A 56,614-nucleotide genomic window follows, 5' to 3' on the forward strand; every position below is an offset into this window, starting at 1 on the left:
TGGTGCGGCGGCTGGCGGTGGTCGGCTTTGCCGTGGCCTTTGTGGCGCTGGCGTTTCTGCCCATTTTCGGCACCGATTTCGGCAAGGGCGCGGTGCGCTGGTACAGCTTGGGCTTTGCCTCGCTGCAGCCGTCGGAGTTCCTGAAGCCGGGTTTCATCGTCGTTGCGGCCTGGATGATTGCCGCCAGCCAGCAGATCAACGGCCCGCCGGGCACGCTGATGTCCTTTGCGCTGTGCATGATGGTGGTGATGATGCTGGTCCTGCAGCCCGATTTCGGCCAGGCGAGCCTGATCCTGTTCGGCTGGGGGGTGATGTACTTCGTGGCAGGCGCGCCGATGCTGCTCTTGGTCTGCATGGCCGCGGTGGTCGTGCTGGGCGGTATCTTTGCCTATAACAGCTCGGAACACTTTGCCCGCCGCATCGACGGCTTTCTGAACCCCGATGTCGATCCCACAACCCAGCTGGGCTATGCCACCAATGCGATCCGCGAGGGCGGGCTGTTCGGCGTCGGCGTTGGCGAGGGGCAGGTGAAATGGTCGTTGCCGGATGCCCATACCGATTTCATCGTCGCCGTCGCGGCTGAGGAATACGGGCTGGTTCTGGTTGCGGTGCTGATCGTGCTTTACGCCTCCATCGTGGTGCGCTCGCTGTTCCGGCTGATGCGCGAGCGCGATACCTTCATCCGTCTGGCAGGCACGGGCCTCGTGTGCATGTTCGGCGTTCAGGCGATGATCAACATGGGTGTTGCGGTGCGGCTGCTGCCTGCCAAAGGCATGACTTTGCCGTTTGTCAGCTACGGCGGATCCTCGCTGATTGCCACCGGGATCGCAGTGGGTATGCTCCTGGCCTTTACCCGGACGCGCCCGCAGGGCGGGATTGCCGATTACCTGAATGGCCGCGGCCGCTGACGAGATTTGGAAAGAGACCACCTGGGATGGCACATAAGCTGCTTTTGATGGCTGCCGGCGGAACCGGCGGCCATATGTTTCCTGCACAGGCGCTGGCCGAGGCGATGCTGGCGCGCGGCTGGCGGGTGAAGCTGTCAACCGATGCACGCGGGGCGCGCTACACCGCGGCGTTTCCAAGCGCGGTGGAGATTTCCGAGGTCTCCTCGGCCACCTTCGCCCGCGGCGGGCTGCTGGCCAAGGCGCTGGCGGGGCCGAAGATCGCGGCTGGCGTGCTGTCTATGGCAGCGCAGATGCGGCGCGAGCGCCCGGACGCTGTGATTGGTTTTGGCGGCTACCCGTCGATCCCGGCGCTGGGGGCGGCGACGCTGCTTAAGCTGCCGCGGATGGTCCATGAGCAGAACGGCGTGCTGGGCCGGGTGAACCAGATCTTTGCCACCCGCGTCGCGGGCGTGGCCTGCGGCACCTGGCCGACTGCGCTGCCCGAGGGCGTGCCGCATGAACACGTGGGCAACCCGGTGCGCAGCGCGGTGATGGAGCGGGCGGGCGCCGGCTATATCCCGCCGGGGGATTATCCGATGTCGCTGCTAATCATGGGCGGCAGCCAGGGCGCGCGGATCCTGTCCGATGTGGTGCCCGCCGCGGTGGCCGCGCTGCCGGACAACATCCGCCAGCACCTGCGCGTCTCGCATCAGGCGCGGGAAGAAGACCTGGAGCGGGTCAGCGCGTTTTACGCCAGCAATGGCATAAACGCCGACGTGCAGACATTTTTCACTGACGTGCCCGCCCGCATGTCGGAGGCGCAGCTGGTGATCTCGCGTTCGGGGGCGTCTTCGGTCGCGGATATCTCAATCATCGGGCGGCCCTCGATCCTGATCCCCTATGCCGCCGCCGCAGGCGACCACCAAACCGCAAATGCCCGCGGGCTGGTAGGTGCCAATGCTGCCGTTATGATCCCGGAAAGCGCCCTTGATATCCCGGTGCTGGCGGAGCATATGGGCGCGATTCTGAGTAACCCGCAGGCTGCCGCGCAAATGGCGTCTGCTGCACTAAGCGCCGGAGTTCCCGATGCCACCGAACGCCTGGCGGCATTGGTGGAGCAACTGGCCGAGGAAGGATAAACGTTATGAACCCTGCAACCAAACTGCCTGGTGACGTCGGCCCGATCCACTTTGTCGGTATCGGGGGCATCGGCATGTCGGGCATTGCCGAGGTGCTGCTGAACCTGGGCTATATGGTGCAGGGATCGGACCTGAAGGCCTCCAAGATCACGAGCCGGCTGGAAGAGCTGGGCGCGCGGATTTTTGTGGGCCAGCAGGCAAAGAACCTGGAGGAGGCCGCGGTTGTGGTGATCTCCTCCGCGATCAAGCCGGGCAACCCGGAGCTGGACGAGGCCCGCCTGCGCGGCCTGCCGGTGGTGCGCCGCGCCGATATGCTGGCAGAGCTGATGCGGCTGAAATCGAATGTCGCCATTGGCGGCACCCATGGCAAAACTACCACCACCACCATGATGGCAGAGCTGATGGTGGCGGGCGGGTTCGACCCCACCATCGTCAACGGCGGCATCATTCACGCCTATGGCTCCAACGCGCGGATGGGGCAGGGCGAATGGATGGTGGTCGAGGCGGATGAGAGCGACGGCTCCTTCAACCGGCTGCCCGCGACCATCGCCGTGGTGACCAACATCGACCCGGAGCACATGGAGCATTGGGGCGACTTCGACCGCCTGCGCGACGGCTTCCTGGAGTTTGTCTCCAACATTCCGTTCTATGGCATCGCGGTCTGCTGCACCGACCATGCGGAGGTGCAGGCGCTGGTGGGCCGGATCTCCGACCGCCGGGTGGTGACCTATGGCTTCAATGCGCAGGCTGATGTGCGGGCGGTGAACCTGACCTACAAGGCGGGTGTGGCGCATTTCGACGTGGTGCTGCAGGCCGAGGACAGGGTGATCGAGGGCTGCACCCTGCCGATGCCGGGGGACCACAATGTCTCTAACGCCTTGTCCGCCGTGGCAGTGGCGCGGCATCTGGGCATGAACAGCACCGAAATCCGCGAGGCGCTGGCCAATTTCGGCGGGGTGAACCGCCGCTTCACCAAAGTGGGTGAGGTGAATGGCGTTACCATCATCGACGACTACGGCCACCACCCGGTGGAGATCGCCGCGGTGCTGAAGGCGGCGCGCCAGGCCTGCGAGGGCCGGGTCATCGCGGTGCATCAGCCGCACCGCTATTCCCGCCTGTCGAACCTGTTCGACGATTTCTGCGCCTGTTTCAACGAGGCCGACGTGGTGGCGATTGCTGAGGTGTTCTCTGCCGGTGAAGACCCGATCGAGGGCGCCAGCCGCGACGATCTGGTGGCGGGCCTGATCCGCCACGGCCACCGCCACGCCCGTGCCCTGCTGAATGAGGAAGACCTGGAGCGCCTGGTGCGCGAGCAGGCGCGGCCCGGCGACATGGTGGTCTGCCTGGGCGCGGGCACCATCAGCACCTGGGCCAACGGTCTGCCTGCGCGGCTGGAACGCTGAGGAATGCGGCTGCAGCAGGGGGCTCTGCCCCCCGCCGCCTGTGGCGGCTCCCCCCGGGATATTTCCGGCCAGATGAAGCTGGCGGGGTGAGGAGCCGGAGATGACGCTGTCTTTGACGCTGGCCGCTGTCTGGGCGCTGGCCGCCAATATTCTGGGCATGATCCCCAGCCGCGACGGCCATTGGACCCGGGCCTATGTGCTGATTGCGCTGGGGATTCCGCTGCTGGGCTATGTGACCTGGGAGAACGGCCCCTGGTGGGGGCTGGCGGTGCTGCTGGCCGGAATGTCGGTGCTGCGCTGGCCGGTGATTTACCTGGGCCGCTATATCAGGCGCTCGCTGCGGCGCTGACAGGCGGCCCCTTGGCGGTGCGCTTAACGAAATTTTTCCAGTCCGTCAGTATCACTGCCTGAGAAGAACGACTGCCCTTGGAATATTTGTTTCTTTTTGAAGCCGGCATGTGTCTGCCGGCGGTGGAGGCTGTGTATGGCCGTTGTGTTTACAATCTGGCTGGCGTTCGGTGCCGCTTGGCTGATCGGGTTTTATCTTCTTGCCCGCCACCGCTGGCGCCGGCTGGCCATCGGGCTGGTGCTGCTCTGGGCGGCCATTCTGATCTGGCTGGCGGTCAACCGGTTTGAGCAGAATCATGAACACGACGTCCGCCAGGTCGTGTTGTCCCTTTATTTCAATGGCCATCTTGTTTACGGACTATGCGCGTTCATAGGCTGGAAACTGGGGCAGAAAAGACGATGGCGGCGCGTTCTGAAATTATACTTCCGGCGGCTCGCGGGCGGCTGACGCGGCAAAAGCTGCTGGCAGAGCTGACCTGGCTGCGGGTAGGCGGCCCGGCCGACCACCTGTTCCAGCCCGCGGATGTCGAGGATCTGGTGGAATTCCTGCGCCAGCTGGACCCTGCGGTGCAGGTGTTCCCGATGGGGGTGGGCTCCAACCTGATCGTGCGCGACGGGGGCCTGCGCGCGGTGGTGATCCGTCTGGGCCGCGGCTTTAACGGCATCGAAACCGATGGTGACACCGTTACCGCGGGGGCTGCTGCGCTGGATGCGCATGTGGCCAGGAAAGCGGCGGATGCGGGCATCGACCTCACCTTCCTGCGCACCATTCCCGGCTCGATCGGCGGCGCGGTGCGGATGAACGCGGGCTGCTATGGCAGCTATACCGCGGATGTGTTTGTCTCGGCGACCATCGTCACCCGCCAGGGCGAGATCCGCGAGATCACCGCCGAAGAGCTGGGCTTTCAGTACCGGCAGACTGCGTTCCCCGAAGGCGCGGTGCTGGTATCGGCGAAACTGCGCGGCCCCAAGGGCGATCCGGCGGAGCTGCATGCCCGGATGGAAGCGCAGTTGCAGAAGCGGGATGAAACGCAGCCGGTCAAGGACCGCTCGGCCGGGTCCACCTTCCGCAACCCGGCGGGGTTCTCCTCGACCGGGCAGGCGGATGATGTGCATGACCTCAAGGCCTGGAAGGTGATTGACAACGCCGGGATGCGCGGCGCCCGGCGCGGCGGTGCGCAGATGAGCGAGAAGCATTCCAATTTCATGATCAACACCGGTGGCGCAACTGCCGCAGATCTGGAAGGGCTGGGCGAGGACGTGCGGAAAAAGGTTTACGAGAATTCCGGCATCAGGCTAGAGTGGGAAATCATGCGGATTGGTGATCCGCTTCCCGAATAACTTGAAAACCTGAATGCTGACAAAGGCTTCTGTTGCCGCAGCTTAAGGTCACCATATGGTCCCGGCGGGACCCGGGCAGCGGCAATTGTTAAACGTGGTAAAGGCAGTGTTAACACCCCGGTAAGAATTTGGGCGTTAGGGTGCCGAAGAGGCGGCAATGGCATGCCGGATGAAGGGGCTGCAGCCCCGCCAGACACTGGGGTGCGGAGCCCCGCAAGAACCCGCCGGGGGAACCCCGGCACCAAGGCATAAGGCGGGCCCGTTCAGGGCTCCAAGAACCAGGGGCAGAAAAGCCCCGCATATTGAGGCGCTTCGAGGTGAGTAAGTCGAGCAGGGCACTCCCGAAAGTCGCGGTGCTGATGGGCGGACCGTCAGCCGAACGCGAGGTATCGCTGTCCAGCGGCCGTGAATGCGCGGCCGCTTTGCGCGGTGAGGGGTTCGAGGTTGTTGAGGTGGATGCAGGCCGGGACCTGCACGCGCGCCTGGCAGAGGCAAAGCCGGATGTGGTGTTCAACGCGCTGCACGGGCGCTGGGGCGAGGACGGCTGCGTCCAGGGCCTGCTGGAGTGGCTGGGCCTGCCCTATACTCATTCCGGGGTGCTGGCCTCGGCGCTGGCAATGGACAAGCAGCGCTCCAAGGAGGTCTACCGCGCCGCCGGGCTGCCGGTGGTCGACAGCGGGCTATTTGCAAAAGAGGACGTCACGGCCGGCCACGTGATGGCGCCGCCCTATGTGGTGAAGCCCAACAACGAGGGTTCCAGCGTCGGCATCTATATCGTGCATGAGGCCGCAAACGGCCCGCCGCAGCTGTCGCAGGAGATGCCGCAGCAGGTGATGGTCGAGACCTATGCGCCCGGACGCGAGCTGACCACTACGGTGATCGGGGACCGGGCGCTGACGGTGACCGATATCCTGACCGACGGCTGGTATGATTACGACGCCAAGTACAAGCCCGGCGGATCGCGCCATGTGCTGCCTGCGGACCTGCCGCGGGAAATCCATGACCTGTGCCTGGAATACGCGCTGAAGGCGCATGAGGCTTTGGGCTGCCGCGGTGTCAGCCGCACCGATTTCCGCTGGGACGAGGCGCGCGGCGCCAGCGGCCTGGTGCTTTTGGAGACCAACACCCAGCCCGGCATGACGCCGACTTCGCTGGTGCCGGAGCAGGCGGCCCATTGCGGCATGACCTTCGGCCAGCTTTGCGCCTGGATGGTGGAGGATGCCTCATGCAATCGCTGAAGGGGTGGTTCCGCAAGCCGGAAGAAGGGCGGGCGGACCCGGCGCCGTCGCGGCTGAAGTACCGGCTGCAGCGCTGGATGCTGACGCCGGGCATCCGTTTCGGCCTGCGGTTCGGGGTGCCGCTCTGTCTGATCCTGGCGGCCGGCAGCGCCTATCTGGCGGATGAGGGCCGCCGCGGCGCGCTGCAGGGGCTGATCAATGATGCCCGCGCCGCGATCCAGGAACGGCCTGAGTTCATGGTCAAGGTGATGGCGGTGGACGGGGCGGGCACCAGCGTGGCCCAGGACATCCGCGAGGTGGTGCCGCTGGATTTCCCCGTCAGCTCCTTTGATCTGGACCTGGAGCAGATCCGTGATGTGATCACCGGGCTGGACCCGGTGAAATCCGCGAGTGTCAGGATCCGCCCGGGCGGCATCCTGCAGGTGGACGTCGAGGAGCGCGAACCGGCGCTGATCTGGCGCAGCCGCGAGGGGCTGGCGCTGCTGGACGAAAACGGCATTCACGTGGCCGAGCTGGGCCGCCGCAGTCTGCACCCCGACCTGCCGCTGATCGCGGGCAGGGGCGCAGCCAAGCACGCGGCGCAGGCGCTGCGGCTGTTTGCGGCGGCGAAACCGCTGGGTCCCCGGCTGCGCGGCCTGGTGCGCGTGGGGGAGCGCCGCTGGGACGTGGTGCTGGACCGCAAGCAGCGCATCATGCTGCCGGCGGACGATCCGGTGCGCGCCTTGGAGCGGGTGCTGGCGGTGAGTGAAGTACAGGATTTGCTGGAACGCGATGTTGCGGCGGTGGATATGCGCCTGGCTGGGCGCCCGACCGTGCGGATGACCGAAAACTCAGTGGAAAACTGGTGGCGGATCCGGCAGTTGAATGGGGGCGGGCAGTAACATGACAGATCTCTATCAGTCGCAGCGGGCAATGCGGCAGATGCGGCGTCAGGCGATGCAGCGCGGCGTGGTGGCCATTCTGGATGTGGGCAGCTCCAAGATCGCCTGCCTGGTGCTGCGCTTTGACGGCACCGGCCGCCTGAGCGAGGACGGCTCCATCGGGGCGCTGGCCGGGCAGTCGGGTTTCCGGGTGATCGGCGCTGCCACCACCCGGTCGCGCGGGGTACAGTTCGGCGAAATTACCGCGATGCAGGAAACCGAGCGCGCGATCCGCACCGCGGTGCAGGCGGCGCAGAAGATGGCCGAGGTGCGGGTCGATCACGTGATTGCCTGTTTCTCTGGTGCTAATCCGCGCTCTTACGGGCTGGATGCGGCCCTGGACCTTGCGGGCCAGGTTGTGTCGGAGAATGAGGTCGCCCAGGTGCTGGCCGCCTGCGAGGTGCCGGAATACGGCGCGGGCCGCGAGGTGCTGCATGCCCAGCCAGTGAACTTTGCGCTCGACAACCGCTCTGGCCTGGCCGATCCGCGCGGCCAGATGGGGCAGACCCTGGCCGTCGACATGCACATGCTGACGGTGGACGCCATCGCCGTGCAGAACCTGGTGCGCTGCATCCAGCGCTGCGATCTGGAGCTGGCGGGGATCGCCTCCTCGGCCTATGTTTCCGGCTTTTCGGCGCTGGTTGAGGATGAGCAGGAGCTGGGCGCGGCCTGCATCGACATGGGCGGCGGCTCCACCTCAATCTCGATCTTCATGAAGAAGCACATGATCTATGCCGACGCGGTGCGGCTGGGCGGCGATCACATCACCAGCGACATTTCGATGGGGCTGGGGGTGCCGCTGTCCAATGCAGAGCGGATCAAGACCTTCTGCGGCGGCGTCCATGCCACCGGTGCCGACGACCGCGACATGATCGACATCGGCGGTGATACCGGTGATTGGGAGCACGACCGCCGCACCGTCAGCCGGGCTGAGCTGATCGGCATCATGCGGCCCAGGGTCGAGGAGATCCTGGAGGAGGTGCGGGCGCGGCTGGATGCGGCCGGGTTCGAATACCTGTCCAGCCAGCAGATCGTGCTGACCGGCGGCTCCAGCCAGATCATGGGGCTGGACGGTCTGGCGAGCCGGATCCTGGGCCAGCAGGTGCGCCTGGGCCGCCCGCTGCGGGTGCACGGCCTGCCGCAATCGGCGACCGGGCCGGGCTTTGCCTCGGCCGTGGGGCTGTGCCTGTTTGCGGCCCATCCGCAGGATGAATGGTGGGATTTCGACATGCCCGCCAGCCGCCATCCGGCGGGCACCCTGGGCCGCGCCGTGCGCTGGTTCCGCGACAACTGGTAAGCCGGAAATTCATTCAACCTGGAAGGTCAAAGAGGGCGTGACAGCGCCGGCAGGACCCGTTAGGTTGTTCTTAACGTCCGCGAAAAGCGGCGAGTCAGCAGGCCGGGCAGTGGCCAGCCACGTATCATGGAAACGTCCTCCGCAAGTTGGGATTTTGCGGATGGCTTCTGTGTGTTGTGTTTGGCTTGTGCTCTTTCCGCAATATCTGCTAGGGACGGCGAAATACCGCGGTTTTGACCTCAGAATGAGGCCGTATTTTGTGGCACATTGTGCTTTTTGGGATGACGAAACATCCCCTGCGCGGTAAGATTATGGTGAATAGGACAGGAATACGCCCTTTGCGGGAAGGGCAGGTAACACAGGCGGTATGAGCATGACGTTGAACCTTTCAATGCCCGGGAATGAAGAGTTGAAGCCGAAGATCACCGTGTTCGGTGTCGGCGGCGCCGGCGGCAATGCCGTCAACAACATGATCGCCAAGGAACTGGATGGCGTCGAATTCGTCGTGGCCAACACCGACGCGCAGGCGCTGCAGCAAAGCGCTGCCAAGAGCCGCGTCCAGCTGGGCATCAAGGTCACCGAAGGCCTGGGCGCAGGCGCCCGCCCGCAAGTCGGCTCTGCCGCGGCTGAGGAAAGCATCGAGCAGATCGTCGACCACCTGGCGGGCGCGCATATGTGCTTTATCACCGCAGGCATGGGCGGCGGCACCGGCACCGGCGCCGCGCCGATCATCGCGCAGGCCGCGCGGGAACTGGGTGTGCTGACCGTTGGTGTCGTCACAAAGCCGTTCCAGTTTGAAGGCCTGAAGCGGATGCGCCAGGCTGAAGCGGGTGTCGAAAGCCTGCAGAAGGTGGTCGACACCCTGATCATCATCCCGAACCAGAACCTGTTCCGCCTTGCCAATGAGAAGACCACCTTCACCGAGGCGTTCTCGATGGCGGATGACGTGCTGTACCAGGGCGTCAAAGGCGTGACCGACCTGATGGTCCGCCCCGGCCTGATCAACCTCGACTTTGCCGACGTCCGTGCAGTGATGGATGAGATGGGCAAGGCGATGATGGGCACCGGCGAGGGCGAGGGCGAGGATCGCGCGGTCCAGGCCGCCGAAAAGGCGATTGCCAACCCGCTGCTGGACGAAATCAGCCTGCGCGGCGCCAAGGGCGTGCTGATCAACATCACCGGCAGCCATGACCTGACCCTGTTTGAACTGGACGAGGCCGCCAACCGCATCCGCGAGGAAGTGGACCCGGATGCGAACATCATCGTCGGCTCCACCCTGGACACCGGCATGGAAGGCAAGATGCGCGTGTCCGTCGTGGCCACCGGCATCGACGCAACCGACGTGAACACCGACATGCCGGTGCCGCGCCGCCCGATGTCTGCACCGCTGCGCCAGACCGTCAGCGTCGAGGAGAGCCGCGCCGCACCGCTGGAGCTGGAAACCCCGGTCGAGCAGCCGAAACCGGCTGAGGCCGCTCCGGCCCCGGTGCCGGAGGCCGCGGAAGCCGCCGCAGCGCTGGAAGAGCCGTCGCTTTTCGAAGAGCTGAACGTGCAGCAGGCAGCCGAGCAGGAGCAGTCCGGTGACGTGTTCGAAGAGCCGGAGCGGATGGGCGATGATGGCCTGCCGCCGCCGGCCTACCGCCCGCAGGTGCCGGAATTCCGTCCGCAAGCGGATGCGGCCGGCCAGCAGCCCGACGCCTTTGTCGCGCCCAAGGCGCCCGCGCCGGGCACCCCGTCGCCGCAGGCGCTGGAGCGTTTGCAGGCGGCTGCCCAGCGGGTTCAGCAACCGCAAGCCCAGCAGCCGCGCCCGGTGGCGCCCGCTGCGCCGACACCGCAGCAGCAGCCGCAACAGCAACAGCAACAGCAGCCTGAGGGCCAGCGCCGCTTTGGCCTGAATTCGCTGATCCACCGGATGACCGGAACAGCCGAAGCCCCGGCCGCCAAACAGCAGCCGCAGGCGGTGCGCCAGCAGCCCGCAATGCAGGCCCAGGCCCCTTCGGCGCAGCCGCAGCAGGCACAGGCGCAGCAGCCCGATCCCGACCAGGAACGCATCGAAATCCCCGCGTTCCTGCGCCGCCAGGCAAACTGACGCATCACTTATCACGCTGAGGAAAGCCGCCTTTGGGCGGCTTTTCTTGTTTTATTTGAGGGTGTTGCCTGGTTCTAAGCGATGTTTTGCCTATCTGTTACAGCCATGTTTCAAACCGTTACAAAGATTGAGTTGTAGGATTTTTTCCAAAACCTTAACTCTCTTCGCAACACGGCCCGAGAGGCCGGACATGGTGAAAAGAGGCACAACGTGCAGAATACGCTCAAGGCATCGGTGGCATTTGAAGGGGTCGGCCTGCATTCCGGCAAGCCCGCCCGCATGACCCTGAACCCGGCTCAGGCGGGGCATGGGATCGTGTTCAAGCGCACCGATATCGCATTGGGCAACACCGTGGTTCCGGCGCGCTGGGACCTGGTGGAGCGCAGCCCGCTCTGCACCCGGCTGGTCAATACCTCCGGTGTCAGCGTCTCTACCGTTGAGCACATCATGGCAGCACTGGCAGGCTGCGGCGTGCACAACGCGCTGATCGAAATCGACGGTCCGGAAGTGCCGATCGTCGATGGCTCCTCGGCGCCGTTTGTGCGCGGCATCATGCATTACGGCGTGCAGCGCCTGGGCGTGCCGGCCACTGCCTATCAGGTGCTGAAGCCGGTGACGGTCGAGAAGGATGGCGCCCGCGCCACTCTGCTGCCGTCGGACCGTCTGACCATCGAATTCCACATCGACTTTGCCGAGGCCGCCATCGGCCGCCAGAGCAAGGTTCTGGACATGCGCAACGGCAGCTTTGCGCGTGAACTGTGCGACAGCCGCACCTTCTGCCGCCAGGCGGATGTCGAAGCCATGCAGGCCAATGGCCTCGCCCTGGGCGGTGTCCCGGGCGAAAACGCGGTTGTGTTTGACGGGGACCGTGTCGAGAGCGGCGCCGGCCTGCGCCACTCGGATGAGCCTGTACGCCACAAGATGCTGGATGCCCTGGGCGATCTGGCACTGGCCGGGGGGCCGATCTTGGGGCGCTACGTTGGGGAGCGCGCGGGGCACGCGCTGACCAACACTTTGCTGCGCGCCTTGTTTGCGGAGCCCGGCGCGGTTCGGGCCGTCGCCTGTGATGCGGCGATGACCGCACGGCTTCCGGGGCAGGGGCTGATCTGGTCGGAAATCCCGTCTGAACAGCGCCGCGTGGCGTAAGGCAGAAAACCAGGAACGAGCGGACAACTGGCCCGGGACCCCCTTGTCCCGGGTCTTTTCCTGCGGCCGGCAGGGCGGCGCGGAGGCTGGCCGTCCCTTGCAGTCTTGACCGCAGGCCGCTTTCTCTGCCAAGTGAGCGCGGAAGTGGCGAAAGGCATTTTGCGCGCCATTCGAATATGCTAGAGACGGCATAACCGGGGCGGACACCCGTAAGTCAATGACGGTGAGGTTAGGCACAATGAACGGCATCAGGGCAGGAGCCAGAACCCTCGGCGCGGTCGTTCTGATGGCGGCGCTTGCGGGCTGCGGCGGGGACGGCGGTGCAGTCAAGCGCGGCGAGTCGGTTGAGGCCTATGCGCCCGATCAGATTTATGAGCGCGGCGAGTTTGAGCTGGCCAACCGGCGGCCCAAGGATGCGGTATATTACTTTGCCGAGATTGAACGCCTGTACCCCTATTCCGAATGGGCGAAACAGGCGGTGATCATGCAGGCCTTTGCCTATCACTCCACCCGGGATTACGAGAACAGCCGCGCCGCCGCGCAGCGCTTCATCGACTTTTACCCGGCGGATGAAGATGCGGCTTACGCCCAGTATCTGCTGGCGCTCAGCTATTACGACCAGATCGACGAAGTGGGGCGCGACCAGGGGCTGACCTTCCAGGCGCTGCAGGCGCTGCGCACGGTGATCGAGGTCTACCCGGACAGCCAGTACGCCACCTCGGCGATCCTGAAATTCGACCTGGCCTTTGACCATCTGGCGGGCAAGGAGATGGAGATCGGCCGCTACTACCTGCGCCGCGGCCATTACACCTCTGCGATCAACCGCTTCCGGGTGGTGGTGGAGGACTTCCAGACCACCAGCCACACGCCTGAGGCTCTGCATCGGCTGGTCGAGGCGTATCTGTCGCTGGGCCTGACCAGTGAGGCGCAGACTGCGGCGGCTATTCTGGGCCACAACTTCCAGTCCTCTGAATGGTATGAGGACAGCTACAGGCTGCTGACGGCAAGCGGGCTCAAGCCCAAGGACCGCGGCAACAACTGGCTGAGCCAGATCTACCGGCAAACGGTGAAAGGGCAGTGGCTGTAACGGCCGCTGCGGCAACGGGGCGGGGCCATGCTGCGCGCGCTTGATATCCGGGATATCCTGATCATCGATCATCTGGAGCTGAACTTTCAGCCCGGGCTGAATGTGCTGACCGGCGAGACCGGGGCGGGCAAATCAATTCTTCTCGACAGCCTGGGCTTTGTGCTGGGCTGGCGCGGCCGCGCCGAACTGGTGCGCCAGGGCGCGAAGCAGGGCGAGGTTCTGGCAGAGTTCGAGCTGGGCGAGGGCCACCCTGCCCATGCGATTCTGGAGGAGGCCGGGCTGCCGGGCGGCGACAGCCTGATCCTGCGCCGGGTGAACACCGCTGACGGGCGCAAGACGGCTTGGGTCAACGACCGGCGCTGCTCGGGCGAGGTGCTGCGGGCGCTGTCGGAAACCCTGGTGGAGCTGCACGGCCAGCATGACGACCGCGGGCTGCTGAACCCGCGCGGCCATATGGCGCTGCTGGATCAATATGCGGGCACGCAGAAACTGCTGGCCGGGGTCCGGGCGGCCTGGGCCGGGGCGGCCAAGGCGCGCAAGACGGTGGCGGCCACCCGCGCCGCACTGGAGGCTGTGCGCGCCGAGGAAGAGTTCCTGCGTCACGCGGTTGCGGAACTGGACAAGCTGGACCCGCATCCGGGCGAGGATGAGGCGCTGGACACCCGCCGCCGCCAGATGCAGGCGGCTGAGCGCATCCGCGGCGACATCGCCCGCGCCCATGCGCTCCTCAGCGAGGGGGCTGAGGGAGCAATGGGAGAGGCGCAGCGCTGGCTGGAGGGGGTCGCGGGCCAGGAAGACGATACGGGCTTGGACGAGCCTTTGGCGGCGCTGAGCCGTGCGATGATTGAGCTGGGCGATGCTCAGGACGGGGTCGAGCGGGTGCTTGGCAGCCTGGACTTCAATCCGGGCGAACTGGAGGACTGCGAAGAGCGGCTGTTTGCGATCCGCGCGCTGGCGCGCAAGCACGGCGTGCAGGCGGATGAGCTGGGCGAGTATGCCGAGACCCTGCGGGCCAAGCTGGTGGCGCTGGATGCGGGCGATCAGAACCTTGCCGATCAGGAAGCCGCGCTGAAGGCGGCGGAAGACGCCTATGCGCAAGCCGCCAAACAGCTGGGCGCCGTGCGCCGCCAAGGCGCCGCATCGCTGGACAAGGCGGTGATGGCGGAACTGGCGCCGCTCAAGATGGAGCGGGCGGTGTTTGAAACCCGCATCACCACAGCAGATCCGGGGCCGGACGGAACCGACGCGGTGGCCTTCACCGTCGCCACCAATCCGGGCGCGCCTGCCGGGCCGCTGAACAAGATCGCCTCGGGCGGGGAGCTGAGCCGGTTCCTGCTGGCGCTCAAGGTCTGCCTGCGCGGCGAGGATGCCAGCAAGACGCTGATCTTCGACGAGATCGACCGCGGTGTCGGCGGCGCGACGGCGGATGCCGTGGGCCGCAGGCTCCGGAACCTTGCAAGCGGCGGCCAGGTGCTGGTGGTGACCCACTCGCCGCAGGTGGCGGCGCTTGGCGGCCATCACTGGCAGGTGCGCAAGCAGGTGATCGATGGCATGACATTGTCACAGGTGGTGCCGCTGGATGGCACCGAGCGGGTGGATGAGCTTGCCCGGATGGTGTCCGGTGATACCATCACCAACGAGGCCCGCGCCGCGGCCCGCGCGTTGCTGGCCGGATAATCCGCCGCAAAACCTGGCCGGGTGAGGGTTCTTTAACTGGCTTCATGGCAGTTGTAGGCCATTGAAAACAAAAAAGACCCGCTGGCAGGTTATGGTGCAAGAAATCCGTTCGTCCCTTTCCGCAATTTCCCTGCAATGGCTGGCCGGCCTCAAGGACATCTGGCGGGTGCTGCGCAATCGCGGCCCCAGCCAGTTCCAGTTCTGGCTGATTGCGCTGCTGATCGGCATCGCCGCGGGCTTTGCGGCGCTGTTTTTCCGCAAGGGGATCTCGGCGCTGCAGGCCTGGGTCTATGGCGCGCCGGATGTCGACTACCTCCATAGTTTTGCGCAGGGGCTGCCCTGGTACGTGCTGGTGGCGATTGCTGCGGGCGGCGGTCTGGTGGTCGGCCTGATCCTTGACCGGTTCACCCCGGACGGGCGCGTGCGCTCGGTCGCCGATGTGATCGAGGGCGCGGCGCTGCATGACGGGCGCGTCGAGCACAAGGAGGGGCTGGCCTCGGCGCTGGCGTCCTTCATCACGCTGTCGACCGGCGGCTCAACGGGCCGCGAAGGGCCGGTGGTGCATATGGCGGGTGTCATTTCCACCTGGGTCAGCAACCGGATCAATGCCGATGGTATCACCGGGCGCGACCTGCTGGGCTGTGCGGTGGCGGCGGCGGTGTCCGCCAGCTTTAACGCGCCGATTGCCGGCGCCCTGTTCGCGCTGGAAGTGGTGCTGCGCCATTTCGCGGTCAACGCCTTTGCGCCGATCGTGATTGCCTCGGTCGCGGGTACCGTGATCAACCGGCTGGAATACGGCGATGTCACCGAATTCACCCTGGTCACGCCGGGAGCGCTGCAATTTTATGTGGAGCTGCCGGCCTTCCTGATCCTGGGCCTGATCTGCGGCTTGGTGGCTGTGGTCGAAATGCGGGCGATCTTCTTTGCCGACAAGGTGGGCAACAAGGTGCAGGAGCGGCTGTGCCTGCCGCGCTGGCTGCGCCCGGCGGCGTCGGGCGCCATGCTGGGAGTGATCGCGGTCTGGTATCCGCACATCATCGGCGTCGGCTATGAGACCACGGTGCTGGCGCTGACCGGCGGGCTGCTGCTGGGGGAGGCGGTGATCTTTACCGTCGTCAAGACAGCCGCCGTGGCGATCACCATGGGCGGGCGCATGGGCGGCGGGGTGTTTTCGCCCTCGCTGATGATCGGTGCGCTGACCGGGCTGGCCTTTGGCCTGATCGCGACCTCGGTGCTGCCGGACGTGTCGGGCACGCACACGCTTTATGCCTTTGCCGGGATGGGGGCAGTGGCGGCCGCCGTGCTGGGCGCGCCGATTTCCACCACCCTTATTGTGTTCGAATTGACCGGCGACTGGCAGATCGGCCTGGCGGTGATGGTTTCGGTGTCGATGTCCACCGCGCTGGCGTCGCGGCTGGTGGACCGCTCCTTTTTCCTCACCCAGCTGGAGCGGCGCGACATCCACTGCGCGGCAGGCCCGCAGGCCTATCTGCTGGCGCTGATCCGCACAGGCGCCGTGATGCGGCCGATGGGCGACAGCCGCTGCGCCGGCCTGGAGGAGTGCCAGGCGCTGGTGGAGGAAGGGCTGTGCATCCGCGCCTCTGCCTCGCTGGAGGCGGCGATGCCGGTGTTCGACAGGGCCGACGTGCCCTTTCTGCCGGTGATGATGGAGGAAGGCGGCACGGAGGAAATTATCGGCGCGCTTTACCATGTGGATGCGCTGAAGGCCTACAACCGCGCCCTGGCCGCAACTGCGGCCGAGGAACACCGGTAAGGCGCTGGAATGATGTGCCAGCGCCTGCCGCTCCGGGGCTTTGGCCGCAGGGCTGGGCTCTGCGCCCTGTGTTCCGGCATGGGCCAGGGGGAAAATGACCCGGATCTTCCCCGCATCTGTGAGAAATCCGCTACAGGTAAATAGAAAGTTAAGAAGTGCATTGCCCTGCGGGTGAGCCTTCTACAACACTGCAACCAGGACATAGCAAGATTTACTCACTTCGGTAGGAAACTCATGCGCAACTTCGAAATCGGCCCGCAAGAGGCTGGTGCGAAAAACAAGGCGAGCGAGCGGGAAAATGAACGGGCGGCCCTGGAGGCGGTGATCAACTATGCGATCCAATGCGCCCGAGAAACGGATATCCTTGGCGCAGGCGACGCGCTGGAGGAAGCCAGGCTGAATCTGAGCCGGGCCATTCTCACCTGACCCCTGTCTTTCGCAAACCCGCTGCACCGGCATCCGCCCCTTCGGGGACGGAAGCACTGCTGCGCCGCGGCACCCGCCGGCGGAGTGCCGCAACAGGCGCCGGCTCAGGCTTTGCAGCCTCCGCACCTGCCTTCGGCACTTGACGTAGCACCGGCACTGGGCCCCCAGATACCTTTTCACGAATGCCAAAACACCGGCGCCAAGGCGCCGGTGTTTTGGTAACGGATTGCAATTTGTATCCTGAAACGGAAACCCTGCGCAGGCGGCGGCGCAGTGCCGCCGCAAACGGGCAGGCGGATCAGACCTGTTCGACCTTGACGGAGTCGCTCAGCACAAACGCCAGATGGCCCTTGATCGCTGCCGCATCCTCTTTCGGGTCCTCATAGCTCCAGGCCGCGTTTTCGGTGACCGAGGATTTGTTGGCGATTGAGAAATAGCTGGCCTCGCCCTTGTGCTCGCACCGGGTGCTCTTGCTGGTGCGGTCCAGGAACGCCATGGCAATGTCTTCACGCGGGAAATAGATGACCGGATCCATATCGCCCTCCGTCAGCTCCAGCGCATTGGAAGTTTCCCCCAATACGGCGCCGCCGGAACGGACGACCCAGGTGCCTTCGGCCTTGCGGATACGGATATTTGTCATGCGTGTTTTCCCATTTTCTTCGTTCGTGTCATCTTTTGTTCAGTCCATGTAACAGCCGGGTGTCAAACCCGGGTCACAAGGGGGCGGTTGCGGCATCAAGCCACGCCTTCGCGGCGGGGCTGAGCTGCGGTCCGATCTTTGCTGCGACCTCCTGGTGGTAGCTGTCGAGCCAGTCTTTCTCGTCTGCTGTCAGCATGGAGGCATCCACCAGCCGCCGGTCAAGCGGGGCAAAGGTGAGCGTGCGCCAGCACAGCATGTCGCGCTCCGGGTCGCTGGTGTCAAGGGCCGGGGCTTGTTCGACAACCAGAAGGTTCTCTATCCGGATGCCAAAGGCCCCCTCGCGGTAGTATCCGGGCTCATTGGACAGGATCATGCCGGGCTCCAGCGGCACATGGCTGGTGCGCGCCAGCCGCTGCGGGCCTTCATGCACGCTGAGGTAGGCGCCGACACCGTGGCCAAGCCCGTGGTTGAAGTCCTGGCCCGCCAGCCACAGCGGCATCCGGCCGATAGCCTCGATATCGCGGCCCGCCAGCCCCTTGGGCCAGCGCAGACGGGACATGGCGATCATACCCTGCAGCACGCGGGTATAGGCCGCGCGCTCGGCCTCGCCGGGGGTGCCGATGGCGATGGTGCGGGTGATGTCGGTGGTGCCGTCCAGATACTGGCCGCCGCTGTCCAGAACCAGCAGGTGGCCGTCCTCCAGCCTTGTGTCGGTCTCCTCCGTCACGCGGTAATGCATCACGGCGCCGTTTTCGCCGGTGCCCGCGATGGTTTCAAAGCTGATGTCCCGCAGGGCCGGGTCTTCGCGGCGCAAGCTTTCCAGCTTCTTCACCGCATCAATCTCGGAGATTGTGCCGGGCGCCTGCGTGTCGAGCCAGGCCAGCATTTCCACAATCGCCGCACCATCGCGCAGGTGCGCGGCGGCACTGCCTGCGATCTCGGCAGCGTTCTTGCGCGCCTTGGGCAGGGCGCAGGGGTCGCCGGCAGGTATCATGCGATCCCCCAGCGCGTCTGCCACGATCTGCGGCACGGTGCCGGTATCTGCAGCGACAGAGCCGTTAAGGGCGGCAGCGGCGCCCAGGAACTCTTCGGGCGGGTGCACGGTGACGGAGCTGTCAAAGTGGCCCTGCAGCCCTTCCAGCTTTTCCGCTGCCATGAAAAGGTCCACGCGGGCGTCGCTGTGCAGGATGGCAAAGCCATGCGCGACCGGGTTGCGCGCGACATCGCTGCCGCGGATGTTCAACAGCCACATGATGCTGTCGGGCAGGGTGATCACCGCCGCCGTCTGGCCCGCGTCCTGCAGTCCCTTGGCCAGCCGCGCGCATTTGTCCGCAGCGCTTTCGCCTGCATAGTCCAAGGGGTGCGCCGCCACCGGCTGCATCGGCGGTGCGGGCTGATCCTGCCAGATCCGGTCCACCAGGTTTTCGCTTTGCGCCAGGGTGATGCCGCTGCCCTTGAGCTCCTTCGTAAGGGAGGTGATCTGCCCGGCCGCATGCAGCCAGGGGTCAAACCCCACCTTGCCGCCATGCGGCAGCTGCTCCTTCAGCCAGTCTGCCAGCTGAACATCGGGCCAGGGCACCGGCGTGTACTCGGCAGCCACCTGGCGCTTCACCTGGGTGCGGTAGCGGCCGTCGATGAAGACACCGGCGATGTTCTGCAGCACCGCGCAAAACCCGGCCGAGCCGGTGAAACCAGTGAGCCAGGAGAGGCGCTCGTCATGCGGCGCAACGTATTCGCCCTGATGGGCGTCGGCGCGCGGCACCAGGAAACCGTCGAGTGCTTCCGCCGCCAGTTCCTTGCGCAGCGCGGCCAGTCGCGGCGGCCCCTGTTCCGGGCGGGCGGTCACGTCGAAAGTCTGGTACATCGGCATGTCTCCTGCTGAAGGGGCGGGGCGGCGGGGAGCTTGTTCCCTCAGGGGCCGCGTCAAAGAAAACGCGCGGGCCGGGGCACGCGCCCCTTCTTGTCCCAAATCACCCTGCTGCTGGCAAGGGCGGCCGCAGAGAGATTTCCTTGGACCTGACGGAACAGCGCGAGGGGTGTCATACGGGCGGGCCAAGCGCCGGATGCCAAAGGCATCCGGCGCTGCCGTGCGCATCAGCGCGCGGCCAAGCCCAAGGCTGAGGACGGCATCGCAAGATGCAGGCCGCAGACGCGGGAGATGCCCGCTGCTGCAGCGCGGGGAGGCGTCAGCTGGCGCGCTTGATGCCCATGACCCGGGCGCGGGCGCGCGGGTCGCTATCGAAAAGGGCGGCCAATTGCTCTGTCATCGCGCCGGCCAGCTGCTCCACGTCTGTAATCGTCACCGCACGCTCGTAGTAGCGGGTCACGTCGTGGCCGATACCGATCGCCAGAAGCTCCACCTGCTTTTTCTTCTCCACCATGGCGATCACGTCGCGCAGGTGTTTCTCCAGATAGCTCGCAGGGTTCACCGACAGTGTCGAATCATCGACCGGAGCACCGTCGGAGATCACCATCAGGATCTTGCGCGCCTCGTGACGATGCATCATCCGGCGGTGGGCCCATTCCAGCGCCTCGCCGTCGATGTTTTCCTTCAAGAGGCCCTCTTTCATCATCAGACCCAGGTTGGTGCGGGTGCGGCGCATCGGGGCATCCGCGCCCTTGTAGATGATGTGGCGCAGGTCGTTGAGGCGGCCGGGCTGCTGCGGGCGGCCCTCGTTCAGCCAGGCCTCGCGGGCCAGGCCACCCTTCCAGGCGCGGGTGGTGAAGCCGAGGATTTCGACCTTCACGTTGCAGCGCTCCAGGGTGCGGGCCAGAACGTCGGCGCAGATCGCCGCGATGGAGATCGGGCGGCCGCGCATCGAGCCGGAGTTGTCCAGAAGCAGTGTCACCACGGTGTCGCGGAACTCGGTGTCCTTTTCGACCTTGAACGAGAGCGGCGTGGTCGGGTTGGCCACCACGCGGGCGAGGCGCCCGGCATCCAGGATGCCTTCCTCGCGGTCAAACTCCCAGGAGCGGTTCTGCTGCGCCTGCAGGCGGCGCTGCAGTTTGTTGGCCAGCCGCGACACCGCGCCCTTCAGGGGCTCCAGCTGCTGGTCGAGGTAGGCGCGCAGGCGCTCCAGCTCGGCAGGCTCGGCCAGCTCCTCGGCGGCGATTTCCTCGTCGTGGGTATCCAGAAACACCTTGTAGTCCGGATCGGCCTCGGAGGCCGGCGGCGGCGCCGGCGGCTCCAGCGGGGCCTCGCCGTCGGGCATCTCGGTGTCCTCGGCCAGCTCCTCGTCAGCCATTTCGTCCATCGAGACCTGGGCCTGGCTTTCGTCCTGCTGCTGCTCCTGGCTCTGTTCAGGGGAGGCGTCGGCCTGCTCCTCCTCGGAGTCGTCCTGTCCGGTGCTGTCCGGATCGTCTTGCTCTTCGGCGTTGTCCTCGGCCTCGTCGTTTGCCTCGTCGTCCAGCTCATCCGGGTCATCGCCCAGCTGGTCGCCGTAGCCAAGGTCAGAGATCACCTGCCGCGCCAGCTTGGCGAATGCAGCCTGGTCGGCAATGGTCTCATCCAGGTTCTCCAGCGTGCCGCCGGCCTGGGATTCGATGAAGCCGCGCCACAGCTCCATGATGTTGGCAGCGCCTTCCGGCAGCTCGCGGCCGGTGGCCAGGTGGCGGATCAGATAGCCGGCCGAAGCGGCCAGCGGCGCCTCGGAGGAGGATTTCATCTGGTCATAGCCGCGCCGGATCGACTCATTGCGGATTTTCACGTCGATGTTCGAGGCGGTGCCGGGCATGTGGCGCGCGCCCATCGCCTCGCAGCGGGCGGTTTCCATCGCCTCATAGAGGTCGCGGGCCATTTCGCCCTGCGGCACATACTTTGCGTGGGTGGCGTCGTCGTGGAACTTGTGGCGCAGCGCCAGCGCATCCGCGGTGCCGCGGGCCAGCAGCACCTCCTCGCGGCTCATCCGGCGGGAGACCTGCGGCAGCCGCATCGAGTCGCCCGACAGCCCCGAGGGGTCGACGGTATAACTCACCGACAGTTCCGGGTCGTCGGCCATAACCTTGGTGGCTTCGGCCAGCGCCTTCTTGAACGGATCGGCGGGGTTGTCGTTGGGCTTTTTCATGGTCGCAAGGTGTCCTTGGTCGAAGCATTCCGCCAAGTGCAGCCTTTGTCCAGCCTTCTTCGATTACTTCAGAGGGCGGTGCCCGGCCGCGGGCGGGAAACGAAGTGCCCGCCCATGGGGGCGGACGGGCACTGCCCGGCCTTTCGGCCGGGCGGCACATTGCTGTTACCCCAGCGAAACGCTCGCGGCGCTCTCCGGCAGCTCTTCGTCAAAGCAGCGCTGGTAGAACTCGGCCACGGTCTGGCGCTCCAGCTCGTCGCATTTGTTCAGGAACGACAGGCGGAAGGCATAGCCCACATCGCGGAAGATCTCGGCGTTCTGGGCCCAGTTGATCACCGTGCGCGGCGACATCACGGTCGACAGGTCGCCGTTCATGAAGGCGGTGCGGGTGAGGTCGGCCACGGTCACCATCTGGCTGATGGTCTTGCGGCCCTTCTCGGTGTTGTAATGCGGTGCCTTGGACAGAACGATGGCGCTTTCGGCGTCGTGGCTCAGGTAGTTCAGGGTCGAGACCAGCGACCAGCGGTCCATCTGCGCCTGGTTGATCTGCTGGGTGCCGTGATAGAGCCCGGTGGTGTCGCCCAGGCCAACGGTGTTGGCGGTCGCGAACAGGCGGAAGAACGGGTTCGGAGTGATGATCTCGTTCTGGTCCAGCAGGGTCAGCTTGCCGTCATGCTCCAGCACCCGCTGGATCACGAACATCACGTCGGCGCGGCCGGCGTCGTATTCGTCGAACACGATGGCAACCGGGTTGCGCAACGCCCAGGGCAGGATGCCCTCGTGGAATTCGGTCACCTGCTTACCGTCGCGCAGCTTGATCGCGTCCTTGCCGATCAGGTCGATCCGGGAAATGTGGCTGTCGAGGTTGACGCGCACGGAGGGCCAGTTGAGGCGGGCGGCGACCTGTTCGATATGGGTCGATTTGCCGGTGCCGTGGTAGCCCTGGATCATCACACGGCGGTTGTGGCTGAAGCCCGCCAGAATCGCCAGCGTGGTTTCCGGGTCGAATTTGTAGGTCGGATCCAGCGCCGGGACGCGTTCGGAGCCTTCGGCGAAACCCTTGATCGTCATGTCGGTTTCGATGCCGAAGACATCGCGGACCGAAATGGTTTCGGTCGGTTTCGCATTCATATCCACAAAGCCATCGGTCATCGCCGTCGATCCTTATACCGCTTCCCTGCCATCAGGGTCCAATCCGCGGGATTGGTGCCCGATCTGGCGCGCGAGGGCAAGGGGAACTGTGGCAGGAAGCCAGCTGACGCCGCGATTGCAGCGGAACTGGACAGACGGGCGGGGGCAGACGCACTGCGCCCCCGGCCGGGCAGCAGGGGGCGCGTTTTGCCGGCGACCGCGTAGCTTGGGGGGGTAGGCTGCGGCCGGCACATCTTTGCCTAACCGGTGACTGCGGGGCGGGTCAAAGAAATAAAAAGTCTATCAATAAGTTTCGGCAAAAGACCGCTTACCCAGCGCCGTGCCAGCGGCGCCTGTCCGGGCCCGGGCCCGCCCTTTCAGCGGTTCCGCATCAGCTGTAGATATCCCTCAGGATCTCCTCGCGATGGGCATGTTGTGCGAGGGAAGGGGCGTATTGCTCTCGCCCATGGTGCGCAATCCCCCGGCGGAAGAGAGCCTTGCGGTGTTCGGTCATTTCCCATTCGTCCCGGAACGGGCTGGCGTTTGCCTCATTCGTGACCTGCTGGCCGTCAGCCATCCCGATGATGGTGTAGGGCTCATTGTAGGTGGCGGCCCATGTGCTGGAAAACACCTTGATCTCGATATCCAGCTCACCCCGTTCGTATTGCGCCCGGCGGTGTGCCAGAAGATCTGCCCGGATGGCAGCTTCGTCCTCCGCGCTCAGCGGGGGAACCGCCCGCGGCACAGAGCTGTCCCGAGCGGCCAGGGTGCGGTACTGTTCGGAATTGGTGGTCTCAGACACCCGTTTCATGGCCTTGATCTGGCGTTCGACACCGCGGGTAATGGTAAGGTCAACCAGTTCCTCGCGGGTCATTTCCACATGATCCTGGCCGAAATACGCAATGGAGATCGCTACCTCCAGGCCCTTGGTTGCTTCCCAGGTTTCGCTTTCCAGCCGGGACATCAGCTGTTTTGCGTCGAGGGTCTTCTCCGAAAACTGCCTTCCCGGGTAGTCGTGCCGGGAAAAGTTGCTGAGCTTCAGGCTCTTTAGCTCTTCGGCCAGTTCCTGCTTTTGTTTCTCGTCCAACCCCTGGCTCAGATCCTCGGTGATGGACTGAAGGAGGTTTTTGCGCAAATTCACCTGTTCGTTTTCAATGATGGATTGGATGCGGTCCAGTGCGGCCTGCGTCCGCTCCGGCAACACAAGGCTGACAGCGGCAGGCGCAGAATAGGCTGTTGGATCGGTTATGGTCTGTCCTGGCTGATACAGGCTTGCCCGGTCCTGCAGCGGCGCAGATGCCTGCCCCGCGGCTGCCGCCGGGCTGCCCAACAGGGTCTTTATGTAAGCCGGTGCCAATCCCTGGATATGCATCTTCGTGCCCCCACAACGAAGTTTTATCCAGATTAGCGATGCAACCTTAAGATGATATTGCCAAGCTGCCTGCATTTCATGGGGGCGCGTGCCCAGGATTTCCTGGCTCTGCCCGGCAGGGGGGAGGAGCCGCGCCGGGATGGCCTTCCTGACCCGGCCCAGGCGCGGGCGCGAGGGTCAGGCGGCCAGCGCCTGCGGCGGCACGTCCAGGCCGGTCAGCATGGCAACTTCACGGCGCATGCCGGCGCCCAGCTGCTCCGGTTTGGCATAAGCCAGGCAGATGCCATCGAAGACACGGCAGCGGATCGGCATCTTCTGCGCCGCTTCTGCCGACGTGAAGATCCCGCTTGACGCGGCCGCACCGGCAGTGGCCTGCATCACGGCTTCGGGGCCTTCCAGGATAATGTGAACGGTCCCGCCGCTGCGGATCATCATTCCGGTGGCGCCGCCTTTCTGCATCGGCGGGCGGTTCTGGCTGATAAACCGGGCGATCTGCTGATGGGTGGTGCCGGCGGCGAGCTTGGCGGTGATGACGAGGCGGTGCATGGGCGGTCTCCTGTGCGAGAGTGGCGGTCCCGGGAGCGGGTTCCGCTGATGTTTTCAATCTACACGGGAGTTGGTGAAGGCGCGCGCTGGCAAAAGTGTAGGACCGCCGCTGAGCCGGGAGCAAAAGCGAGCCTGCCTACCCTTTGGGATAAGCGCTGAACCCGGTGGTTAAAGCAGGCTGTATTCCTCAGCTGCAGGGGGGGCAAAAAAAGAGCGGCCCCAGGCCGCTCTTCGCAAATCGGTAGTTTGCCGGGCTTACTTGAAGCTGCGGCTGTCCTTGATCTGATCCCAGGCCCACATGACCTCCTGCAGCTGCTCCTCCTGGCTGCGGTCGCCGCCGTTCATGTCCGGGTGCAGCACCTTGATCAGCTTCTTGTAGGCTTTGCGGATATCGGCCTTGGACCAGTCGTCCTTGGCCTCGAGGATTTCGATCGCGCGGCGCTCGGTCGGGGGCAGGCGGCGGCCGGTCTTGGCGGCGCGGCCCGGGTTCTGGGTGGCATTGGCGCCCAGAACCTGATGCGGGTCCTCGATGCCCAGCCGCGCCCAGGCGCGGGCCTCGGGGTCGCCCATCGGCTTGGTCTCACGCTCCCAGACCTTGTCCTTGGAGCGCTGCGCATTCAGCTCTGCCTCGGTGGTGCCTTCGAAGAAGTTCCACTTGTTGTTATATTCGCGCACGTGCTCCTGGCAGAACCAGTAGAAATCATCCAGCACGTCGGGCGCCTTGGGCGCGCGGAACTTGCCGGCTTCCTCGCAGCCGTCCTTGTCGCAGACGCGCACGGAGGTTTCGGACGCACCGGTAGCGGCCCGCCGCCCGCGCGGGTTCTTCTTCTTGGCAGAGCGGACGGACATATCGAAGCCAAAGGGATCGGATTTGGTCATGGGGCGCACCTTCTAGACGCATCTGTTCGACTCGGAGGCAGCAGTTTAGTCTAAGGTGCGCCAGATAGAAGGGGGCGCAGGCAAAAAATATGGGGATGAGCGGAAAATGAACGTGAAGCAGGAAATGGAAGCGGCGCTGCTGGCGGCCTTTGCGCCAAGCGCGCTGGAGGTGGTGAACGAAAGCCACAAACACGCGGGCCACGCGGGCGACGACGGCTCGGGCGAGAGCCATTTTGCGGTGCGGATCCGCACAGAGGCCTTTGAAGGCATGAACCGGGTGGCGCAGCACCGTGCCGTGCACAAGGCGTTGGGCGGTATCGTGCCGCGCATCCACGCGCTGGCACTGGATACCGGCGTCTGATCCCAGTACCGGGGAGGATCAGTCCTCCCCGTCGCCCTTCTGCGCGGCCCGGTTTTTCAGTGCCGTGGTCACGCCGGACACCGGGCTGAGCTCTTCCACACCATCATCGGCCTGCATCTTGGAGGCGCCGGCGCCCGGAACCGGCGTGGCGCCGCCGGGGGCTTCGGGGTCGCCTGCAGTGGCGGTCAGCGGCGGTTCGCTGTGGCGGAACTCCACTGCGGCGGCCTCGGCCGGAGCGGATGCGGTTCCCGCCTGCTCCGCGGCAAGCGCGCGGCGGAACACCATCACATTGCGCCAGTTTGTGCTGGAGCCGGTCAGGCCGGAGCGCTCCTCGCTCGGCAGCAGTTCTGCGCGCTGGAACTCCCAGCCCTCCGCCGCCATTTCGTTCAGCAGGATCTCGATCGAATTGGCAAAGCGCGCCTCGGGTGTCTTCACCCCCTTTGCCTTGGTGCCCTTGGCCGGGGCGGGGACAACCTTGTACTCAAATGCTTGCATGAACGTCTCCTGTTTCGGCTTGCAGGTTTAGCGGATGGGGGGAAGGGGTCAAGGGGCCGGAAAGGCTGCGCATGGGCGCCGGCCCGCCGGTCTCCGGCGCGGCAAACAGCTCGGAGATCACGTGTTTTCCGGGCCGGATTTTTCGTAAAATTCCGGTCTTCCCAGCCGGTTCAGTCCTTTCCCGCCGCCATTTGCACCAGCGTCAGGCAAACGTCTGTGGCCTTGGCCATGTCCTGCACAGAGATCCACTCCAATGGTCCGTGCACGTTTTGCATGCCGGTGAAGATGTTTGGGGTCGGCACCCCCAACTCAGTCAGCCGTGAGCCGTCTGTGCCGCCGCGGATCGGGGCCGTGATTGGGGCGATTCCATGCGCCTTGCAGGCTTCCAGCGCCAGCTCCACCGGGGTCATGTCGTTTTCCAGCCAGTACCGCATGTTGCGGTATTGCGGGTGGATTTCGCAGGCAATCTCCGCCCGCGGTTCCGAGGCCTGCACAGCCTCGCAGACCTTGCGCAGCAGATCGCCCTTGGCGGCCAGCCCGTCCAGCTCGAAATCGCGCAGGATCAGCTTGATCTCCATCTCCGAAGACCCGCCGTTCATGTCGGTGATATGGATGAACCCCTTGCGCCCGTCCGTGGTTTCCGGTGTCATCGTGGCCTGCGGCAGGGTCTGAACGATCTTGGCCGCCAGATGCGCGGCGTTCACCAGCTTCTCCTTAGCCCAGCCGGGGTGGATCGAGACCCCCTTGATGCGCACCACCGCCCGGTCGGCAGAAAAGCTTTCATAGACGATCTCGCCCGCGTCGCCGCCGTCGAGCGTATAGGCGAACGCCACGCCCAGATCCTTGGGAAGCTGCGCGCCCACACCGCGGCCGATCTCCTCGTCCGGGGTGAAGGCGAGGCGGATGTGCGGGTGCTTGATGTCCGGATGTGCCAGCAAGTGCCGGGCCAGCGTCATCACGATGGCCACGCCCGCCTTGTCGTCGGCGCCCAAAAGGGTGAGGCCGGAGGCGGTGATCAGGTCGTCGCCCTGTTTGGAGGCGAGGTAGGGGGATTTTTCCGGGGACAGCACCAGGTCCGGGTTGTCGGGGAAGGTGATGTCAGTGCCATCGTAGCCTTTGATCACACGCGGCTTGACGCCGGTTGCGTTGAACTGCGGCGCGGTGTCGACATGGGCGAGGAAACCGATGGCCGGCCCCGGCGCGGTGGCCGGAACAGTGGCCAGCACCACGCCGTAGTCCGTGAGTGTGACATCCTCAGCGCCGATCTCCTGCAGTTCGCTCACCAGCAGGTTCAGCATGTCGAACTGGATCGCGGTGCTGGGCGTGGTGGCCGAGGTCTCGTCGCTTTGGCTGTCGATGGCGGCATAGCGGACCAGACGGTCCTCGAGCTCTTGGTCAAAAATGCGGGTCATGAAACCTCCGGGATTTTGGGTGGAGGAAAGCCGCTGGCGCGGGGAAGGTCAAGGCAGGGAGAAATCCCAGCGCAGAGTGTAGCAGGACAGAAAGGGCAGACCCCGCCCACGGGGGGGGCGGGCGGGGGCATAGCCCCCGCCCATGGGGGCGGTCGGGAGCTGCCCGGCGTGCCGCTGGGCGAAGGGTCTGAATGGCACCGCCCGGTGCACAAGGGGTGTACAGAGGGTGCACGCATGGCACCCTCGTTTCGGCACGAAAAAGGGCGCCGCAAGGGGCGCCCTTCGCTAATCCGTTTTCCGCCGGGATCAGCCGACCAGTTTCTTGGCGACCAGCTCGTTCACCGCCTTGGGGTTGGCCTTGCCGCCGGTGGCCTTCATCACCTGGCCGACAAACCAGCCTGCCAGTTTCGGGTTCACCTTGGCCTTCTCCACCTGCGCCGGGTTGGCGGCGATGATCTCGTCCAAGGCGGTCTCGATGGCGCCGGTATCGGTCACCTGCTTCATCCCGCGGTCTTCGACGATCTGCGCCGGGTCGCCGCCTTCGGTGTAGACGATTTCGAACAGGTCCTTGGCGATCTTGCCGGAGATCGCATCCGAGGCGATCAGGTCGATGATGCCGCCCAGCTGGGCGGGGGAAACCGGGGACTCGGTGATCGCGTGATCTTCTTTCTTCAGGCGGCCGAACAGCTCGTTGATGACCCAGTTGGCGGCCAGCTTGCCGCTGCGGCCCTTTGCAGTTTCTTCAAAGAAGGCCGCCGATTCCACATCCGCGGTCAGCACCGAGGCGTCATAGTCGCTGAGGCCGAAGTCGTTGATGAAGCGCGCCTTTTTCTCGTCCGGCAGTTCCGGCAGATTGGCGGCGATGCCGTCCACCCAGTCCTGTTCGATCTCCAGCGGCAGCAGGTCGGGGTCGGGGAAATAACGGTAGTCGTGCGCCTCTTCCTTGGAGCGCATGGAGCGGGTCTCGCCCTTATCCGGGTCATACAGGCGGGTCTCCTGCACGATCTCTCCGCCGGCCTCAAGGATGGCGATCTGGCGGCGCGCCTCGACCTCGATGGCTTGCTGGATGAAGCGCATGGAGTTCATGTTCTTGATCTCGCAGCGGGTGCCGAGGTGGCTGAAGTCCTGGGTTTCCTGGTACTTCTCGTACTGGCCCGGCAGGCAGACCGAAACGTTCACGTCGGCGCGCAGGTTGCCGTTCTGCATGTTGCCGTCGCAGGTGCCCAGGTACTGCATGATCTGGCGCAGCTTGGCGATGTAGGCCGCCGCTTCCTCAGGGCCCCGGATGTCGGGGCGGGAGACGATCTCCATCAGGCAGACACCGGTCCGGTTCAGGTCGACAAAGGACATATGCGGGTCCATGTCGTGGATGGATTTGCCGGCGTCCTGCTCCATGTGGATACGCTCGACCCGCACATTGCGGGCAGTGCCGTCGCCCAGTTCCACCAGCACTTCGCCTTCACCCACAATGGGATGATACAGCTGCGAGATCTGGTAGCCCTGCGGCAGGTCGGGATAGAAATAGTTCTTGCGGTCAAAGGCAGACCACAGGTTGATGTCCGCCTTGAGACCCAAGCCAGTGCGCACCGCCTGCTCGACGCAGTATTCGTTGATCACCGGCAGCATGCCGGGCATTGCCGCATCCACGAAAGCCACGTTGGAGTTCGGCTCGGCGCCGAACTTGGTGGAGGCGCCGGAGAACAGCTTGGCATTGGAGCTGACCTGGGCATGCACCTCCATGCCGATGACCAGTTCCCAGTCATGCTTGGCGCCCGCGATCACCTTGGGCTTGGGGAGTTCATATGTCAGGTCGAGCATGGTTTTCCGCCGTATCCGAATGTCAGTTGCAGTGACGTGGTGCGATGTTTCATCAGCACAATGTCAATTTCCGTTGCACAGCGTTCTAGGCCCGGCGGCGCGGAGGAGCAAGAGGGCAGGTGGCGCAGAGAGCTTTGAAGCGGGCGGAAGCCCCTGTGAATAGCACGGGCTGGAAGCCCGCGCAGCGCCCGTCCGCCCCCATGGGCGGGCGCTTTGCTTCCGCGCGCGGACAGGCGTTGCCCTTCGCGATGGTTCGCCTGTGCCTGATTCAGCCTCTTGGCGGGGTGCATCAGGAGGGCTAGAACTGGCAGCCCGAGCAGAACTTCAGGAGGCCGCCTTGGACACATCCGCCCGCATCAGCCAGACCATTGCCACGGAAATCGGCGCCGCCGCCAAGCAGGTGAGCGCTGCAGTGGCGCTGCTGGATGAAGGCGCCACCGTGCCCTTTGTCGCGCGCTACCGGAAGGAGGCGACGGGGGGCTTGGATGACACTCAGCTGCGCACCCTAGCAGAGCGTCTGGAGTATCTGCGCGAGCTGGAAAAGCGGCGCGCCGCCATCCTCGAGTCGATCAAGGGGCAGGATAAGCTGACCGACGACCTGGCGGCCTCAATCGCCAAGGCAGAGACCAAGGCGCAGCTGGAGGATATCTATCTGCCTTACAAGCCCAAGCGGCGCACCAAGGCGATGATCGCCAAGGAGAACGGGCTGGAGCCGCTGGCAGATGCCATCCTGGCCGACCGCAGCGCCGATCCGGAGAATCTGGCGGAAGGTTATATCACTGAGGCCGTGGCCACGGTGAAGGATGCGCTGAACGGCGCGCGGGATATCCTGACCGAGCGGCTGACCGAGAATGCAGCCCTTTTGGGCCGACTGCGGGAATTCCTGCAGAAGGAGGCGGTGCTCACAGCCAAGGTTATCGAGGGCAAGGAGCAGGAGGGCGCCAAGTTCTCCGACTACTTCGCCCATTCCGAGCGCTGGGCGGACGTGCCCTCGCACCGGGCGCTGGCGATGCTGCGAGGCTCCAATGAGGGCGTGCTGACGCTGGACGTGGGGCCGGAGCCGGAAGAGGGCGTGGCCCGGGCCGAGGCGATGGTGGCGGCGGAGCTGGGCGCGGGCGGTAACGGGCCGGGCGATGTCTGGCTGCGCAAGGTGGCGGGCTGGACCTGGCGGGTGAAGCTGTCGCTGTCGATGATGCTGGAGCTGATGGGCGATTTGCGGGGCCGCGCGCAGGAGGACGCCATTCAGGTCTTTGCCCGCAACCTCAAAGACCTGCTGTTCGCAGCTCCGGCCGGTGCGCGGCCGACTCTCGGGCTGGACCCGGGCATTCGCACCGGCGTCAAGGCGGCAGTGGTCGATGCAACCGGGAAATTGGTGGCCACCGAGACGTTGTACCCGTTCCAGCCGAAGAACGACCTGCGCGGGGCGCAGGTGTCGATTGTGAAACTGATTGCCGAACACGGCGTGGAGCTGATCGCCATCGGCAACGGCACCGCCAGCCGCGAGACCGAGCGGATGGTGGCGGAGGTGCTGAAACACCTGCCCGCCAAGATCAAGACGCCGACCAAGGTTGTGGTGTCAGAGGCCGGCGCCTCGGTCTATTCCGCGTCTGAGCTGGCGGCTCGGGAATTCCCGGATCTGGACGTAAGCTTGCGCGGGGCGGTGTCGATTGCGCGGCGCCTGCAGGACCCGTTGGCGGAGCTGGTGAAGATCGAACCCAAGAGCATCGGCGTCGGCCAGTATCAGCATGATGTGGACCAGCACAAACTCTCAAAGTCGCTGGAAGCGGTGATCGAGGATGTGGTGAACGCGGTGGGCGTCGACCTCAACATGGCCTCAGCCCCGCTGCTGAGCCATGTGTCGGGCCTTGGCCCCGGTCTGGCGGAGGCGATTGTGGCGCACCGGGACATGAACGGTGCATTTGCCTCGCGCAAGGAGCTGCTGAAGGTCGCGCGGCTTGGACCGAAGGCGTTTGAACAATGCGCGGGCTTCCTCCGTATCCGCGATGGTAAGGAGCCGCTGGATGCGTCCTCGGTTCACCCCGAAAGCTATGACGTGGCGCGCAGGATCGTGGCCGCCTGCGGGCGCGATATCCGCCAGATCATGGGGGACGGCGCGGCGCTGAAGTCCTTGCGTGCCGAAGATTTTGTGGGCGGCGATGTTGGCCTGCCGACGGTGCGGGACATTTTTCAGGAGCTGGAGAAGCCGGGCCGCGACCCGCGCCCGTCCTTTGTGACCGCCTCTTTCAAGGACGGGGTGGAGGCGATTACCGACCTGAAGCCCGGCATGGTGCTGGAGGGCACGGTGACCAACGTCGCGGCCTTTGGCGCATTTGTCGACATCGGCGTGCATCAGGACGGGCTGGTGCATGTGAGCCAGTTGGCCGACCGGTTTGTGAAAGACCCGCACGAGGTGGTGAAAACCGGCCAGGTGGTGAAGGTGACGGTGACCGAGGTGGATGTGGGGCGGAAACGCATTGGCCTGACCATGAAGAAGGACGGCGGTGCCTCGGCTAAGGAAGACCGCAATGCCCGCGGCCCGGCCAAGGGAGCGGCCCCGCGCCGGGGCGGCAAGCCGGGCGGGCAGCCGGGCGGCAGGGGTAAGATGACTTCTGGACCCAAGGGCGGTCAGGGCAGGGATCAGGGAACCGGCGCGCTGGGGGCGGCCTTGATGGACGCTTTTAAGAAGAAATGACGAGACGGGGCTTCGGCCCCAATTCGATCAGGACAGAGTGTGCACGGGCTGGCTGCGTCCGCAGAAGTATTGCGGTGAGCGTCTGCCCGGGCGCGTGCGGAACGCGCCCGCCGCTGGCGCGACGGGCGGCGGCTACCGCTGATGGCTGAGATGTAACGATGCGTGAAAGCTGCGTTCTGCGCCTCAGGCGGGGCTGAATTCCAGTCCTTGTTCGGTAAAGGCGACAGTCTGGCCGTTCTCGATCTCGTCGCGGAACTGGCCTGCGATGGCCTGCAAAGCACCGGCGTGGCCGCGGGCCGCAAAGTGGCTGACAGAGCGGATGCGGGCGCTGTTGTCGAAGCCTTCCTCTGCGTGGGCCCAGACCAGCGGGTGAAGTTCGTTCAGGTGGTCGCGGATCAGCCAGCTGGCGGCTTCGGATATCTTCAGCCGGGGAACGTCAGCCTGCAGGTTCTGCCCCAGCCCCTTGCGCAGGGCGACGGTGCAATAGGCCGCCAAGAGGTTGATCATCTCCTGCGACGGGTTGGCCTGCACGATGTCCCTGAGGCCGTCGAGGAAAAAGCGGGTATCGACCCGGGCGCAGGCCTGATCGTCGATGGCGATGGCGTCGAAATAAACCCAGGTATAGCCGCCCGCCCCCCAAGTCTGCGCAGTGCGCGCCGCGGTCCGGCGGGCCTCCAGCTCCAGTGCCGCATAAGAGCCTGAGCAGCGCGGCAGCATATGGGTGCCGAGGGTGCGCATGTGGCGGTGGTTGGCCGGGGCCAGGTCGATCAGGGCGCCAAAGGCATCCGCCACCGGCAGGGTACCGCTGGTGCTGCCGGCAAACAGGGCGCATTGCGCCGATTTGAGGAAGGGACTGTCTTTGCTGTCCTCCGCAATCGGCTCCAGCAGGGCGGCGGCGCGGTCGAAATGGGCGGCGCATCGGCGCTGGCTGGAGGCCGGGGCTGCAGGAGCATTGCCGGGGCTGCGCCAGGCCCAGCCGATGTCGATATGGGCCAGTGCCACCAGGGCGGTCAGATAGGGATCGTGGCGGTGCTCTGCCCGCAGCGCCTCAAACGCCATCAGGCCGCGGATCAGGCTGCGATTGCCGGCATCCTTTTGCTCGGCCAGGGCATGTTCGGTGGCATTCACCACGTCGGCACGGGCGCCATAGGCGATGAGATCGGCCAGCGGCAGGCCGCAGCGGGCGGCAGCGCGGCTGTCGTCTGCTTCCCGGATCGCGCTGGAGAGGTCCTCCCAGCGTTCCTGGCGGGCCAGGAACTGTCCGTGGTCCTGCGCTTGCAGGCAGTCGGGATCGCCTTCGGCGCTGCGGATCGGGATGGACAGGCTGTCTTCCAGGCTCCGGTTCAGCAGCGCGTCAGCGGGGGGCGGAGCGGGCGCAGGACCCGGGCGGCTGGCGGGCCGGGAGCTGCGGGACATCAGATCTGAAATCCGGGACAGAAGATCCCGTGCCTGTCGAGACTGTGTGAGCATTTTTGCTTCCTGAAGAGTGGCAGCTTATCGTTGGTCTCAGTTTCCTCAGGCAATGGGGCGCAAAGATGGCGGCAGTGGGGAAGTTCCCGCGCACAGGCGGTTAATCGCCTTTCACTGCCGACAATCCTAAATTGTTTTGGCGGGGCTTTGACGGGCGGCGGTCAGAAGGCCGTGAAATGGTGCCGCTCCGTGCGCAGCCCGCACTTTTGGAATTCCGCGTCAGCTTCGGCGTGCGGCGGGGTGGCCTCCTGCGGCAGGCGGATGCGCTTGCCGTTGCGCAGAACCAGCGTGGCCCGCACCGAGAGGTCCCAGCGGGTGTCGAAACGCACCCGGTCAATCTCGCTGAGATCTGCTTCACCAGTCAGCCCGCCGCTGAACCATTCGATGCGGTTTCGGGAAATCCTAAGCCCTGCCAGAGGGTTGCGGATCAGGTCCAGAAGGGCAGGCAGGGCTGGCAGGGCCAGCAGGACCGTCAGCCACAGGGCCGCGTCCAGCACCAGCCACAGCACCAGCAGGACCGCCAGCCAGCCGCCCGTCGCGAGAATAGCGGTGTTGGAACGGCCCCGGCGGGAGAAGCTGTAGGGCTCCGCCGGGGCAGGTTTTCCGGGCGTCTCAGGCATCCAGGATCCGGGTGACCATTTCATTTGTGTCGCGGCTGAGACCGTCTGTTCCTGCAATCCGCGTCAGCTGCGCACGGATCAGCGACTGGCGGCCCGCGTCATAGCGCTTCCAGGTCTGGAAGGCCGCGCACATCCGGGCGGTGGTCTGCGGGTTCAGCTTGTCCAGCGCGATCAGATTGTCCGCCAGCAGCTGATAGCCTTCGCCGCTGGCATGGTGGAAGCCCGCGTGGTTGCCCGCCAGCGCCCCCATCACCGCGCGGAAGCGGTTGGGGTTCTTCATGTCGAACATCGGGTGCCGGGTAAGCTCCGCTGCGGCGGCGGCGGCTTTCTCCGGTGCGGCGCAAGCAATTTGCAGCGCAAACCACTTGTCCATCACCAGCCGGTCGTCCTGCCATTGATCGAAGAAGGCCTGGCTTTGCGCCTCGCCCTTCTCGGCCTTCATCAGCGCGCCAAGGGCGGCGTACTGCTGGGTCATGTTATCCGCGGCCTGGTACTGGCGCGCGGCCTGATCGCCGCCGTCAAGACGGGTCAGCAGTGACAGGATGCGGCCGTTGAGGGCGCGTTTGCCTGCGCCCTCGGCATCCGGTTCATAAGGGCCTTCAACCGTGGTGGCGGCATACAGCCGGGGCAGGCTGGTTTCCAGCTGCTGCGCAAGGGTCTGGGCAAAGGTCTCAGCCGCGTCATAGATCTTTTGCGGATCGGGGGTGAAGCCGCGCTCATGCAGGGTTTGCGCAATATCCGACTGGCTGGGCGGCGTCAGAACCAGGGCGCGGAAGGCCGGGTCCTGATCGTCGTCGCGCACCAGTTTTTCCAGTGCATCCAGATAGGCCGCATCGGGGGCGCTGCCGTCCAGCACCATCGCGACACGGACCTCCTTGGCCAGCGCGTTGCCGGCCTCCCAGCGGTTGAACGGGTCGGTGTCATGGGCCAGCAGAAAGGCGCGCTCGGCGTTGGTGGTTTCGCGCTCCAGGATCACCGGGGCGGAGAATTCCCGCAGGATCGAGGGCACCGGTTTGGAGGCGAGGCCGTCGAAGGTAAAGCTCTGCTTGGCTTCGGTCAGTTCCAGCACTTCTGTGCCGCGCACCTCGTCGCCGTTGGGGGACAGCAGGCCGACCGCCACCGGGATCACCCGCGGGTCCTTCTCCGGCTGGCCGGGGGTGGGTGGCGTAGATTGCTCGAACGTCAGGGTATAGGTGCCGTCCGCGTAATCCTCGGAAACCTTCAGGCGCGGGGTGCCGGCCTGGCTGTACCACAGTTTGAACTGGCTGAGGTCGCGGCCCGTTGCGTCCTCGAATACTTTCAGCCAGTCCTCGATGGTGCAGGCCTGGCCATCGTGGCGCTCAAAGTAAAGCTTCAGCGCCTTGTAATAGTTCTCATCCCCCACCAGCCGCTTCAGCATGCCGATCACCTCGGCGCCCTTCTCATAGACCGTGGCGGTGTAGAAGTTGTTGATTTCCTGAAAGGCTTCGGGCCGCGGCGGATGGGCGAGGGGGCCGTTATCCTCCGGGAACTGGCGGGCGCGCAGGGCGATCACGTCGTCGATCCGCTTCACCGGCTCGGACCGCATGTCGGCCGTAAACTGCGCGTCGCGGAACACCGTCAGCCCTTCCTTCAGACACAGCTGGAACCAGTCGCGGCAGGTGATGCGGTTGCCGGTCCAGTTGTGGAAGTACTCATGGGCGATAATCGCCTCGATCCGTTCGAAATTGGCATCTGTGGAGGTTTCAGGCGAGGCCAGAACGCAGGACGAGTTGAATATGTTCAACCCCTTGTTCTCCATCGCGCCCATGTTGAAGTCATCGACAGCCACGATGTTGAACAGCTTCAGGTCGTATTCGAGGCCATAGACGTCCTCGTCCCATTTCATCGACTTCTTCAGCGCCTCCATGCCAAAGGCGCACTTGTTTTCGTCGCCGGGGCGGACCCAGATGTTCAGCTCTACCGCCTTGCCGGACCTGGTGGTGAACTGGCCGGGGTAATTGACCAGATCGCCAGCCACCAGCGCGAACAGATAGGCCGGTTTCGGCCAAGGGTCGTGCCATTCGGCCCACCCCTCTCCCTGGCCTGTGGGGTTGCCGTTTGAGAGCAGCACCGGCTCGTCGCCCTCAATACGCACAGTGAAGGTGGACATCACGTCTGGGCGGTCCGGGTAATAGGTGATCTTGCGGAATCCCTCGGCCTCGCATTGGGTGCAATACATGCGGTTGGACATGTATAGCCCCTCCAGCGCGGTGTTGCCGGCAGGGTTGATCTCTACCTCAGCTTCCCAGGTGAAGGGAGCGCTGGGCACATCGCATTTGAGGCCGCCGTCCACCAGCTCCGGCGTTACCTCTTGGCCGTCGATCCGGGCGGAAATCAGCTTCAGCTCCTCGCCGTGCAGGAAGAAGGTCCTGTCCGACGCATCTGCCTTGGGCGCAAACCGGATCTTGCTGAGCACGCGGGTGGTCTCCGGTGCCAGGCGGAAGGTCAGGTGAATGCTTTCCACGTCATACCCGAAGGGCGTGTAATCTTTCAGGTAGAACGTCTTGGGGGCGGTGGCGGGGCTTGCATCTTTCACGGCGGAACCTCGTTTTTAATGGAACCCGAGCGGGGGCCGGCACGTAGTTACCATAGTCGTAGGCAACACCGGGCGGAGCGGCAAGCCGTCCTGCGCCTCAATTTGTTATTGAAAGGAGTTCCGCCATGTCCGCCCCGGATACCAACGTCGAGCGTCAGAAGAATAAGCACAAGCCCTCCTTGCTGGGGATCGGCGCCGTGGTTGTGTTTGCACTGATCGCGCTGGGGCTGTTCCTGCTGATGGTGTTTGATCGCGGCGGCGAGCAGGACAAGGTGGAAGCGCCGGCCTCCGCCGAAGAGGTGCAGGCGGTCATTGACGGGACCGCTGACTGACCGGCGGTCCAGTAAAGCATGTTTGCGGGGCGTGCAGGGTAACCTGCGCGCCTTTGTGCTGTTTGGAGGGCCGGCGTCAGGCGCTGCATTTTCGGAAATCTTTTCGGCACTTTCTTGAAAATCAAGAAATTGCGTTCGGTTTCACCGGGAGGCTGTTTTGTTGCTGATCGGAAACTTCTGCCCTAACTAGGTAACAGCATACAGTGGTGTACCGCCGGAAGGAGCAAGTCATGAGCCGGGACGAAAAACAGGGAATTCAGGTTGCGCCGGAACTGGCGGATTTCGTTGAGAAACAGGCGCTGCCCGGCACCGGTGTCGAGGCGGAGGCGTTCTGGAAAGGCCTGGCGGAGCTGGTGAACGGGTTCGGGCCGGAAAACCGGGCGCTGCTGGCCAAACGGGAAGAGATCCAAGCCAAGATCGATGCATGGCACATCGCCAACCGCGACAAGCCGCATGACCACGAAGCCTATAAGGCGTTCCTGGCGGAGATCGGTTACCTGCTGCCAGAGGGCGGTGATTTCGAGATCGAGACGCAGAACGTGGACCCGGAGATCGCATCGGTGCCCGGTCCGCAGCTGGTGGTGCCGATCACCAACGCCCGCTATGCGCTGAACGCGGCAAACGCGCGCTGGGGCAGCCTGTATGACGCATTCTATGGCACCGACGCGATGGGAACCCCGGCGCCTAAGGGCGGCTATGACAAGGGCCGCGGCGCGCGGGTGGTGGCACGGGCACGGGTATTCCTGGACGAGGCTTTTCCGATCGACGGTGCCAGCCACGCCGACGTGCGCCGGTATTACGTGCAGGACGGCCAGCTGTTGATCGACGACCTGCAGCTGGCCCAGCCGGAGAAATTTGCAGGCTACCGCGGCAACCCCAAGGCGCCGGAATCGGTGCTGCTGCGCGACAACGGGCTGCATGTGGAGCTGGTCTTTGACCGCGCCCACGCGATTGGCGCCCGCGACCAAGCGGGCCTCGCCGATGTGCGGCTTGAAAGCGCTATGTCTGCGATCATGGATTGCGAGGACTCGGTTGCTTGCGTCGATGCCGAGGACAAGGTGCTGGCCTATTCAAACTGGCTGGGCCTGATGAAGGGCGACTTGGAGACCAACCTGGAAAAGGGCGGCAAGATCATTACCCGCCGCCTGAACCCGGACTTCGGCTTCACCGCGCCGGATGGCACTGCCAAGACCGTGAAGGGCCGTGCCCTGTTGTGGGTGCGCAATGTCGGCCATCTGATGACCAACCCGGCAGTTCTGGATAAGGACGGCAACGAGGCCTATGAGGGCCTGCTGGACGCACTGATCACCGTTCTGATCGCCAAGCACGACCTGAAGCGCGACGGCGGCAACTCTGCCCTGGGGTCGGTCTATGTGGTGAAACCCAAAATGCACGGGCCGGAGGAAGTGGCCTTCACCGACCGGATCTTTGATAAGGTCGAGGATATCCTGGGCCTGCCGCGCCACACCGTGAAGATCGGCATCATGGATGAGGAGCGCCGCACCTCGGTGAACCTCAAGGAATGCATCCGCGCCGCCAAGCACCGGGTGGCCTTTATCAACACCGGCTTCCTGGACCGCACTGGCGACGAAATCCACACCTCGATGGAGGCGGGGCCGTTCTCGCGCAAGGATTTCATCAAGCGCAAGGCCTGGATCGGCGCCTATGAGAACCTGAACGTGGATGTCGGCCTGGAGTGCGGCCTGTCCGGCAAGGCGCAGATCGGCAAGGGCATGTGGGCGATGCCCGACATGATGGCGGCGATGCTGGAGCAGAAGATCGAGCATCCGAAATCCGGCGCCAACTGCGCCTGGGTGCCCAGCCCGACCGCCGCCACCCTGCACGCGCTGCACTATCACAAAGTGGATGTGTTTGCGGTGCAAAAGAAGCTCAAGGCCGGCGGCCGCCGCGCCCATGTGGACGGCATCCTGGAAATCCCGCTGGCCACCTACCGCAAGTGGACGCCGCAGCAGATCGCCCGCGAAGTAGACAACAACGCGCAAGGGATCCTAGGCTATGTGGTGCGCTGGATCGACCAGGGCGTCGGCTGCTCAAAGGTGCCGGACATCAACGATGTTGGCCTGATGGAGGACCGCGCCACCTGCCGGATTTCTGCCCAGCATATCGCCAACTGGCTGCATCACGGCGTTGTTTCAGAGGAGGAAGTCATGGGCGCTCTGCGCAAGATGGCCAAGGTGGTGGATGACCAGAACCGCGGCGACAACAGCTACCGTCCGATGGCGCCGGGCTTTGACACCATCGCGTTCCAGGCAGCCTGCGATCTGGTGTTCAAGGGGCGGGTCCAGCCCTCGGGCTATACCGAGCCGGTGCTGCACGCCCGCCGTCTGGAGCTGAAGGCGCAGGAAGCTTCGGCCTGACCGCGTCAAACTGACCCCGGGAAACAGTTTCCCTGATTCAGCGGGTAGTCACAGGGGGCCTTTTGGCCTCCTTTTCCTTTCATAACGTAACGTCAGCGGGAGGAAGATCACTCATGGCAGGGATTTCATTGGATCAGGCGCGCACCATCATCCGGGCGGCGCTGGAAAGCGGGCGCGGGCTGAACTTGAAACCGCTGTCGGTGGTGGTGCTGGATGCCGGCGGCCACGTGCAGGCATTCGAGCGCGAGGACGGCGCCGCACCGGGACGGTTCGCGATTGCCCATGGCAAGGCTTACGGCGCGGTGATGCTGGGCATGGCGGGCACTGCACAAATGGCGCGGGCAGAGAGCCAGTCCTATTTTATGGCCGCGGTGAACGGGGTTTACGGCGGCCAGGTGGTGCCGGTGCCCGGCGGCGTGCTGGTCAGGGACAGCTCAGGTGACGTGATCGGGGCGGTCGGCGTGACCGGCGATACCTCGGACAATGACGCGGCCGCTGCGGTGACCGGAATCGAAGCCGCGGGCCTGCACGGCGAGATTTGACAACAGCCCCCTCCCGCCGGGGCCAGAGGGAAGCCCGCTGAATAGGACGGGAGAGGGCCCTGCTCTTAAAGCAGGAGAGGGGGGACCTGCTTTTAGGGCAGACGGCGCGCTTATGGCAGCATGACCGCGTCGATCACATGGATGACGCCGTTTGACGCTTCGACGTCTGCGGTTGTGACCGTGGCGTCATTGATCTTGACCCCGCCGTCCATCGACACGGTGATCTCTTTGCCCATCACAGTTTCCGCGGTCATGCCGTCGCTCAGGTCTGAGGACATCACCTTGCCCGGCACCACGTGGTAAGTGAGGATCTCTGTCAGCTGCGCGCGGTTTTCCGGCTTCAGCAAAGTTTCGACCGTGCCTTCGGGGAGGGCCGCAAATGCGTCATCAGTCGGCGCAAACACCGTGAATGGGCCATCGCCCTGCAGCTTTCCCACCAGATCAGCGGCGGTCAGCGCGGCTGCAAGGGTCTCAAACTGGCCGGCAGCAGCTGCCGTTTCGACAATGTCTTTCGACCCGGCCGGGACGGCCGACGGCACGGATAGGCCAAGGGCAATGGCAAATGCTGTCACGGAGAGGCGGTTGAAGATCATGGGACATCCTTTCTGTCAGGCGCCAGCGGGAGGAGGGCAGAGAGGTCTGGCATGGATAGCTTGACATGCAAAAAATTTGCATGAGATACACGTTTGTGTGAGGTGCATTATTTTTGCACCTGGGTAAAATGACCCTTAACTGGATTGCACCGGAGGTCAAAACCATGAGCAAGCCCATGCTGTCTGAAACGCTTCAGGAAGGTTTGGAAGCCTACAGAATCGGTCCCAAGCTGCGCAGTCTGCGCCAGGGCAAGGACATGGGGCTGGCACAGCTGGGCGAGCACACCGGCCTGTCGGCGGCGATGCTGTCGCGGATTGAACGTGGGCAGGTGTTCCCGACCCTGGCGACCTTGCTGCGCATCGCCATGGTGTTCGGGGTGGGGCTGGATCACTTCTTCGGGCCGGGCGAGGACGCACCGGTGCTGGAAGTGGTGCGGGTGCGGGACCGGTTGAAACTGGGCGACAAAAACGACGGGCCGCTGTCCTATCTGTTTGAGAGCCTGGATTTCCCGGTAACCAAAAGCCGCTTTCAGACCTACCTTGCGGAATTTTCCGGCAACAGCGCCGAAAGCGAGCCCCATGCGCATCCGGGCGCGGAGCTGATCTATGTGATCGAGGGCGGGCTGGAACTGGGCATCCATGGCCGGAGTGAGGTTCTGAACAAGGGCGACTCGGTCTATTTCGACGCGGGGTTTGCACACAGCTACCGGGCGGTGCCGGGGCAGAGGTGCCGGGCGCTTGTGGTGGTGTCGCGCGACGCGGCACCGGACAGCCTGTCGTGCTGAATTAAGGCGGCAGGCTGGCTGCTGACGCAGGGTTGTGCGGGTGTGAACACTGTGTTGCTCTGCGGCGCCTGTTGAACCCGTGCAGTGTCAGGGCTAGGTTTTTCTTCAGGAAATGAATTTACGAGTGGATTATGACGCGACCCAAGGTTGGCATTATCGGCAACTCCTATCTGATCAACGATCAGTACCCTGTGCATGCAGGCGGCACGATGAATTCCGAGGCGATTGCCGAGGTGGCCGGATGCATGCCGCTGATGATCCCTTCCGACCCGCGCTTTGTCACCGTTGAGGAACTGCTGCAAACGTTCGACGGTTTCCTGCTGACCGGCGGGCGGCCGAATGTGCACCCCGCTGAATACGGCGAGGCGGAGACCGAGGCGCATGGCGCCTTTGACCGGGCGCGCGACGCCATCACCCTGCCGCTGATCCGCGCCTGCGTGGAGCGCGGCCAGCCGTTCCTGGGCATCTGCCGCGGCTTTCAGGAGGTCAACGTGGCAATGGGCGGCACGCTCTATCCCGAAATCCGGGATCTGCCGGGGCGGATGAACCACCGGATGCCGCCCGATGGCACGCTGGAAGAGAAATTTGCCCTGCGCCACAGCGTCCGGTTCAGTGCGGGCGGCGTGTTCCACCGCCTGTTCGGCGCCGAGGAAGTGATGACCAACACGTTGCACGGCCAGGGCATCAAGCGCCCGGGCGCGCGGGTGGTGGTGGACGGGCACGCGCCCGACGGCACCCCCGAGGCGATCTTCGTCAAGGACGCGCCGGGCTTTACGCTGTCGGTGCAGTGGCATCCGGAGTGGGATGCCGCCAGCGATCCGGTGTCGCGCCCTTTGTTTGAGGCGTTTGGCTCTGCGGTGCAGGCCTGGGCGAATGGCGGCGCGCAGCCCGGTTTTCAGAAATCCGCATAGGCGCATTTGGTTAAAAGGTTTGAGTATGAAAGGTGATGCGGAAGAGGGCGCGCCCGGCAGCAAGGGCAGCTACAAGATCCGGCAATTCAAAGCAGACGATGCGGAGGACCTGGCGGAGGTGTTTCACTCTGCGGTGCATGGCATCGCAAGCCGGTATTATTCGCCGGAGCAGATCAACGCCTGGTGCCCCGGGGCGCCACCGGCCGAGACCATCGGGCAAAAGCTATCCGACGGGCGGGCGGTATGGGTTGCGATCGGCGAAGACGATACGCCGGTGGCCTTCATCGACCTGGAATCCGACGGCCATATCGACATGCTGTTTTGCCATCCCCGTGCCGCAGGGCAGGGCGTTGCGGCGGCGTTATACGTCAGGCTGGAAACGGTGGCACTGCGCCAGGGGCTCAAGCTGCTATATGTTGAGGCCAGCGAAGCTGCGCGCGGCTTCTTTGAGCGGCAGGGCTTTGTCGTAGACCGGCGGCGCGTTTTCGAGCGCCGCGGCGTCAAGATCCACAACTACCGGATGGTCAAAATCCTCGACTGAAATTGAAGCTGGCGGCCTGCCCGGTGAATGACAAGCCGCGCGGCAATCAGGTCAGCAGATCGAAGTCGTGCATCAGCGGCAGCCGCCGCGCCCGTTTGCCGGTAAGGTCGAACAGCGCGTTTGCCAGTGCCGGGGCCGCGGGCGGCGTGCCGGGTTCGCCCGCGCCGCCGATATGCGCCTGCTCTTCCAAGATTCGCACCTCCACCACGGGCATGGTGTGCATGCGGATGGCGTCGTAATCGGGGAAATTCACCTGCTCCGCGGCGCCTTCGGCGAAGGTGATCTCGCCGAACATCGCCGCCGACAGCCCATAGGCCATGCCGCCGGACATCTGCGCTTCCAGGTTTCGCGGATCCAGCGCAACCCCCAGATCAGCGGCGATCCACGCCTTTTGCAGGCGGATGCCGCCGTCTTCCTGAGCGACTTCAATGACCTGTGCCACCGGGGTGCCGAAGCTGTATGTCATGGCAACGCCGCGGCCCACGCCTTCGGGCGTCCTGCCGGTCCAGCCGGACATTTCCTTGACCGCTTCCAGCACCTTGGCAGCGGGCTCCCACTCCCCGCGCGCAAGTTCCAGGCGGAACTCCAGCGGGTCGGCGCCCGCAGCGTGGGCCAGCTCGTCCACAAAGCTCTCCATGAAAAATCCGTTGATCGACGCGCCGACTGAACGCCAGAAGCCAACTGGGATCTGCAGGTCCGCTGCATAGCCGCGGATGCGGTAGTTGGGGATGCCATAGGGCTGGTTGAAGGCGCCATCGGTCAAGGCGGTGTCCGGGCCGCTGGGCGACAGTCCGATCCAGCGGTTCATCGCCTGCGCGGTGGGCGACTGGCCGGCAATCTGCCCGTCCAGCAGCAGCGCCTTGCTGTCCTTCACCGCACCGCGGAACCTCGCGGCAGAGGCCGGGCGGTAAAAGTCATGGGTCATGTCCTCCTCGCGGCTCCAGGTCAGCTGCACCGGTGTGCCCGGCATCTGCCCGGCCAGACGGGCGGCATAGACGGCAAAATCGAACTCGCCCCGCCGGCCGAAGCCGCCACCCATCAGGGTGGTGTTCACCTCCACCTGCTCCGGCTCGATCCCCAGCGCCTTGGCGCAGTGGTCGCGGACCAGCATCGGCCCCTGGTTGCCGCACCAGATCTGCAGGCGCTGGCCGTCAAACAGCGCGGTGGCGTTCAGCGGCTCCATCGTGGCGTGGGCGAGGTAGGGCACCTCGTACTCTGCCGTCACCTCCTGCGCGCCCTCCGGCAGGGTTGCGGCATCGCCGTCGTCGCGAAGGGTGGAGTTCGGCTCAGCCTGAAACGCTGCATGAATTGCGCCGGAGATCTCTATTTGGGCGGCCGGAATAGGGGCTGCCCCCCAGTCGAAGTCTATGGCCTCCAGCGCCTGGATCGCCAGCCAGGTGTTGCGGCCGACAGCGGCAACCGCATCGCCAAGATCCGCAACCGTTTCGATGCCGGGCATCTCAAGGGCTGCTGCGGCGTCAAAACCCTTCATCGCGCCGCCCAGATGCGGGTTCGCCTTCAGCGCAGCAAATTTCATCCCGGGCAGGCGCACATCAATGCCGAATTGCGCGGTGCCGGTTGCCTTGTCCGCCATGTCCACCCGCGGCTGGGCCTTGCCCAGCAGCCGCCATTCGCTGCGCGGGCGCAGGGGGGCGTCCACCGGCTCCAGCCGGGCTGCATCTGCTGCCAGCTCGGTATAGGCAATCTCCGCGCCATCCGGCGCAATTACCTTGCCGTCCCGGGTGCTAAGCTGGCCGCGGCTGACGCCAAGGCGCTGGGCGGCGGCTTCCTTCAGCGTTTCCCGGGCCGAGGCGCCAGCCAGCCGCATCCGCTCGTACCCGTCCTTCATCGAGGTTGAACCGCCTGTCACCTGCAGATCCAGCAGCTTGCCCGCCTGGCCCATCAGTTCGCCCAGCGAGTGCATGAACTTGGACTTGTCATAGCCGGTGCTGGGCAGCGCCTCGCTCATCAGGGCGGAATTGTAATAGGCCTTGGCGGCGGGGCCGTGCAGAACCTCCACCTGGTCCAGCGTCACGTCCAGTTCCTCGGCAATCAGCGCGGCCCAGGTGGTGTGCACGCCCTGGCCCATCTCGGCGCGCGGTGCAATCAAGGTGATCTTCTGGTCCGAGATCATCACAAAGGGGTTGAACGCCACTTCCCCGTCGCCGGGTTTCAACGGGTTCGGGGCAGGGCGGCTGACGTAATAAGCGCCAAAGGCGACACCGCCGATGATGGCGGCGGAACCGATCAGGAAGCTGCGGCGGGCGATTTTCTTGAAGCTGGCCATGACTTACGCCTCCTGCATCTTTTGGGCGGCGGCGTGGATAGCGGCGCGGATGCGCGGGTAGGTGCCGCAGCGGCACAGGTTGCCCTGCATCGCCTCGTTAATCTCCGCGTCCGAGGGCGCCGGGTTTTCCGCCAAGAGGCTCGCCGCCTGCATGATCTGGCCGGACTGGCAGTAGCCGCACTGGGCCACCTGATGCTCCACCCAGGCCTGCTGAATCGCAGCCATTGCATCCGGTGTGCCGAGACCCTCGACCGTGGTCACCTCGCCCCAGACGTCCGACAGCGCCACCTGGCAGGAGCGCACGGCTTCGCCGTCGATATGCACGGTGCAGGCGCCGCAAGCAGCGACGCCGCAGCCGAACTTGGTGCCGGTGAGGCCGACCTCATCGCGCAGCACCCACAGCAGGGGCACATCATCAGGCAGATCCACCTGATGGGGCTTTCCATTGATGCGAAGCGTGGTGGACATGGCGTGTCTTCCTTTGCTGGGGTTCTGACAAATGTAATTGAAAGTGTCAGTATGTCAATTGACATTTTCTGCAGATAATGTCAGAAGCAATATTATGAACATGGCAGGCATAGACCCAAAACAGCAGGCAATCCTTGGGGCCGCCTGGGCGGCGTTCTCCACATATGGATTCCGCAAGACCTCGATGGACGACATCGCCAAGGGTGCGGGCATGTCGCGCCCGGCGCTCTATCTGCATTTCAAGAACAAAGAGGCGATCTTCCGGGCGCTTGTGGCCGCGTATTACGGCAATGCGGCAGAGAAAGTCCGCGCCGGGCTGGCCTCTGAAGGCACCCTGTCCGACCGCCTGCTGGCCGCTTTTAGGGGGCAGGGCGGTGAGGCGATTGAGTCGATGATGGCGTCGCCGCACGGGATGGAGCTGTTCGAAGTTACCAAACACGTCGCGGGCGAGGAAATCGAAGCGGGCGAGGCGGCCCTGCGCGGACTCTACGCCGCTTGGCTGCAGCAGCAGGCGGAGGCCGGGCAGGCGGCGCTGAACGGAGACGCTGACGTGATCGCCCGGACGATTTGCGCGTCCCTCAAAGGCATTAAGCAAACCGCCGGTGATTTTGCCGCCTATCAGGCCGGGGTGCGCCAACTGGCCGCGCTGATCGGGGCCGGGCTGACGCCGCGTTGATGCGGGCCGGAGGCTCCGGCCCGCGTGCGCATCACAGTTCGGTGCGCAGGTGCCAGAGTTCGGGGAACAGCTCCACTTCCAGCATCCGCTTGAGATAGCTGACACCGCCGGTGCCGCCGGTGCCGCGCTTAAAGCCGATGACGCGTTCCACCGTGGTCACGTGGTTGAAGCGCCAGCGGCGGAAGTAATCCTCGAAATCCACCAGCTTCTCGGCCAGCTCGTACAGTTCCCAATGGGTTTCGGTGTCGCGGTACACCTCGGTCCAGGCGGCCTGCACGGCCTCATGCGGCTGATAGGCCTCGGAAACATCCCGGTTCAGCACTTCCTCCGGCAGATCAAAGCTCTGCGCCAGCGCCTTCAGCGCAACATCATACAGTGACGGCTGCGCCAGCTCGGCCTCCAGCAGCGCCAGGATGTCCGGGCGGTGGGAATGCGGGCGCAGCATCGCCATGTTGCGGTTGCCCAGCATGAATTCGATCTGCCGGTACTGGTGCGACTGAAAGCCTGAGCTTTGGCCCAGTTCATCCCGGAACGCAGTGTAATCCGAGGGGGTCATCGTGCGCAGCACATCCCAGGCGGAGTTCAGCTGCTCGAATATGCGCGCCACCCGGGCCAGCATTTTGAACGCCTGCCGCGCCTGGCCGCCCAGCAGCCGTTCGCGGGCGGCGGAAAGCTCGTGAATGGCCAGCCGCATCCACAGCTCGGAGGTCTGGTGCTGGATGATGAACAGCATTTCGTCATGGGTATTGGTCCATGTCTTCTGCGCGTTCAGCAGCATGTCGAGCGACAGGTAATCGCCATAGGACATGCGCCCGTCAAAGGACATCTGGGCGCCGTCGTCGGCGGGGTCGTAGGGTTGGGTCATCGGATCATTCCTTTTCCTAAATGCAGTATATGTCAGGGAAAGGAATGCGTCCTCCGGTTCAGGGTGCCGCATTGGGCCAGGCGGCGCCACAGCGCAACCCAGCCCGCCGGGCGGCAAAGCGGCAGATGTGAAGAGCGGGTGCGGCGCATCAGGTGACCGCGTGGCGGACCATGTATTCCGGCCGGTCCCACAGGGCGTTGGTCATCACATCGGCGATGATCTCCGCCGCGGCGCGCACGTCGCCTTCGTCGATGTATAGCGGGGTGAAACCGAACCGCATGATGTCCGGGGCCCGGAAGTCGCCGATCACGCCGCGGGCGATCAGCGCCTGCATCGCGGCATAGCCCTCGTCGAACTTGAACGAAACCTGGCTGCCGCGGAACGCCGGATCGCGCGGCGAGGCCAGCTCCAGCTGCGGGCAGGTCCTCTCTACCTCTGCGATGAACAGATCGCACAGGCCGATGGACTTGGCGCGCACGCTGGCCATATCCGCCTTGTCCCAGATATCCATCGCCGCCTCCAGCGCGGTCAGCTGAAGGATCGGCGGGGTGCCGACGCGCATCCGGTCGATGCCCTGGCCCGGGCGGTAGTCGAGGTCAAAGGCAAATGGCGCCTCATGCCCCAGCCAGCCCGACAGGGCGGGCCGGGCGGCCCCTGCGTGGCGCGGCGAGACATAGATGAAAGCGGGCGCGCCGGGGCCGCCATTCAGGTACTTGTAGGTGCAGCCCACTGCGAAATCGGCCTTGCACCCGGCCAGATCGACCGGAATGGCGCCGGCGGAGTGCGCCAGATCCCAGACCGTCAGCACGCCATTGGCATGGGCCTTCGCGGTCAGGGCCTTCATGTCGTGCTTGCGGCCGGTGCGGTAGTCCACCTCGGTGATCATCAGCACTGCGATCTCATCGGTGATGGCGTCCTCAACATCCTCCGGATCCACCACCCGCAGCTCATAGTCCGGCCCCAGCGATTTCAGCAGTCCGCTGGCCATGTAGAGGTCGGTGGGGAAGTTGCCGTTGTCCGACAGCACGACCTTACGGCCCGGGTTCAGCTCCAGCGCCGAAGCAACGGCCTGATAGACCTTGATCGACAGCGTGTCGCCCATCACCAAATGGCCCGGCTCCGCCCCGATCAGCCGCCCGATCCGGTCTCCTAGCGCCTTGGGCTTGTCCATCCAGCCGGCCTTGTTCCAGCCGGTGATCAGCATCTGCCCCCATTCATCCTGCATCATCGCGCCGACCCGATCCTTGGCGGCGCGGGGCAGGGGGCCCAGCGAGTTGCCGTCCAGATAGATCACGCCCTCGGGCAAGTCGAACATCGCCTTGGTTGCAGCAAAATCGGTCATAGGGGCCTCGCATGCGTTGAGGTATTTCAAGCTTAAAGCTTTTCCGGTTTGCTACCGCATCTGCGCCATTCTGTCCAGTGCCTAGCGCCCGTCCGGCCCCGGCTGCGGGTCCGGGATACCCAGCTCTGCACGCTTGCGCTTGGAGAGGCCCGCAGTGACCATCTGATAGGACAGGGTGATCTGTTCTTTCAGCTCCGCGTCCGTGAGGCCATTGTCGTCAAATTGCTGCAGCCACTTCATCCCGCGCGACGCCAGATAGGGTGCCGGGCGAACGCCAGGGCGTTCCTGCAAAACCTCAAAGGCGATGTCGCCGGCCTTGAAGGTGAAGGCATCCCGGCCGTCAGCCCAGCCGCAAACGGCAAACAGCTTGCCGCCCGCCTTCCAGACGTCCGAGTTGCCCCATTGCACCACGTGCTCCGCCGCCGGAAAGGTGGCGCAGAAGCTATTGAACGCCTCCCGGTCCATCAGGTCTGCCCGCCCGCGATCTCGATGCATTGGCCGTTCACCGACCCGGATCCCGACCCGCACAGCCACAGCGCCGCGGCGGCGACCTCGCTGGGTTCGATCAGCCGCTTGTGACGGTTAGCGTTCACCATCACGTCCATCGCCTCTACCGCGCTCATGCCTGAACGTTGGGAGATCGCTGTGACATTGCGCTCGACAATCGGGGTGTCGACATACCCCGGGCAAAGCGCGTTGAATGTAAACGGCGTGCCCAGGTAGTCCTCGCTCAGCGCCCGGGTCAGGCCGATCATCCCGTGCTTGGTGGCAGAGTAGCAGGCCGCACCCTTCAGCCCCCGCAACCCGGCGATGGAGGACACGGTGATCACCCGCCCCCAATCGGTCTCCCGCATCGACTTGAAACATTCCCGGATCGTCAGAAAGGCACCGTCGAGGTTTGTCGCCATCATGTTGCGCCAGAATTCCATCGAGGTCTTGTGCAGCGCCGCGCCTTCGGCAACTCCTGCATTGGCAACGCAGATCTGGACCGGGCCGCGCGCCGCCACCGCAGCCTCCACCTTGGCCGCCACGTCCGCCTCGCTGCGCACATCCATCGCCATCGGATGCAGGCTGCCCGTGGCAACCTGCTCCAAAACCTCCTGCCTGCGCCCGGTGATGGTGACCTGCGCGCCTTCCGCGGCCAGAGCCTGAGCAATCGCCAGCCCGATCCCGGTGCCGCCGCCGGTGACCAGCACGTGTTTGCCTTGCAATACCGTCATCCTCAATTCTCCCGGTTTTGCAGGCAGCCTAACCGGGCCGGGGCAGCTGGCAACCCCGCCGTGCCGTCACGACGCATGGGTCAGGCGTTTACAGTCACATTCGCATGTGTGAATGTTGCTGCAAACCTTCAGGGAGATTTCCGATGAAAGCTATTGCCGCCGCCTGCGCCGCCTTGTGCATCGCTGCAACCGTCCACGCCAGCGAAGACATTGCCGATCAGTACCCACAGTCCGAGCTGTACTCCAAACCGGTGGAGGTGATCCCGCATGTGTTCTCCGCCATCGGCGCCACCGCGCCGCCGACCTACGAAAACGCAGGCCACAACAACAACCTCTCCTTCATCGTGACCTCCGAAGGCGTGGTGGTGGTGAACTCCGGCGCTTCCGATGCACTGGCCAAGGCGCTGCACGATGAAATCAAGCAGGTGACGGACCAGCCGGTGGTGCTGGTGATCAACGAAAACGGTCAGGGCCACGCGATGCTGGGCAACGGCTACTGGCGGGACCAGGGCGTGGACGTGCTGGCCCAAGCAGAGGCGATTGCCGAGACGCAGGAAAACAGCGACCTGATCCTGCAGCGGATGCGCGGCTACAACAAGGACCGGGCGGGAGAGACCCGCGTCGAGCACGCCAACCTGTCGTTCGAAGACCGCTATGACCTCACCCTGGGCGGAGTGGAGATGCAGGTTCTGCACCTCGGACCGGCGCATGACCCGGGCGACATCCAGGTCTGGATTCCGGAGTGGGACCTGCTGATTGCCGGCGACATCGCCTTTCATGAGCGTATGCTGCCGGTTTTCCCGCATACCTGCACCAAATGCTGGATCGAAACCTGGCAGGAAAAGCTGGAACCGCTTGACCCCGCCTATGTGATCCCGGGCCACGGCCACCCGACCAATTTGCCGCAGGTGCGCCGCTATACGCTCGACTACCTGACCGATCTGCGGGCCAAGGTCGGCGCCCATATCGAGACGGGCGGAGACCTCGCCAGCGCCTACTATGTTGATCAGGAGCGCTGGAAGAACCTGGACACATTCGAGGAGCTTGCCACCAAGAACGCGGGCCGGGTTTTTGAGGAAATGGAGTGGGAGTGAGCGGCTCCGGCTTCGGTACACATAAATATACATAGGCTTTCGGACGAATCTATGCAGGATCATGCCGCAAGCTGGAACAGATTCGTCGTTTCTGCAGCATGGAGGGCAATTTGTCCTTTTCTTTCAGTCCCGGCCGAACCGGTCTGGACGGCCAGGACGGATAAGGGAAAACTGCCCGCGATGTGCGTGATTTCAGGACATATTCTGCGAAAGGGCGGGGGCTGATGCGGTGGCTGGATGTGCCGCCCGTCTGGCTCGCGGGCTGTGTCCTGGCCGCGTGGCTGCAAGCGCGGCATTTTGCGCTCGGGCTCTCCTTCGGCGGCGCCTGGGCGGAGTTTCTGGGCGGCACCCTCCTGGGCGGCGGCCTGCTGCTGGCGCTGCTCGCCATCACCGAGATGCGGCGGCAGAAGACCACGGTCCTGCCGCACCAGACACCCAGCCGCCTGGTGCAATCGGGCATCTTCAGCCGCAGCCGCAACCCGATCTACCTGGGCGATGTGCTGATCCTGGCGGGCCTTATTCTGTGGTTTGACGCGGTGCTGTCGCTGCCGCTGATCCCGGTGTTCCTTTGGGTACTGGAGAAACGCTTTGTCATTCCGGAGGAGGACAGGATGCGCCGGACCTTCCGCGCGGACTGGGCCCGGTACGAGCGGAAGGTGCGCCGCTGGATCTGAGCGGAACGCGGCGTTGCGGCATGACTTTGCGGCAACGCAGCAAAATCATTGCGCAATAATCTTGCGCATAGTAGAGAAAATCATTGTGATCCGTACCCAGAGTATGCTGGCACGGGCAGGACGAGGGGGACCGACAAGGTGAAAATAGGGACACCAAAAGAAACATATGCGGGCGAAAACCGCGTTGCGATGACGCCGGACTCTGCGCGTCAGCTGCAGAAGCTGGGGTATGATTGCGCGATCGAGGCCGGGGCCGGGGCGGCGGCGGGGTTTTCCGATGCCGCTTATGAAGCCGCCGGGGTCGAGATCATCAAGACACCGGCCGCGCTGTGGAAAGCCGCCGATATTGTCGCCAAGGTGCGCCAGCCGGACGCTACCGAGCTGAAGCGGCTGACCAAGGGCAAGACGCTGATTTCCTTCTTCAACCCGGCTGGGAACGAAGAAGGCATGGCGCTGGCCAAAGCCAAGGGCGCCAATGTGATCGCCATGGAAATGGTGCCGCGGATCAGCCGCGCGCAGAAGATGGATGCGCTCAGCTCAATGGCCAATATCGCGGGCTACCGCGCGGTCATCGAGGCGGGCAACAACTTCGGCCGCTTCTTCACCGGCCAGATCACCGCGGCAGGCAAGGTGCCGCCCGCCAAGGTGCTTGTGGTCGGCGCAGGCGTCGCGGGGCTTGCCGCCATCGGCACCTCGACCTCGCTGGGCGCGGTCACCTATGCCTTCGACGTGCGCCCCGAAGTGGCCGAGCAGGTGGAATCGATGGGCGCCGAGTTCGTCTATCTCGATTTCGAGGAGGAACAGCAGGACGGCAGCGCCTCGGGCGGCTATGCCTCTGTTTCTTCGCCGGAATTCCGCGAAGCGCAGCTGGCGAAGTTCCGCGAGCTGGCGCCGGAGATGGACATCGTCATCACCACCGCGCTGATCCCCAACCGCGAGGCGCCGGAGCTGTGGACCGAGGATATGGTCGCGGCGATGAAGCCGGGCTCGGTCATCGTCGACCTGGCGGCGGAGAAGGGCGGCAACTGCAAGCTGACCGTGGCGGATGAGAAGATCGTGACCGACAATGGCGTCACCATCATCGGCTACACTGATTTCCCCAGCCGGATGGCGGCGCAGTCCTCGACGCTTTATGCCACCAACATCCGCCACATGATGGCTGACCTCACGCCGGACAAAGACGGCCAGGTCAACCACGACATGGAGGACGACGTGATCCGCGGCGCCACCGTGGCGTTTGAGGGCGAGATCACCTTCCCGCCGCCGCCGCCCAAGGTGCAGGCGATTGCCGCCAAGCCCAAGGAGACGGTGCCGGAGCTGACGCCGGAGGAAAAACGCGCCCAGGAGGTTGCGGCCTTCAAGGCGCAGACCAAGAGCCAGGTCACCCTGCTGGCGGGCGGCGGCGCGCTGCTCTTGCTGGTGGGCCTCTTTGCGCCGGTCAGCTTCATGCAGCATTTCATCGTCTTTGCGCTGGCCTGCTTCGTGGGCTTTCAGGTGATCTGGGGCGTGGCGCACAGCCTGCACACGCCGCTGATGGCGGTGACCAACGCGATCTCCTCAATCATCATCCTGGGCGCTTTGATGCAGATCGGCTCCGGCTCGTTCCTGGTGATCCTGCTGGCGGCGCTCAGCGTCTTCATGGCGGGTATCAACATCTTCGGCGGCTTCCTCGTCACCCGGCGCATGCTCGCCATGTTCCAGAAATCTTAAAGCGAGGCAGGTAAAATGGATTACGGTTTCACCACCGCCGCCTATGTCGTTGCGGCTGTTCTTTTCATCCTGTCGCTTGGCGGCCTCTCCAACCAGGAAAGCGCCAAGCGCGCGGTCTGGTACGGCATTGCCGGCATGGGGCTGGCGGTTTTTGCCACCCTGATCGGCCCCGGCTCCGGCCTGTGGCTCTTGTCGGTCCTGCTGATCGCGGGCGGCGGCCTCATCGGCACCTATGTCGCCAAGCGGGTGCAGATGACCGAGATGCCGCAGCTGGTCGCCGCGATGCACTCGCTGGTCGGCCTCGCCGCGGTGTTCGTCGGCTTCATCGCCCATTTCGAGATCGGCAATGTGGCGGCGGCCGTGGCTGCGGGCAGCACCGAGGACCTGGGCACCTTTGCCAAGCTGATCGCCAAGAAGACCCCGGCCGAGATCGCCTTCCTGCGCGTGGAACTCTTCCTCGGCATCTTCATCGGTGCGATCACCTTCACCGGCTCGGTCATCGCTTTCGGCAAGCTGGCGGGCAAGGTGACCTCGGCCGCGACCAAGCTGCCGGGCGGCCACATGCTGAACGCCAGCGCCGCGGGGCTCTCCTTTCTCTGCCTGATCTGGTACTTCAACTCGGGCGGCTTCCTGCCGCTCCTGCTGATGACGCTGGCGGCGCTGTTCATCGGCTACCACCTGATCATGGGCATCGGCGGCGCCGACATGCCGGTGGTGGTCTCGATGCTGAACAGCTACTCCGGCTGGGCCGCGGCGGCGATCGGCTTCTCGCTTGGCAATGACCTCTTGATCGTGGTCGGCGCGCTGGTCGGCTCCTCCGGTGCGATCCTCAGCTACATCATGTGCAAGGCGATGAACCGCTCCTTCATCAGCGTGATCCTGGGCGGCTTCGGCGGCACCACGGGGCCTGCGATGGAGATCGACGGCGAGCAGATCGCCATCGACGCCGACGGCGTGGCGGCGGCGCTGGAGGAGGCCGATTCTGTGGTGATCATCCCCGGCTACGGCATGGCGGTGGCGCAGGCGCAGCAGAACGTCGCCGAACTGACCCGGCGTTTGCGGGCAAAAGGGAAAGATGTGCGGTTTGCCATCCACCCGGTTGCAGGCCGCCTGCCGGGCCACATGAACGTCCTCTTGGCCGAGGCCAAGGTGCCTTACGACATCGTGCTGGAGATGGACGAGATCAACGAGGATTTCCCGGACACCGACGTGGCCATCGTCATCGGCTCCAACGACATCGTGAACCCGGCCGCGCAGGAGGACCCCAACTCCCCCATCGCCGGCATGCCGGTGCTGGAATGCTGGAAGGCGAAACAGGTCTTCGTCTCCAAACGCGGCCAGGGCACGGGCTATTCGGGCATCGAGAACCCCCTGTTCTTCAAGGAAAACACCCGCATGTTCTACGGCGATGCAAAGCAAAGCCTCGACACGCTGCTGGGCATGATCCAGTAAGCCAGCACTGAACAAACCACGGAAAGGCGCTCCAAGCGGGGCGCCTTTTCAATTCCCGGATCCTTCATCTGGCCGAAAATATCCCGGGGGAGGCCCGCGTGGGCCGGGGGCAGAGCCCCTGCAACGCCTGCTCTGTATACCATTGTATTCTTCTAAAGCATTGAAATAAAACACTTCTGTACAACTTTTCCAGGGGGCTCTATGGTCGGCAGCATTGCCCCGGAGACCAGAATGCCCCCGATCCAGGATCACCCCCTGCGTTACTCGCTCACCAATGAGCTGCACGCCCGCCCGTTTCCCGCCATGACCTGCCCCAGCACGGTGGTCTATCTGGCGGTCAAACAGCCGAAAGAGGCGGAACACCGCGACCGGATGCAGGATCTGAAGCATCTGACCGATCTTCTGGACCGCCACGGCGCGCCGCACCCCAAGCCGGGGGCGACGCATCACGCGGCCCAGATCGGCAGGCATATGATCAAGTGGGAGCAGCATACCGAATTCGTCAGCTACACCGTCTACCGGGACGGCGTCAGCGCGCGGGCCTTTGACCCGGCGGATTTTGATGTCTTTCCCGCGGACTGGCTGGCAGAGGCGCCCGGCCAGCGGATCACCTCGGCGCTGATCCGGGTGGTGCCGCGCACCGAAGCGGCGGAGATGAAGGAAACCCTGCATGACTGGTTTGTGCCGGAGAGTCTTGCGGTGTCGCAGGTCCTTGATGACAGCGCCGTAGTGGCCGGGGATTTCCGCATCGACCCGGCTGGTCACATGCGTTTTGCAGTGCTGCCAAATGCTGAGACCGGCAGCCAGCGCATCGGCCGGATCGTGCAGCGCCTGTGCGAGATCGAGACCTACCGGGCGATGGCGATGCTGGGGTTTTCGCGCGCCCGGGGCCTGACACCGTCCATCAGCGCGCTGGACACTCATCTGAGCGAGATGATGGCGGAGATGACCGGCGGATCCGCGCCTGCCGAGCAGACCCTGTCACAGCTGCTGACCGTCTCGGCGGAGCTAGAGGCGATGGCGGCACGCTCTGCTTTCCGCTTCAGCGCAACGGGAGCTTATGACGCGTTGGTCAATCAGCGGGTCAGCCTGCTGCGCGAAGACCGGCACGAGGGCTTCCAGACGCTTGCGGAATTCATGCTGCGCCGGTTTGAGCCGGCCATGCGGACGGTGAAATCCACCGAGAAGCGGCTGGAGACCCTGGCCAACCGGGCGCGCAGGGCAGGGGAACTGCTCCGCACCCGGGTCGATGTGGAGCGGTCGGCGCAGAACCAGGCGCTGCTCGCCAGCATGGACCGACGCGCCGACATGGCGCTCAGGCTGCAGCACACGGTGGAGGGGCTGTCAGTGGTGGCGATCAGCTATTACGCGGTGTCGCTGGCCGCTTACGCGCTCTACCCGCTGACCTCGGCGCTGGATATCAGCAAGGGCAGCCTGACGGCGCTGATCACTCTGCCGGTTGTCGGGCTGGTGTGGCTGGGCGTGCGGCGGATCCGGAAGAAGCTGCACTGAGCGCGGCGTTCATGCCAAGACCGCCAAGCGCGATGAACGCCAGTGCCAGCAGGGCCGCGATGCTGAGCGTCGGGATACCCGCCAGCCCGGCGCCCACGGTGCAGCCGCCCGCCAGCACGCCGCCGACGCCCATCAGCATGGCGCCCGTCAAGTAACGTCCGGTCTGGCGCGGGCTTTCGAAGCTTTGCCACTGGAAACCGCCGCTCAGCAATGAGACCGCCAGCGCCCCCAGCAGAACGCCGCCAATCAGCCCTGAGCCGAATCCCGCAGGAATGGAGCTGGAGGCGATCGCGAAGAACAGCGTGTCGGCGGCGGGCGCGGTGAACGAAAGGCTTTCCATCGCGATCGGGTCGAATTCGTCAAACAGCACGTAACCGGTGCCTGTCCAGGCCATAGTCACGAG

Annotated in this window: 50 protein-coding genes (2 of these 50 only partly in view); 29 read left to right on the forward strand and 21 right to left on the reverse strand. The window is 64.7% G+C overall.

The features are described from left to right. The 15 genes from ftsW to CAER_RS0119950 all read left to right on the forward strand — a co-directional run. Nucleotides 1-908, forward strand: the 3' portion of a protein-coding gene (gene ftsW / locus CAER_RS0119880; RefSeq protein ID WP_027237011.1) for a putative lipid II flippase FtsW. The gene continues 259 nt to the left of window position 1, outside the view; only the last 908 of its 1,167 coding nucleotides appear in the window; the start codon falls outside the window, past its left edge; the stop codon is at nt 906-908. 26 nt (nt 909-934) lie between these two features. Next, nucleotides 935-2,026 (forward strand): UDP-N-acetylglucosamine--N-acetylmuramyl-(pentapeptide) pyrophosphoryl-undecaprenol N-acetylglucosamine transferase, encoded by a 1,092-nt coding sequence (locus tag CAER_RS0119885; RefSeq protein ID WP_027237012.1) that lies wholly within the window; start codon nt 935-937, stop codon nt 2,024-2,026. 5 nt (nt 2,027-2,031) lie between these two features. Beyond that, complete coding sequence (murC, locus tag CAER_RS0119890; protein WP_027237013.1) at nt 2,032-3,429, forward strand: UDP-N-acetylmuramate--L-alanine ligase; 1,398 nt, start codon at nt 2,032-2,034, stop codon at nt 3,427-3,429. A gap of 100 nt (nt 3,430-3,529) precedes the next feature. Continuing rightward, nucleotides 3,530-3,778, forward strand: a complete 249-nt coding sequence (locus tag CAER_RS0119895; protein ID WP_027237014.1) for a DUF2484 family protein — start codon at nt 3,530-3,532, stop codon at nt 3,776-3,778. 135 nt (nt 3,779-3,913) lie between these two features. Beyond that, entirely contained in the window at nt 3,914-4,225 is a 312-nt protein-coding gene (locus tag CAER_RS0119900; protein ID WP_027237015.1) for a hypothetical protein, read from the forward strand. Continuing rightward, nucleotides 4,177-5,118: a UDP-N-acetylmuramate dehydrogenase gene (gene murB / locus CAER_RS0119905; protein ID WP_036797470.1), complete on the forward strand. Its 942-nt coding sequence runs from the start codon at nt 4,177-4,179 to the stop codon at nt 5,116-5,118. The genes CAER_RS0119900 and murB overlap by 49 nt, the downstream gene beginning before the upstream one ends. A gap of 359 nt (nt 5,119-5,477) precedes the next feature. Then, nucleotides 5,478-6,356, forward strand: a complete 879-nt coding sequence (locus CAER_RS0119910; protein WP_245597420.1) for a D-alanine--D-alanine ligase — start codon at nt 5,478-5,480, stop codon at nt 6,354-6,356. Further along, nucleotides 6,344-7,237: a cell division protein FtsQ/DivIB gene (locus CAER_RS0119915; RefSeq protein ID WP_027237018.1), complete on the forward strand. Its 894-nt coding sequence runs from the start codon at nt 6,344-6,346 to the stop codon at nt 7,235-7,237. The genes CAER_RS0119910 and CAER_RS0119915 overlap by 13 nt, the downstream gene beginning before the upstream one ends. Before the next feature lies 1 nt (nt 7,238). After that, nucleotides 7,239-8,573 (forward strand): cell division protein FtsA, encoded by a 1,335-nt coding sequence (ftsA, locus tag CAER_RS0119920; RefSeq protein WP_027237019.1) that lies wholly within the window; start codon nt 7,239-7,241, stop codon nt 8,571-8,573. A gap of 373 nt (nt 8,574-8,946) precedes the next feature. Then, entirely contained in the window at nt 8,947-10,662 is a 1,716-nt protein-coding gene (gene ftsZ, locus CAER_RS0119925; RefSeq protein ID WP_027237020.1) for a cell division protein FtsZ, read from the forward strand. 210 nt (nt 10,663-10,872) lie between these two features. Then, nucleotides 10,873-11,808 (forward strand): UDP-3-O-acyl-N-acetylglucosamine deacetylase, encoded by a 936-nt coding sequence (lpxC, locus tag CAER_RS0119930; protein WP_027237021.1) that lies wholly within the window; start codon nt 10,873-10,875, stop codon nt 11,806-11,808. 238 nt (nt 11,809-12,046) lie between these two features. After that, nucleotides 12,047-12,895, forward strand: a complete 849-nt coding sequence (locus CAER_RS0119935; protein ID WP_027237022.1) for an outer membrane protein assembly factor BamD — start codon at nt 12,047-12,049, stop codon at nt 12,893-12,895. Between the two features lie 27 nt (nt 12,896-12,922). Beyond that, a complete protein-coding gene (gene recN, locus CAER_RS0119940) occupies nt 12,923-14,572 on the forward strand; it encodes a DNA repair protein RecN (protein WP_027237023.1) in 1,650 nt (549 codons plus the stop codon). Between the two features lie 91 nt (nt 14,573-14,663). Beyond that, nucleotides 14,664-16,346 carry a chloride channel protein gene (locus CAER_RS0119945; protein WP_027237024.1) on the forward strand — a complete coding sequence of 561 codons (1,683 nt, stop codon included), beginning with the start codon at nt 14,664-14,666 and terminating at the stop codon, nt 16,344-16,346. Nucleotides 16,347-16,580: 234 nt separating this feature from the next. Continuing rightward, entirely contained in the window at nt 16,581-16,772 is a 192-nt protein-coding gene (locus tag CAER_RS0119950; protein ID WP_008554548.1) for a hypothetical protein, read from the forward strand. Between the two features lie 298 nt (nt 16,773-17,070). Here the strand turns inward: CAER_RS0119950 and CAER_RS0119955 are convergent, their stop codons facing one another. The 7 genes from CAER_RS0119955 to CAER_RS0119985 form a co-directional block, all read right to left on the reverse strand. Further along, on the reverse strand, nt 17,071-17,412 hold the full coding sequence (locus CAER_RS0119955) for a DUF427 domain-containing protein (RefSeq protein ID WP_027237025.1): 342 nt from the start codon (nt 17,410-17,412) through the stop codon (nt 17,071-17,073). A gap of 73 nt (nt 17,413-17,485) precedes the next feature. Beyond that, nucleotides 17,486-19,276, reverse strand: coding sequence for an aminopeptidase P family protein (locus CAER_RS0119960; RefSeq protein WP_027237026.1), 1,791 nt, complete (start codon nt 19,274-19,276; stop codon nt 17,486-17,488). Between the two features lie 322 nt (nt 19,277-19,598). Continuing rightward, a complete protein-coding gene (gene cobT, locus CAER_RS0119965) occupies nt 19,599-21,476 on the reverse strand; it encodes a cobaltochelatase subunit CobT (protein WP_027237027.1) in 1,878 nt (625 codons plus the stop codon). 165 nt (nt 21,477-21,641) lie between these two features. Further along, nucleotides 21,642-22,628: a cobaltochelatase subunit CobS gene (gene cobS / locus CAER_RS0119970; RefSeq protein ID WP_027237028.1), complete on the reverse strand. Its 987-nt coding sequence runs from the start codon at nt 22,626-22,628 to the stop codon at nt 21,642-21,644. A 370-nt stretch (nt 22,629-22,998) separates the two neighbouring features. Next, complete coding sequence (locus CAER_RS0119975) at nt 22,999-23,808, reverse strand: hypothetical protein (protein WP_154667795.1); 810 nt, start codon at nt 23,806-23,808, stop codon at nt 22,999-23,001. 348 nt (nt 23,809-24,156) lie between these two features. Further along, a complete protein-coding gene (locus tag CAER_RS0119980) occupies nt 24,157-24,525 on the reverse strand; it encodes a hypothetical protein (RefSeq protein WP_027237030.1) in 369 nt (122 codons plus the stop codon). Between the two features lie 255 nt (nt 24,526-24,780). Continuing rightward, on the reverse strand, nt 24,781-25,404 hold the full coding sequence (locus CAER_RS0119985) for a DnaJ domain-containing protein (RefSeq protein WP_027237031.1): 624 nt from the start codon (nt 25,402-25,404) through the stop codon (nt 24,781-24,783). 106 nt (nt 25,405-25,510) lie between these two features. Between CAER_RS0119985 and CAER_RS0119990 the strand changes: the two genes are divergently transcribed. Then, complete coding sequence (locus tag CAER_RS0119990) at nt 25,511-25,765, forward strand: BolA family protein (protein ID WP_027237032.1); 255 nt, start codon at nt 25,511-25,513, stop codon at nt 25,763-25,765. 18 nt (nt 25,766-25,783) lie between these two features. Here CAER_RS0119990 and CAER_RS0119995 read toward each other — a convergent pair whose 3' ends face one another. The 3 genes from CAER_RS0119995 to gatB form a co-directional block, all read right to left on the reverse strand. Then, a complete protein-coding gene (locus tag CAER_RS0119995; RefSeq protein WP_027237033.1) occupies nt 25,784-26,260 on the reverse strand; it encodes a DUF4177 domain-containing protein in 477 nt (158 codons plus the stop codon). A 170-nt stretch (nt 26,261-26,430) separates the two neighbouring features. Further along, entirely contained in the window at nt 26,431-27,672 is a 1,242-nt protein-coding gene (gene pepT / locus CAER_RS0120000; RefSeq protein ID WP_027237034.1) for a peptidase T, read from the reverse strand. A gap of 306 nt (nt 27,673-27,978) precedes the next feature. After that, nucleotides 27,979-29,490, reverse strand: a complete 1,512-nt coding sequence (gene gatB, locus CAER_RS0120005; RefSeq protein WP_027237035.1) for an Asp-tRNA(Asn)/Glu-tRNA(Gln) amidotransferase subunit GatB — start codon at nt 29,488-29,490, stop codon at nt 27,979-27,981. Nucleotides 29,491-29,827: 337 nt separating this feature from the next. On the opposite strand from gatB, the gene CAER_RS0120015 reads away from it, so the two are divergent. Beyond that, a complete protein-coding gene (locus CAER_RS0120015; RefSeq protein WP_027237037.1) occupies nt 29,828-32,182 on the forward strand; it encodes a Tex family protein in 2,355 nt (784 codons plus the stop codon). A 183-nt stretch (nt 32,183-32,365) separates the two neighbouring features. On the opposite strand, the gene CAER_RS0120020 is transcribed toward CAER_RS0120015, so the two are convergent. The 3 genes from CAER_RS0120020 to pepN form a co-directional block, all read right to left on the reverse strand. Then, nucleotides 32,366-33,598, reverse strand: a complete 1,233-nt coding sequence (locus CAER_RS0120020) for a hypothetical protein (protein ID WP_245597386.1) — start codon at nt 33,596-33,598, stop codon at nt 32,366-32,368. 215 nt (nt 33,599-33,813) lie between these two features. Beyond that, on the reverse strand, nt 33,814-34,296 hold the full coding sequence (locus CAER_RS0120025; protein ID WP_245597387.1) for a hypothetical protein: 483 nt from the start codon (nt 34,294-34,296) through the stop codon (nt 33,814-33,816). Then, nucleotides 34,265-36,829 (reverse strand): aminopeptidase N, encoded by a 2,565-nt coding sequence (pepN, locus tag CAER_RS0120030; protein ID WP_027237040.1) that lies wholly within the window; start codon nt 36,827-36,829, stop codon nt 34,265-34,267. Before pepN ends, CAER_RS0120025 begins: the two co-directional genes overlap by 32 nt. A 125-nt stretch (nt 36,830-36,954) precedes the next feature. Here pepN and CAER_RS0120035 point away from each other — a divergent pair, with 125 nt between their 5' ends. From CAER_RS0120035 to CAER_RS0120045, 3 genes are all read left to right on the forward strand, one after another. Continuing rightward, on the forward strand, nt 36,955-37,161 hold the full coding sequence (locus tag CAER_RS0120035; RefSeq protein ID WP_027237041.1) for a hypothetical protein: 207 nt from the start codon (nt 36,955-36,957) through the stop codon (nt 37,159-37,161). A 230-nt stretch (nt 37,162-37,391) separates the two neighbouring features. Continuing rightward, nucleotides 37,392-39,539: a malate synthase G gene (locus CAER_RS0120040; protein ID WP_027237042.1), complete on the forward strand. Its 2,148-nt coding sequence runs from the start codon at nt 37,392-37,394 to the stop codon at nt 39,537-39,539. 113 nt (nt 39,540-39,652) lie between these two features. Further along, entirely contained in the window at nt 39,653-40,081 is a 429-nt protein-coding gene (locus CAER_RS0120045) for a GlcG/HbpS family heme-binding protein (protein WP_027237043.1), read from the forward strand. A 110-nt stretch (nt 40,082-40,191) separates the two neighbouring features. On the opposite strand, the gene CAER_RS0120050 is transcribed toward CAER_RS0120045, so the two are convergent. Then, nucleotides 40,192-40,674, reverse strand: a complete 483-nt coding sequence (locus CAER_RS0120050; protein ID WP_036797474.1) for a fasciclin domain-containing protein — start codon at nt 40,672-40,674, stop codon at nt 40,192-40,194. Between the two features lie 164 nt (nt 40,675-40,838). On the opposite strand from CAER_RS0120050, the gene CAER_RS0120055 reads away from it, so the two are divergent. From CAER_RS0120055 to CAER_RS0120065, 3 genes are all read left to right on the forward strand, one after another. After that, nucleotides 40,839-41,459 carry a helix-turn-helix domain-containing protein gene (locus CAER_RS0120055; protein WP_245597388.1) on the forward strand — a complete coding sequence of 207 codons (621 nt, stop codon included), beginning with the start codon at nt 40,839-40,841 and terminating at the stop codon, nt 41,457-41,459. Between the two features lie 131 nt (nt 41,460-41,590). Continuing rightward, entirely contained in the window at nt 41,591-42,370 is a 780-nt protein-coding gene (locus CAER_RS0120060) for a gamma-glutamyl-gamma-aminobutyrate hydrolase family protein (protein WP_027237046.1), read from the forward strand. 25 nt (nt 42,371-42,395) lie between these two features. Beyond that, nucleotides 42,396-42,911 (forward strand): GNAT family N-acetyltransferase, encoded by a 516-nt coding sequence (locus CAER_RS0120065; RefSeq protein WP_027237047.1) that lies wholly within the window; start codon nt 42,396-42,398, stop codon nt 42,909-42,911. Nucleotides 42,912-42,957: 46 nt separating this feature from the next. Here CAER_RS0120065 and CAER_RS0120070 read toward each other — a convergent pair whose 3' ends face one another. After that, the gene (locus CAER_RS0120070) at nt 42,958-45,198 is read right to left on the reverse strand and encodes a xanthine dehydrogenase family protein molybdopterin-binding subunit (RefSeq protein ID WP_027237048.1); all 2,241 of its coding nucleotides are present in this window, start codon (nt 45,196-45,198) and stop codon (nt 42,958-42,960) included. Between the two features lie 3 nt (nt 45,199-45,201). Then, nucleotides 45,202-45,666 carry a (2Fe-2S)-binding protein gene (locus CAER_RS0120075; RefSeq protein WP_027237049.1) on the reverse strand — a complete coding sequence of 155 codons (465 nt, stop codon included), beginning with the start codon at nt 45,664-45,666 and terminating at the stop codon, nt 45,202-45,204. Between the two features lie 94 nt (nt 45,667-45,760). Between CAER_RS0120075 and CAER_RS0120080 the strand changes: the two genes are divergently transcribed. Next, on the forward strand, nt 45,761-46,342 hold the full coding sequence (locus CAER_RS0120080; RefSeq protein WP_027237050.1) for a TetR/AcrR family transcriptional regulator: 582 nt from the start codon (nt 45,761-45,763) through the stop codon (nt 46,340-46,342). Nucleotides 46,343-46,373: 31 nt separating this feature from the next. Here CAER_RS0120080 and kynA read toward each other — a convergent pair whose 3' ends face one another. The 4 genes from kynA to CAER_RS0120100 all read right to left on the reverse strand — a co-directional run bounded on the left by kynA (nt 46,374) and on the right by CAER_RS0120100 (nt 49,769). Further along, nucleotides 46,374-47,207 carry a tryptophan 2,3-dioxygenase gene (gene kynA, locus CAER_RS0120085; protein WP_027237051.1) on the reverse strand — a complete coding sequence of 278 codons (834 nt, stop codon included), beginning with the start codon at nt 47,205-47,207 and terminating at the stop codon, nt 46,374-46,376. Between the two features lie 148 nt (nt 47,208-47,355). Then, nucleotides 47,356-48,549 (reverse strand): kynureninase, encoded by a 1,194-nt coding sequence (gene kynU, locus CAER_RS0120090; protein ID WP_027237052.1) that lies wholly within the window; start codon nt 48,547-48,549, stop codon nt 47,356-47,358. Nucleotides 48,550-48,630: 81 nt separating this feature from the next. Further along, nucleotides 48,631-49,014 carry an MmcQ/YjbR family DNA-binding protein gene (locus CAER_RS0120095; RefSeq protein ID WP_027237053.1) on the reverse strand — a complete coding sequence of 128 codons (384 nt, stop codon included), beginning with the start codon at nt 49,012-49,014 and terminating at the stop codon, nt 48,631-48,633. Further along, nucleotides 49,014-49,769: an SDR family NAD(P)-dependent oxidoreductase gene (locus CAER_RS0120100; protein WP_036797477.1), complete on the reverse strand. Its 756-nt coding sequence runs from the start codon at nt 49,767-49,769 to the stop codon at nt 49,014-49,016. Before CAER_RS0120100 ends, CAER_RS0120095 begins: the two co-directional genes overlap by 1 nt. Nucleotides 49,770-49,912: 143 nt before the next feature. On the opposite strand from CAER_RS0120100, the gene CAER_RS0120105 reads away from it, so the two are divergent. The 5 genes from CAER_RS0120105 (at nt 49,913) to CAER_RS0120125 (ending at nt 56,211) form a co-directional block, all read left to right on the forward strand. Beyond that, nucleotides 49,913-50,863, forward strand: a complete 951-nt coding sequence (locus CAER_RS0120105) for an MBL fold metallo-hydrolase (RefSeq protein WP_027237055.1) — start codon at nt 49,913-49,915, stop codon at nt 50,861-50,863. 224 nt (nt 50,864-51,087) lie between these two features. Then, a complete protein-coding gene (locus CAER_RS0120110) occupies nt 51,088-51,537 on the forward strand; it encodes a methyltransferase family protein (RefSeq protein ID WP_027237056.1) in 450 nt (149 codons plus the stop codon). A gap of 138 nt (nt 51,538-51,675) precedes the next feature. After that, entirely contained in the window at nt 51,676-53,247 is a 1,572-nt protein-coding gene (locus tag CAER_RS0120115) for a Re/Si-specific NAD(P)(+) transhydrogenase subunit alpha (RefSeq protein WP_027237057.1), read from the forward strand. Between the two features lie 15 nt (nt 53,248-53,262). Further along, on the forward strand, nt 53,263-54,699 hold the full coding sequence (locus tag CAER_RS0120120; RefSeq protein ID WP_027237058.1) for an NAD(P)(+) transhydrogenase (Re/Si-specific) subunit beta: 1,437 nt from the start codon (nt 53,263-53,265) through the stop codon (nt 54,697-54,699). 231 nt (nt 54,700-54,930) lie between these two features. Beyond that, complete coding sequence (locus CAER_RS0120125; protein ID WP_027237059.1) at nt 54,931-56,211, forward strand: DUF3422 family protein; 1,281 nt, start codon at nt 54,931-54,933, stop codon at nt 56,209-56,211. Here CAER_RS0120125 and CAER_RS0120130 read toward each other — a convergent pair. After that, nucleotides 56,147-56,614: the end of a YeeE/YedE family protein gene (locus CAER_RS0120130; RefSeq protein WP_027237060.1), read on the reverse strand. The gene runs 606 nt beyond the window's last position; 468 of the gene's 1,074 nt are visible here — the last part of the coding sequence; the start codon falls outside the window, past its right edge; the stop codon is at nt 56,147-56,149. The two genes, CAER_RS0120125 and CAER_RS0120130, sit on opposite strands and share 65 nt — an antisense overlap.

This window comes from Leisingera caerulea DSM 24564, from assembly GCF_000473325.1.
GTDB classification, from domain to species: Bacteria; Pseudomonadota; Alphaproteobacteria; order Rhodobacterales; family Rhodobacteraceae; genus Leisingera; species Leisingera caerulea.

What these genes read in the sequence shown, in the direction of transcription:
- CAER_RS0120120 (WP_027237058.1), top strand. Translation starts at nt 53,263, where the DNA reads ATGGATTACGGTTTCACCACCGCCGCCTATGTCGTTGCGGCTGTTCTT.
- CAER_RS0120060 (WP_027237046.1), top strand. Translation starts at nt 41,591, where the DNA reads ATGACGCGACCCAAGGTTGGCATTATCGGCAACTCCTATCTGATCAAC.
- recN (WP_027237023.1), top strand. Translation starts at nt 12,923, where the DNA reads ATGCTGCGCGCGCTTGATATCCGGGATATCCTGATCATCGATCATCTG.
- CAER_RS0120125 (WP_027237059.1), top strand. Translation starts at nt 54,931, where the DNA reads ATGCCCCCGATCCAGGATCACCCCCTGCGTTACTCGCTCACCAATGAG.
- CAER_RS0119980 (WP_027237030.1), bottom strand. Translation starts at nt 24,525, where the DNA reads ATGCACCGCCTCGTCATCACCGCCAAGCTCGCCGCCGGCACCACCCAT.
- murB (WP_036797470.1), top strand. Translation starts at nt 4,177, where the DNA reads ATGGCGGCGCGTTCTGAAATTATACTTCCGGCGGCTCGCGGGCGGCTG.
- cobT (WP_027237027.1), bottom strand. Translation starts at nt 21,476, where the DNA reads ATGAAAAAGCCCAACGACAACCCCGCCGATCCGTTCAAGAAGGCGCTG.
- CAER_RS0120020 (WP_245597386.1), bottom strand. Translation starts at nt 33,598, where the DNA reads ATGTCCCGCAGCTCCCGGCCCGCCAGCCGCCCGGGTCCTGCGCCCGCT.
- gatB (WP_027237035.1), bottom strand. Translation starts at nt 29,490, where the DNA reads ATGCTCGACCTGACATATGAACTCCCCAAGCCCAAGGTGATCGCGGGC.
- CAER_RS0119910 (WP_245597420.1), top strand. Translation starts at nt 5,478, where the DNA reads ATGGGCGGACCGTCAGCCGAACGCGAGGTATCGCTGTCCAGCGGCCGT.
- CAER_RS0120025 (WP_245597387.1), bottom strand. Translation starts at nt 34,296, where the DNA reads ATGAAATGGTCACCCGGATCCTGGATGCCTGAGACGCCCGGAAAACCT.
- CAER_RS0120100 (WP_036797477.1), bottom strand. Translation starts at nt 49,769, where the DNA reads ATGACGGTATTGCAAGGCAAACACGTGCTGGTCACCGGCGGCGGCACC.
- murC (WP_027237013.1), top strand. Translation starts at nt 2,032, where the DNA reads ATGAACCCTGCAACCAAACTGCCTGGTGACGTCGGCCCGATCCACTTT.
- CAER_RS0120040 (WP_027237042.1), top strand. Translation starts at nt 37,392, where the DNA reads ATGAGCCGGGACGAAAAACAGGGAATTCAGGTTGCGCCGGAACTGGCG.
- ftsA (WP_027237019.1), top strand. Translation starts at nt 7,239, where the DNA reads ATGACAGATCTCTATCAGTCGCAGCGGGCAATGCGGCAGATGCGGCGT.
- CAER_RS0119955 (WP_027237025.1), bottom strand. Translation starts at nt 17,412, where the DNA reads ATGACAAATATCCGTATCCGCAAGGCCGAAGGCACCTGGGTCGTCCGT.
- CAER_RS0120045 (WP_027237043.1), top strand. Translation starts at nt 39,653, where the DNA reads ATGGCAGGGATTTCATTGGATCAGGCGCGCACCATCATCCGGGCGGCG.
- kynA (WP_027237051.1), bottom strand. Translation starts at nt 47,207, where the DNA reads ATGACCCAACCCTACGACCCCGCCGACGACGGCGCCCAGATGTCCTTT.
- ftsZ (WP_027237020.1), top strand. Translation starts at nt 8,947, where the DNA reads ATGACGTTGAACCTTTCAATGCCCGGGAATGAAGAGTTGAAGCCGAAG.
- CAER_RS0119960 (WP_027237026.1), bottom strand. Translation starts at nt 19,276, where the DNA reads ATGTACCAGACTTTCGACGTGACCGCCCGCCCGGAACAGGGGCCGCCG.
- CAER_RS0120055 (WP_245597388.1), top strand. Translation starts at nt 40,839, where the DNA reads ATGAGCAAGCCCATGCTGTCTGAAACGCTTCAGGAAGGTTTGGAAGCC.
- CAER_RS0120105 (WP_027237055.1), top strand. Translation starts at nt 49,913, where the DNA reads ATGAAAGCTATTGCCGCCGCCTGCGCCGCCTTGTGCATCGCTGCAACC.
- CAER_RS0119945 (WP_027237024.1), top strand. Translation starts at nt 14,664, where the DNA reads ATGGTGCAAGAAATCCGTTCGTCCCTTTCCGCAATTTCCCTGCAATGG.
- CAER_RS0119990 (WP_027237032.1), top strand. Translation starts at nt 25,511, where the DNA reads ATGAACGTGAAGCAGGAAATGGAAGCGGCGCTGCTGGCGGCCTTTGCG.
- CAER_RS0120075 (WP_027237049.1), bottom strand. Translation starts at nt 45,666, where the DNA reads ATGTCCACCACGCTTCGCATCAATGGAAAGCCCCATCAGGTGGATCTG.
- CAER_RS0119915 (WP_027237018.1), top strand. Translation starts at nt 6,344, where the DNA reads ATGCAATCGCTGAAGGGGTGGTTCCGCAAGCCGGAAGAAGGGCGGGCG.
- CAER_RS0120070 (WP_027237048.1), bottom strand. Translation starts at nt 45,198, where the DNA reads ATGGCCAGCTTCAAGAAAATCGCCCGCCGCAGCTTCCTGATCGGTTCC.
- CAER_RS0120110 (WP_027237056.1), top strand. Translation starts at nt 51,088, where the DNA reads ATGCGGTGGCTGGATGTGCCGCCCGTCTGGCTCGCGGGCTGTGTCCTG.
- CAER_RS0120080 (WP_027237050.1), top strand. Translation starts at nt 45,761, where the DNA reads ATGAACATGGCAGGCATAGACCCAAAACAGCAGGCAATCCTTGGGGCC.
- CAER_RS0119950 (WP_008554548.1), top strand. Translation starts at nt 16,581, where the DNA reads ATGCGCAACTTCGAAATCGGCCCGCAAGAGGCTGGTGCGAAAAACAAG.
- pepT (WP_027237034.1), bottom strand. Translation starts at nt 27,672, where the DNA reads ATGACCCGCATTTTTGACCAAGAGCTCGAGGACCGTCTGGTCCGCTAT.
- CAER_RS0119995 (WP_027237033.1), bottom strand. Translation starts at nt 26,260, where the DNA reads ATGCAAGCATTTGAGTACAAGGTTGTCCCCGCCCCGGCCAAGGGCACC.
- CAER_RS0119935 (WP_027237022.1), top strand. Translation starts at nt 12,047, where the DNA reads ATGAACGGCATCAGGGCAGGAGCCAGAACCCTCGGCGCGGTCGTTCTG.
- CAER_RS0119885 (WP_027237012.1), top strand. Translation starts at nt 935, where the DNA reads ATGGCACATAAGCTGCTTTTGATGGCTGCCGGCGGAACCGGCGGCCAT.
- CAER_RS0119900 (WP_027237015.1), top strand. Translation starts at nt 3,914, where the DNA reads ATGGCCGTTGTGTTTACAATCTGGCTGGCGTTCGGTGCCGCTTGGCTG.
- kynU (WP_027237052.1), bottom strand. Translation starts at nt 48,549, where the DNA reads ATGACCGATTTTGCTGCAACCAAGGCGATGTTCGACTTGCCCGAGGGC.
- CAER_RS0120095 (WP_027237053.1), bottom strand. Translation starts at nt 49,014, where the DNA reads ATGGACCGGGAGGCGTTCAATAGCTTCTGCGCCACCTTTCCGGCGGCG.
- cobS (WP_027237028.1), bottom strand. Translation starts at nt 22,628, where the DNA reads ATGACCGATGGCTTTGTGGATATGAATGCGAAACCGACCGAAACCATT.
- CAER_RS0120035 (WP_027237041.1), top strand. Translation starts at nt 36,955, where the DNA reads ATGTCCGCCCCGGATACCAACGTCGAGCGTCAGAAGAATAAGCACAAG.
- CAER_RS0119985 (WP_027237031.1), bottom strand. Translation starts at nt 25,404, where the DNA reads ATGACCAAATCCGATCCCTTTGGCTTCGATATGTCCGTCCGCTCTGCC.
- CAER_RS0120065 (WP_027237047.1), top strand. Translation starts at nt 42,396, where the DNA reads ATGAAAGGTGATGCGGAAGAGGGCGCGCCCGGCAGCAAGGGCAGCTAC.
- CAER_RS0120050 (WP_036797474.1), bottom strand. Translation starts at nt 40,674, where the DNA reads ATGATCTTCAACCGCCTCTCCGTGACAGCATTTGCCATTGCCCTTGGC.
- CAER_RS0119895 (WP_027237014.1), top strand. Translation starts at nt 3,530, where the DNA reads ATGACGCTGTCTTTGACGCTGGCCGCTGTCTGGGCGCTGGCCGCCAAT.